The sequence below is a fragment of the Neisseria chenwenguii genome (assembly GCF_002216145.1).
Lineage (GTDB): Bacteria > Pseudomonadota > Gammaproteobacteria > Burkholderiales > Neisseriaceae > Neisseria > Neisseria chenwenguii.
The window spans coordinates 448632-506302 of record NZ_CP022278.1 but is presented as its reverse complement, the minus strand read 5'-3'; the positions used below and the strand labels follow the sequence as shown (position 1 = coordinate 506302).

Here is a 57671-nt window from a genome sequence, read left to right as displayed (position 1 = left end):
TGAAATGGCTGTGGGTGTTTGCCGCGGCGCTGGTGTTTACATCAGGTTTTTCAGCCACTTACCTCTTGATGGAAAATCAGGGGCTGAATTTTTTCCTGCTGCTCACGGGCGTTTTGGGCATGAATACGCTGATGCTGTTTATATGGCTGGCGTCGGTCTGCCTGCGCCTGAAATCCGGCACCCGCTTCAGCAGCCCGAGCACTTGGCTGCGCGGCAAAGACCCCGTCAATCAGGCCGTGCTGCGGCTGTATGCCGACGAGTGGCAGCAGCCCGCCACGCGCTGGCTGATCGGCGCAACATCGCACAGCCTGTGGCTTTCGACGCTCTTTGGAATGCTGGTTTCCGTGTTGCTGCTGCTTTTGGTGCGCCAATATACGTTCAACTGGGAAAGCACGCTGCTGAGCAACGCCGCGTCGGTCGGCGCGGTCGAATGGCTGTCGTGGCTGCCCGCGAAGTCCGGTTTTCCCGTACCCGATGCGCAGGCGGTTTTGCAAGGCCGTCTGAACAGTAATACCGCCGATGCCCGCGCATGGTCGGGGCTGCTGTTGGGCAGCATCGTCTGCTACGGCATCCTGCCGCGTTTTTTTGCGTGGCTGGTGTGTAAAATCCTTTTAAAAACAGGTAGTCGCGCTCTGCCGTTGGATAAGCCGTATTACCAAAACATTATCCGAGGCTGGCAGAACAAAATTACCGATGCCGACACACAGCGTGAAACCGTCGCCGCCGTCGCCCCGAAAATCGCCATCAGCGACGCACCGAAATGGGCGGTCATGCTGGAAACCGAATGGCCGGACAGCGCATGGTTCCGTCACGCGCTCGGGCAGGACTGGCTGGACAAAGGCTGTGCCGACAGTCGCGACCGCGTTGCTGCGTTGACCGCTAAATTACAGGCAAATCCTGCCCAGCTCTTAATCGGCGTGCGCGCCGATACCGTGCCCGACCGCGGCGTGTTGCGCCAAATCGTGCAACTTGCCGAAGCTGCGCAGGGCGGGGCGGTGGTGCAGCTTTTGTCGGAACAGCCGTTTTCAGACGGCCTTGAAAACAGCCTGACCCATTGGCATGCCGTGCTTGCCGAGCGCAAAGTCGCATGGCTCAACCCGCCTCGTGCGGAGCAGGAGATGCGGTTGGGACGGGAAAAGGCCGTCTGAAAACTTGCGAACGCGGGTTGATAGGTCGGATTCCTGAATCCGACAAAACCTTAAATATCGGTAATTCTTAAGTCGGATATAAATATCCGACCTACAGAGTGCAGCCAGTAGGCCGTCTGAAAAATTCAAACCATAAAAAAATACCATGAAAACCAAACCCTTATCCCTAGCCGTTGTCGGCCATACCAATACCGGAAAAACCTCGTTGCTGCGCACTTTGCTGCGCGACGGCTCGTTCGGCGAAGTGAAAAACGCGCCGTCCACCACGCGCCATGTCGAGCAGGCGGCGGTTTCAGACGGCAGCGACACGCTGGTTTACCTTTACGATACGCCCGGTTTGGAAGACGCGGGCGGCGTGCTGGATTGGCTGGAAGCCAATACTTCCGCGCGTTCAGACGGCATCGAGCGTTTGCAGCAGTTTCTTGACAGCCCGGCCGCGGCGGGCGATTTCAACCAAGAGGCCAAAGTGTTGCGACAGCTTTTGCAGAGCGATATGGCGCTGTATGTGGTCGATGCGCGCGAGCCGGTGTTGAACAAATATAAAGACGAGCTGACCGTGTTGTCGTGGTGCGCCAAGCCTGTGATGCCCGTGTTCAACTTTATCGGCGGACAGGATTTGGACGAATGGACGACCATGCTGGCGCGGCGCACGTTGCACGTTTACAGCGGTTTCGATACCGTTGCCTTTGATTTTGAAGGCGAAATCCGCCTGTGGGGCAATCTTGCCACCATGCTGTCCGAGCGCGGCGTGGTGGACCGACTCACCGCCATGCGCCGCCGCGAATGGCAGCAGCTCGATGCCGACGCACGGCGCGAAATTGCCGACTTTTTGCTCGACGTTGCCGCCTATAAGCAGGAAATCGCCGAAGATGCCGCAGCCGGGCCTGTTTTGCAGGCCATGCAGGCCGAAGTGCGCCAACTTGAGCGGCAGATGCAGCAGCGGCTGTTTCAGATTTACCGTTTTTACCACAGCGAAATCGACAGCGGCGACTGGGCGCTGAAAGCCTTTACCCAAGATCCGTTCGACAGCGGTTTGCTGATGCAGTACGGCATCCGCACGGGCACGGGCGCAGCAACGGGCGCGCTGATCGGCTTCGGTATCGACATCGCCACGCTCGGCGGCTCGCTCGGCTTGGGCACCGCCATCGGCGGCCTGTTGGGCGGCGTTTTGCCCAACGTACAAGACATCAGCGACAAACTCACGGGCAAACAAACCCTCTATATTGCCCCCGAAACCCTGACCCTGCTCGCCGCCCGCGCCCTCGACCTGCTCGCCGCCCTGCAAAAGCGCGGCCACGCCGCGCAGTCGCAAGTGGTGTTGCAAAGCGGCCAAACCCCGTGGCCGGCGGCGAAACTGCCGTCTGAATTAAACAAAGCCCGCAGCCAATGGAAATGGTCGTCGCTCAATACCCAGCTTCCCGAAGTCAGCCGCAAAGAGCGCGCGGAAGCGGCAAAATCGCTGCAAAACCGCTTGGCGGAATATCGGGCGGGCTGATTAAGGCGGCTGGACAAGGAAGCGGCAATTTATTGAATTAACTATTTCCCTCCCCCTATGGTAAAAACATAGGGGGATGTTGATTTGATATGTGAGAAGCTCCAAAAGGTAACTACATGAAAAATTTTTACAAAAAAAATGGGGCTGTCCTAGATAACTAGAACAAATCCTTCTTTACTAATTGTTTTAAAATGGAAATTTGAACTTTTATTTCACTGTTGTTAAAACGCCATTCGCATTCCTTCAAATACAACTCAAAATGCTCTTTCGGAATGCCGTTAAACTTGCGCAAATGCCGTTTTGCCTGATTCCAAAAGTTCTCAATTCCGTTAATATGATTTTGTCGTTCAGCAAAATGTGTGCTGTGATTGATACGGAAATGGCTAAACTCACTCACATCCAACACATCATAACTGCGATAACAATCGGTATAAACAATGCTATCAGGTTTAACCTGTTCGCGGATTATTGGCAGTAAAGTAGCTGTCTGGGTATTGGGTACGGCAACGGTATAAACCTTACCGTTGCGCTTCAAAAGACCAAAATACAGCAACTTTGCCAGCAGCACCACGACCGCGTTTACCTTTGCGTTGTCCGCCAAAATAACTTTCATCTATCTCCACTTCTCCGTCAAACATTTCCAGATGCGGGCTGTTTTGATAGATGAGTAAGCGTAAGCGATGAAAATAGTAGGCTGCGGTATTTTTGTTTACACCAACCAACTCGGCTGCTGTTCTTGCTGTAACACCTGCAACAAATAGCTCGATAAGTTTATTTTGTTTGTACTGACTTAAACGACTTTTTCGCATAGGGATATTCTAACTTAAAATTAGATTTCCCTAGTTATCTAGGACAGCCCCTAAGATTATTGTCATAAAAGTTGTTTTTAGAATTTAATAAGATAAAACGAATAAATTTGGCTTTTGTCAAAAGAGATGTGTGTGAAAATGTTGTTTTTTACCAAAAACGATATTTTTCGAAAACGAATTGATTGACGCGGCGCAGAGATGGTCGGATAATTACATCCGTTGGGTCGCTTCCTCCGCGGCCTGACGTTTTCTCCTCTATTTCTCCTTTGTAGACTTGGCACACATTCACACGAATGTGTGCATTTTTTTGTCTCTGTCATTGATGCGGAGATTATTTGAGAATAGTTGTAATCTTTCAGGAAATCTTAATTGTAAATGAATTAATGAAGTTTATTTGCAATATTTGAAACTGCTCTCAATCGGTCTATAATCAGGCTTTCCCATTCATCAGGCCGTCTGAAAAGCGCGGCCGTTCTTTATTAATTGCATTAAGGAACAAACGTTATGCGCCCGTTAAACGCCCAAATCCGGTTGAATAATCTGCGCCACAACTACCAAACTTTGAAAAAAATCCACGGAAACAAGCTCTTGGCGGTGTTGAAGGCCGATGCTTACGGACACGGCGCGGTGCGCTGCGCCCATGCGCTGACAGATTTGGCGGACGGCTTTGCCGTGGCGACGGCGGCGGAAGCGGTGGAACTGCGCGAAGCGGGCATTGAAAATCCGATAGTTTTGCTCGAAGGCGTGTTTGATGCGGGTGAATATACACTGGTTGATCAATACCGCCTGTGGCCGGCGGTCGGCAGCCAGTGGCAGCTTGAGGCGCTGGTTGCACATGATTGGCAACAGCCGGTTGATGTCTGGCTGAAAATGGATTCGGGTATGCACCGCGCGGGCTTTTTTCCGCACAACTACGCCGCGGCGTTTACCGCGCTCAAACAATGCAAAAACATCGGAAACATCGTGAAATTCAGCCATTTCGCCTGTGCCGACGAGCCGGAAAACGGTATGACCGGAATGCAGCTTGAAGCGTTTGATTTGGCCTGCGAAGGTTTGGCGGGTGAGGAAAGTCTGGCCAATTCCGCCGCGATGTTGAATGTTCCTGCTGCGCGCCGCGACTGGGGCAGGGCAGGGCTGGCTTTATACGGCATTTCGCCGTTCGGCGGTTTGGACGAACGCCTGAGACCCGTGATGCGGCTGACGACGCGTATTTTCGCCGAGCGGGTGTTGCAGCCGCACTCGCCCATCGGTTACGGCGCGACGTTTTATACCAGCAAATCGACCCGCGTCGGCCTGATAGCCTGCGGCTATGCCGACGGCTATCCGCGCCGCGCTTCGACCAATTCGCCCGTCGCCGTCGAAGGCAAACGCAGCCGCGTCATCGGCCGCGTGTCGATGGACATGATGACGGTCGAACTTGACGCCGCACAGGAAGGGCTGGGACACGAAGTCGAGCTGTGGGGCGATACGGTCAATATCAACGAAGTTGCGGAAGCGGCGGGGACGATTCCGTATGAATTGATGTGTAATGTGAAACGGGCGAAGTTTACTTATTACGAGTGAGGTCGGGATTGGGCAAAGGCCGTCTGAAAACCCTGTGTTTTCAGACGGCCTTTGCTTATAAACGCAGGTATAATCAATGCCGTCTGAAAAACCAGAATCCGCTATGAACACACCGCCTTTCGACCTTGATATTTTTCTGAAAAACCTGCCCAACCTGCCGGGTGTTTACCGTATGTTTGATAAGGAAAACAATGTGTTGTATGTCGGCAAAGCGGTAAACCTCAAGCGGCGGGTGTCGAGCTATTTCCAGAAAAACGACCACTCGCCGCGCATTGCAATGATGGTCAAACAGGTGCACCACATCGAAACCACCGTTACCCGCAGCGAAGCCGAAGCGCTGATTCTGGAAAACAATTTCATCAAAGCGTTGTCGCCGAAATACAATATTCTGTTCCGCGACGACAAAAGCTATCCCTATCTGATGCTTTCGGGGCACGCGTTTCCGCAGATGGCCTATTACCGCGGTGCGCTGAAAAAGCCCAACCGCTATTTCGGCCCGTATCCCAACAGCAACGCCGTGCGCGACAGCATTCAGATTCTTCAGAAAGTATTCAAACTGCGCACCTGCGAAGACAGCGTGTTCGAACACCGCGGCCGCGCCTGCCTGCTTTATCAAATCAAACGCTGTTCCGGCCCTTGCGTCGGCCATATTTCGGCGGAAGATTACGCGGCCGACGTCAATCAGGCGGTGACGTTTCTCAGCGGTAAAACCGACGAGCTGATTCAGGTTTTGCATCATAAAATGAACCAGGCCGCCGCCGCGCTGGAATTTGAAGAAGCCGCCCGCTGCCGCGACCAAATCCAGTCGCTCGGGCTGGTGCAGAGCCGGCAGTTTATCGACAGCCAAAACCCGAACAACCCCAACGACATCGACCTGCTCGCGCTGGCGGTTTCAGACGGCCTCGTCTGCGTACATTGGGTCAGCATCCGCGGCGGACGCCATGTCGGCGACAAAAGTTTTTTCCCCGATACCCGCGACGATCCCGAGCCAAACGGTCAGGATTACGCCGAAGCCTTTGTCGCACAACATTATTTGGGTAAAACCAAGCCCGACATCATCATCAGTAATTTCAGCCTGCCCGAAGCCGTTCAGACGGCCTTAAGCAGCGAACACGGCAAACAGATCCAGTTTGTTTCCAAAACCATAGGCGAGCGCAAAGTCTGGCTGAAAATGGCCGAACAAAACGCGTTCATGGCCATCGCACAACGCAAACTTCAGCAAAGCAGCCAGCAGCACCGCATCGAAGAATTGGCCAAAATCCTCAACATGGATTCAGACGGCCTGCAACGGCTCGAATGCTTCGACATCAGCCACACACAGGGAGAAGCCACCATCGCCAGCTGCGTGGTGTACGACGAACAGAATATCCAGCCTTCGCAATACCGCCGCTACAACATCACCACCGCCAAAGCCGGCGACGACTACGCCGCCATGCGCGAAGTGCTGACGCGGCGTTACGGCAAAATGCAGCAGGCTGAAGCCAACGGCGAAGCAGTCAGATGGCCGGATGTCGTTTTGATTGACGGCGGTAAAGGCCAAATCGGCGTCGCCGTCGGCGTTTGGGAAGAACTCGGCCTCATCATCCCGCTGGTCGGCATCGCCAAAGGCCCCGAGCGCAAAGCCGGTATGGAAGAACTGATCCTGCCGTTTACCGGCGAAACCTTCCGCCTGCCGCCCAACAGCCCTGCGCTGCACCTGCTGCAAACCGTGCGCGACGAATCGCACCGTTTCGCCATTACCGGCCACCGCAAAAAACGCGACAAAGCCCGCATAACCTCTTCGCTGAACGACATCGACGGCATCGGCCCCAAACGCAAAAAAGCCTTGCTCACCCGCTTCGGCGGCCTGCGCGGCGTTACCGCCGCCGGCGTGGACGATTTGGCGAAAGTCGAGGGCATCAGCAGGGCGTTGGCAGAGAGGATTTATGCAGCGCTGCATTGAGGGTGGGGTTTGAGTGGTTAGGCCGTCTGAATACTTCGGCTGCGCTTAGCAATCGGTTTTTTTTTTCAGACGGCCTTTTTGCGTTTTATCAAACCCCGTTTGTTTGGGCCGTCTGAAAGCGCCGAATCGGCCTATACTGAAAAAATAGTTCTGATTCGAAAGGAAAACGAAATGAAAAAAATTTTGGCATTGGCGGCTGCGACTGTGTTTTTGGGCGCGTGCGGCAGCGGGTTGAAACGGGAAAACGAGGCATTGAAAGGCAGTTTGGCGGAGGCGCAGACGGCGGTGAAGCTGTCGGCGGAAAACAGCAGGCGTTTGGAAGAGACTTATTCGGATATTTATTTTTCGCTTGACAGCCTGACGGTGGAAAGTTTCAAGGCGAAAGTGGCGCGCGGAGAGACGGTTTATGCCTACATCGGCCGCCCGAGCTGCGGCGACTGCAACGCATTTGAGCCGATGTTCAAGCGTTATATCTCGCAATACGGTTTGGGTGGTAAGATTTATTTCGTCAATGTGCACCGCCTGCATCAGGACAAAACGGCTTGGGCGGCGTTTAAGCAGCAATACGGCTTGAGCGGTACGCCGGTTTTGGCGAAATACGTGAAAGGCAAGCAGGTCAATAAATTGGATTTGGAAGACAACGGCGGCAAAATCAGCGGCGGGGATTTGGAAAAGTGGCTGGCGTTGAACAAATTAAAGTGATTTCGATATAAACGATTGAGAGGCCGTCTGAAAAAATGGGTTTTCAGACGGCCTTTTTGTGTTTGTAAAACTTGAGTAAAACGTTTATGTTTTAAGAATAAGTTTCAATAAACCAGGGTTTCAAATAAAGTTAGACGGGTGGGGCGGAATCTCTTACAATTACTTACAAGAACACTACCATATTAACGATATACACCATACGGCGTAGTTCGTTTGATAATAAATGATGAGGCCGTCTGAAAAAGGCGGTGGCAAGGAACGCGATTATGAGAGTATCCAGAAGGCAGTTTTTCAAAGTAACCGCCGCGGGCGCGGGTGCGTCGGGTTTGGCGGTGATGGGCTTGATGCCGGCCAATGCTTGGGCGGAGGTGCGCCAGTACAAACTTTCCCGCGCTACGGAAACGCGCAACAACTGTACCTATTGCTCGGTCGGCTGCGGTACGCTGCTGTACAGCATGGGTGACGGTGCGAAAAACGCGAAAAAAGTGATTTTCCACATCGAGGGCGACCCCGACCATCCGGTGAGTCGCGGTTCGCTCTGCCCGAAAGGTGCGTCGCTGCTGGATTTCGTCCACAGCCCCAACCGCGTATTGTTCCCCGAAGTACGCGAGCCGTTTTCCAACGAATGGAAACGCATTTCATGGCACGATGCGCTGACACGCATCGCCAAACACATCAAAGCCGACCGTGATGCCAACCTGATTGTGCAAAACGAAAACGGCGTTCCCGTCCACCGTCTGCCGACCTTGGGTATGCTGACGGCTTCTGCTTCTTCCAACGAAACCGGTATCCTTACGCAAAAATGGATGCGCTCGCTCGGCATCGTCGCCACCGATGCGCAGGCGCGTGTGTGCCACGGTCCGACCGTATCGGCGTTGGCTTCGACTTTCGGCCGCGGTGCGATGACCAATACGTTTGTGGACATCCAACACGCTGATTTTATTATGGTGATGGGCGGTAACGCCGCCGAGGCGCACCCTGTGGGCTTCAAATGGGTGATTGAGGCGAAAAAGAAAAAAGGCACGAAATTATTCGTGGTCGATCCGCGTTTCAACCGCACTGCTTCCGTGGCCGATTTTTATGCGCCGATCCGTTCGGGCAGCGACATCGTATTTTTGGGTGCGCTGATCAACTGGCTGATTGCCAACGATAAAATCCAGTGGGAATACGTTAAATCCTATACCAACGCGTCGTTTATCGTAGCCGAAGGTTTTGATTTCGACGAGGGTTTGTTCAGCGGTTACGACGAAGCCAAGAAAAAATACGACAACGAAACTTGGTATTACGAGCTCGACGGCAGCGGCTATGCCAAAACCGACCCGACGCTGCAGCATCCGCGCAGCGTGTGGCAGCTGATGAAAAAACATTATAGCCGCTACACCTTGGAAATGATGACAACCGTTTGCGGTACCAAAAAAGAAGATTTCCTGAAAATCGCCGAAGCGTGGGGCGAAACCGCCGCACCGGAAAAAGCGGGCACGATTCTCTACGCGCTGGGCTGGACGCAGCACACCACCGGCAGCCAGATCATCCGCACGATGGCGATGGTTCAGCTTCTTTTGGGCAACATCGGCATGTCGGGCGGCGGCGTGAATGCGCTGCGTGGCCATTCCAACATCCAAGGCTTGTCGGACTTGGGTTTGCTCTCGACTTCGCTGCCGGGTTATCTGACTCTGCCGTCTGAAAGCAACCATCCGACTTTTCAAGACTACATTGCCAAGCAAACGCCGAAAGCCTTGCAGCCCAACCAGTTGAACTACTGGGGCAATACGCCTGCCTTCTTTGTCAGCTTCCTGAAATGGATGTATGGAGAAAACGCTACCAAAGAAAACAACTGGGGCTACGACTGGCTGCCGAAATGGGACAAAATGTACGATATTTTGCAGCTTGTCGAAATGATGTATCAGGGCAAGGTAAACGGCCTTTTGGTACAGGGCTTTAACGCGCAGGGTTCTTTTCCCGATGCCAACCGCGTGACCGAAGCGTTTTCCAAACTCAAATACATGGTCGTGATGGATCCGCTGAAAACGGAAACGGCATCTTTCTGGGAAAACCACGGCGAGGCGCACAACGTCGATCCGTCGAAAATCCAAACCGAAGTCTTCCGCCTGCCGACTCCCTGTTTTGCCGAGGAGGCCGGATCGATTGTGAACTCTTCGCGCTGGCTGCAATGGCATCATCCGGGTCAGAATCCGCCGGGCGAAGCGCTGCCGGATTTGGACATTTTGGGCGAACTGCACATGCTGCTCAAAGAAATGTACGAAAAAGAGGGCGGCACCGCGCCCGAGCCGATTACCAAGCTGGCTTGGCACTACAAAAATCCGAATGCGCCCACGCCCGAAGAAATGGCGAAAGAATCCAACGGCTACGCGCTGGCCGACATTAAAGATTCAGACGGCAATATCGTCCGCCGCAAAGGCGAGCTGCTCGACGGCTTCGCACAACTGCGCGACGACGGTACGACCGAGTGCGCCACCTGGATTTTTTCCGGCTCGTGGACGCAGGCCGGCAACCAGATGGACAGACGCGACAACACCGATTCCGGCTTGGGCAACACGCCGAAATGGGCGTGGGCATGGCCGGCAAACCGCCGAATCCTCTACAACCGCGCTTCGTGCAAACCCGACGGTACGCCGTGGAACAAAGACCGCGTGTTAATCGAATGGGACGGCAAAAAATGGATGGGCGCCGACGTGGCCGACTTCAAAGGTACCGAAGCCCCGGGCAGCGGCATGAATCCGTTTATCATGAACGAAGAAGGCGTAGGCCGTCTGTTTGCCGCGCGCAAACTGGTGGACGGGCCGTTCCCCGAACATTACGAACCGTTGGAATCGCCCATCGGTACCAATCCGCTGCACCCGAAAGTCGTTTCCGCGCCCGCCATGCGCCTGTTTGACAGCGTGAAAGAGCGCGTGAATACGCACGACGAATATCCGTATGTCGGCACCACCTACCGCCTGACCGAGCATTTCCAATTCTGGACAAAGTCCGTGAAGCTCCTGATGATCGCCCAGCCCGAGCAGTTTGTCGAAATCAGCGAAGAGTTGGCAAAAGAGAAGGGCATCCAAAAAGGCGATTGGGTCAAAGTGTTCAACAAACGCGCCTTTATCAAGGCCAAAGCCGTGGTGACCAAGCGCGTCAAACCGCTGCAAATCAACGGCAAAACCGTCCATCAAATCGGCATTCCGCTGCATGGCGGCTGGGAAAACGTATCCGGGCAGAAACAGTATTTGGTCAACGGGCTGACTCCGTTTGTCGGCGACTGCAATACGCAAACCCCCGAATACAAAACCTTCCTCGTCAACATTGAAAAAGCATAAGGAGCGGAAAAATGGCTTTACAATCACTAGACATCAAACGCCGCTCTGCAACCGCATCCGTTACCCCGCCGCCGCAGGTGCGCAAACCGATCGAAGTGGCAAAACTCATCGACGTGAGCACCTGCATCGGCTGCAAAGCCTGTCAGGTCGCCTGTTCGGAGTGGAACGACATCCGCGACGAAATCGGCGAAAACCACGGCGTTTACGACAATCCGATGGATCTGACGGCCAAAAGCTGGACGGTCATGCGTTTTTCCGAAGTGGAAGAAAACGGCAAACTCGAATGGCTGATCCGCAAAGACGGCTGTATGCACTGCGCCGATCCCGGCTGCCTCAAAGCCTGCCCGTCGCCCGGCGCGATCATCCAATACGAAAACGGCATCGTCGATTTCCATCAGGAAAACTGCATCGGCTGCGGCTACTGCATCGCAGGCTGCCCGTTTAATATTCCGCGCATCAACAAAGAAGACAACCGTGCCTACAAATGCACGTTGTGTTCCGACCGCGTGGCCGTCGGCCAAGAACCGGCCTGCGTCAAAACCTGCCCGACAGGCGCGATTCAGTTCGGCGCCAAAGAAGACATGAAAGCCGTCGCCGCCGAGCGCGTGAAAGATTTGAACAACCGCGGCTACAAAAACGCCGGCCTCTACGACCCGCAGGGCGTCGGCGGAACCCACGTCATGTATGTTTTACACCACGCCGACAAACCGAATCTTTACCACGGCCTGCCCGAAAACCCGTCGATCAGTACCACGGTCAAAATCTGGAAAGGCTTCCTGAAACCGCTGGCCACCTTCGGAATCGCCGCCGCCGCCGTTACCGGCTGGCTGCACTACATCACCGTCGGCCCCAGCCGTGCCGAAGAATCGCCCGAAGTGATCGGTAAAGACGGCAAAACCCTGAAAGGAGAGGAGGACGCATAATGAGCGAAAAAGAAAAAGTATTGCAGCGCTACAAACGCAGCGAACGGGTCAACCATTGGATTGTCGCCCTCTGCTTCGGTCTCTTGGCCATTTCCGGTCTGGCCTTTTTCTACCCCGCCTTCTTTTGGCTGACCGGCGTGTTCGGTACGCCGCAGCTCGCGCGTATGCTGCACCCGTTTATCGGCATTATCATGTTTGTCGGCTTTATGGTTCAGTTTTTCCGCTATTGGAAATACAACTTCCTCGATAAAGAAGACATCAAATGGATGTCCTCTCCCGTCGCCATTTTGAAAGGCCACGGCGTCGGCGACGTCGGCAAATACAACGGCGGACAGAAAGGTATGTTTTGGCTGATGACAGGCTGCATGATCGTCTTGGTCGTAACCGGCCTGATTGCATGGCGCGCCTATTTTGCCGAATACTTCCCCATCCCCGTCGTCCGCCTCGCCCTGCTGTTTCACGCATGGGCCGCGCTGATTCTGATTGCCGGCATCATCGTCCACGTTTACGCCGCCATCTGGGTCAAAGGCACCATCCGCGCCATGGTCGAAGGCGTCGTTTCCCAAGCTTGGGCGAAGAAACACCACCCGCGCTGGTATCGTGAAATGATGGCGAAAAACGAAAGGCAGGATAAAGAGGCGGAAACCGAAACTGCCGGAAAATAAGGCAATTGCGCCGATTAAGCCGAAGGCCGTCTGAAAAATTTCAGACGGCCTTTTTTGTTTTTGGGTGGAACTTGTAGGGTGAAATTTTTTCAAGAAACTGAAGACTCTAATAAACATCTGCTTGAATGCCGTCTGAAACGGTTAATGATTCAACCGACGTCATTCCCGCGCAGGCGTACTTGCTGTACGGAATAATAATTAAGGCCGTCTGAAAGCTTGAAAAGTTGATGATTCTAGAGTTTTCAGCTTAATTTGGCCTCAAAATCGGCAACGGTCAGGTTTCTGCAATCTGCTCCCTCCCCCGCTTTATGCGGGGGAGGGGCAGTTTTCTTCCTAGAATGGCAAATTTTTTTGAAAGCCACACGGAAAGTGCTTCTACGAAGCATCACCCTAACCCCCACTCCCCCCTTCGGGGGCAAGCGCACAAGGCGCAGGAGAGGGGCAGATTGTAGGAACTTCAAAATTTGGCGTCGGAAATCAGCAGTTTTTATGGATTTGGGTTCAGCCGACTTTAAGGATTAACCATTACAGACGGCATTCGGACGAACGTTTCATTTCAAAGACCACAGGCAGTCTGAAAAAATTTTCAGACTGCCTTTCATATACCTGCTCATATTATATTATTTTAATTCATAATAAATCTGAAAAATTTGAAATTGAATCATAATTAAAAGACGCTTACTATGGCTGCAACAACAAACAAACGGATACGGCAGAAAGAGGGCGCTTATGAGCTATGCAAGAGAAATCAATGAGTTAAACAACAGCTTGGCTGATTTGAACGGCGGCATCAATGTATCGTTCGAGTTTTTCCCGCCGAAAAACGAGCAGATGGAGCATATGCTTTGGGAGTCGATAGACCGTCTGAAAGTTTTGCAGCCGAAGTTTGTTTCGGTAACGTATGGTGCGAACTCGGGCGAGCGCGAGCGTACGCACAGCATTGTGAAAAGTATCAAGCAAAACACGGGCTTGGACGCGGCGCCGCATCTGACCGGTATTGATGCTTCGCCCGAGGAACTGAAGGCGATTGCCCGCGATTATTGGGACAACGGCATCCGCAGGATTGTGGCGCTGCGCGGCGACGAGCCGCCGGGTTATGCGAAAAAGCCGTTTTATGCGGCGGATTTGGTGGCGCTGCTGCGTTCGGTGGCGGATTTCGATATTGCGGTGGCGGCTTATCCCGAGGTTCACCCTGAGGCGAAATCGGCGCAGTCGGATTTGATTAATTTGAAACGCAAAGTCGATGCAGGTGCGGGCCATGTGATTACGCAGTTTTTCTTTGATGTGGAGAGTTATCTGCGTTTCCGCGACCGCTGCGTGATGGTAGGGATTGATGCGGAGATTATTCCGGGCATCCTGCCGGTAACGAACTTCAAGCAGTTGGGCAGAATGGCGCAGGTGACGAATGTGAAAATCCCCAACTGGCTGGCGCGGATGTACGACGGTTTGGACAACGATCCGGCCACGCGCAACCTGGTGGCGGCGAGTATCGCCATCGACATGGTGAAAATCCTCTCGCGCGAGGGGGTGAAAGACTTTCATTTTTACACGCTCAACCGCAGCGAGCTGACTTATGCGATCTGCCACACGTTAGGTGTGAGGCCGTCTGAAAACCCGGCTGACTGCAAATAAGATTGTTCATTTTGATTTTTAAAGGAGAGTAAACATGGCTACATTACATTTTTCAGGTTTCCCGCGCGTGGGCGCGTTTCGCGAACTGAAGTTTGCGCAGGAAAAATACTGGCGTAAAGAAATTTCCGAACAGGAATTGCTCGACACGGCCAAATCGCTGCGTGAGAAAAACTGGCGCCGTCAGGCTGCGGCGGACGCGGATTTTGTCGCCGTTGCCGATTTCACGTTTTACGACCACATTTTAGACCTGCAAGTCGCAACAGGCGCGATTCCGGCGCGTTTCGGTTTCGACAGCCAAAACCTGACTTTGGAACAATATTTCCAATTGGCACGCGGCAACAAAGAGCAGTTTGCCATTGAAATGACCAAATGGTTCGACACCAACTATCACTATCTCGTACCCGAATTCCACGCCGATACCGAATTCAAAGCCAATGCCGCGCATTACCTGCAACAGCTCAAAGAAGCGCAGGCGTTGGGTTACAAAGCCAAACCGACCATTGTCGGCCCGTTGACTTTCCTTTGGATTGGCAAAGAAAAAGGCGCAACCGAATTCGACCGCTTGAGCCTGCTGCCTAAATTGTTGCCGGTTTATGTGGAAATCCTGACCGAGCTGGCGGCTGCCGGTGCCGAATGGATTCAAATCGACGAGCCTGCGCTGACGGTTGATTTGCCGCAAGCATGGCTGGACGCTTTTCAGACGGCCTATGCCGCTTTGGGTCAAGTGAACGCCAAAATTCTGTTGAGCACGTATTTCGGTTCGGTAGCCGAACACGCAGGCCGTCTGAAAGCCTTGCCGGTTGACGGTTTGCACATTGATTTGGTGCGTGCGCCCGAGCAGCTGGATGCATTTGCCGATTACGACAAAGTTTTGTCTGCCGGTGTGATTGACGGCCGCAACATCTGGCGCGCCAATCTGAACAAGGTGTTGGATACCGTTGAGCCGCTGAAAGCCAAGTTGGGCGAGCGTTTGTGGATTTCTTCGTCTTGCTCGCTGCTGCACGCGCCGTATGATTTGTCGGTGGAAGAAAAGCTGAAAGCCGACAAACCTGCCTTGTTCTCATGGTTGGCCTTCACTTTGCAGAAAACCCAAGAATTGCGCGTGTTGAAAACCGCATTGAATCAAGGCTGCAAAGCGGTTGCTGCCGAATTGGCCGACAGTCAGGCCGCTGCCGATTCGCGCGCGAACAGCAGCGAAATCCACCGTGCCGAAGTCGCCAAACGTTTGGCCGACCTGCCCGAAGGTGCGGATCAGCGCAAATCGCCGTTTGCCGAGCGCATCAAAGCGCAACAGGCATGGCTGAACCTGCCGCTGCTGCCGACCACGACCATCGGTTCGTTCCCGCAAACCACGGAAATCCGCCAAGCCCGCGCCGTGTTTAAAAAAGGCGAACTCAGCGCCGCCGATTATGAAGCAGCGATGAAAAAAGAAATTGCGCTGGTGGTGGAAGCGCAGGAAAAACTCGACATCGACGTCTTGGTACACGGCGAAGCCGAGCGCAACGACATGGTGGAATATTTCGGCGAACTGCTGAGTGGTTTTGCCTTTACCCAATACGGCTGGGTGCAGAGCTACGGCAGCCGCTGCGTCAAACCGCCCGTGATTTACGGCGATGTCAGCCGCCCGAACGCGATGACCGTCGCTTGGTCAACCTACGCACAAAGCCTGACCAAACGCCCGATGAAAGGCATGCTCACTGGACCCGTTACCATTTTGCAATGGTCTTTCGTGCGCAACGACATTCCGCGTTCCACCGTGTGCAAACAAATCGCCTTGGCATTGAATGACGAAGTGTTGGATTTGGAAAAAGCAGGCATCAAAATTATCCAAATCGACGAACCGGCGATTCGCGAAGGCTTGCCGCTGAAACGTGCCGACTGGGACGCATACTTGGCTTGGGCCGGCGAAGCATTCCGCCTGTCATCAAGCGGTTGCGAAGACAGTACGCAAATCCACACCCATATGTGTTATTCCGAGTTCAACGACATCCTGCCCGCCATCGCCGCCATGGATGCCGACGTAATCACCATCGAAACCTCACGCTCGGATATGGAGCTGCTGACCGCGTTCGGCGAATTCAAATACCCGAACGACATCGGTCCCGGCGTGTACGACATACACAGCCCGCGCGTACCGACCGAAGCCGAAGTCGAACGCCTGCTGCGCAAAGCAATGGAAGTCGTTCCCGTCGAACGCCTCTGGGTCAACCCCGACTGCGGCCTCAAAACCCGCGGCTGGAAAGAAACCGTCGAGCAGTTGGACGTCATGATGAACGTCACCCGCAAACTGCGCGCGGAATTGGCGAAGTAGGCAGGTAAAACGGTTTAACGGCAACAGGCCGTCTGAAAACTTCGGATTGAGGTTTTCAGACGGCCTGTTTTATCCGTTTGCTATACTGTCGAAACCACAGGCGGCCGTAGGGAGGGCTTCAGCCCGGCAATGCCGTCTGAAACATTTGCTGAGACTGTCGGGCTGAATCCCAGCCTGCGGGTTGCAATGGATTTATGGCAAGCAAGTCGTGGGGTAGCTGTTTGGTGTTCCACAAATTTTTCAGACAGCCTGTTACAGCTGTAGGGTGTAAACCCACCGTTTTCATGCCGTCTGAAATGGCAAATGTCTGTCTGAAATTTTCGGATCATGGTGGGTTTGCCCCCACCCTGCGAGGGCTGAGGCCGTCTGAAAACCACATTTTCAGACAGCCTGTCGCAGTCAAAGTGTGTTTAAACAAGTCTGACCCCCTCATTTCCCATCCGCCGTTCCCTGAAACATGACATCCGCCAAAATTTAAACTATCATAATCAAAATTATAAAAAGGGAAACCGTTATGCCGTCTTACGTACTGCCCGGCTGGGTGGTCGGGGTGATTTTGTCGTTTGCGCTGCCGCTGCTGCCGCCTGTTTGGATTTGGGCGGCGGCAGCGGCTGTTTTGCTTTTTGCGGCGTGGAAGTTCAAACCCGCGCTGCTGCTTTTTTGTATGCTGTTCGGCGCGGCTTACGGTGTGTGGCGGACGGAGGCTGCGCTTTCAATGCAGTGGCCGTTAGCCGCGCAGGCGGATACGGCGTTGGTGCTGGAGGTGACGGGGCTGCCCAACCGCAATGAAAGGCGGGTACAGTTTGAGGCTGAGGCGGTAAACAATGAGGGGCGGCGGTTTACGCTGCTGTTGTCGGATTACCGCCTGCGAGATTGGCCGGTCGGCAGCCGGTGGAAGGTGTCGGCGCGGGTGCGGCCGGTGATTGGCGAGGTAAACCTGCGCGGGTTGAACCGCGAAACGTGGGCGTTGGCCAACGGCATCGGTGGGGTAGGAATGGCCGGCAAGGGCAGGGAAGCGCTGGCCTCGAACCGTGGTCTGCTGCTGACGGTTTGGCGGGAAAACATCAGCCGCCGCTGGCAGGAAGTGTCGTCAGGACATCCGGGCGTTTCAGACGGCATCGGCCTGATGCGGGCATTGAGCATAGGCGAACAGTCGGCGCTGAGGTCTGAATTGTGGCAGGCGTTCCGGCCGCTGGGGCTGACGCATCTGGTCAGTATTTCAGGGCTGCATGTGACGATGGTAGCGCTGCTGTTTGGGTTTTTGGTCAAACGGATTCTGCGGCCGCTGCCGTTTACGCCCGCGCGGCCGAAATTGTGGGTGTTGCTCGGCGGTGCGGCGGGTGCGCTGTTTTATGCGGGACTGGCGGGGTTTTCCGTGCCGACGCAGCGCAGCGCGCTGATGCTGGCGGTGTTGGCTTGGGCGTGGTGGCGCGGCAGCGGCACGTCGGTTTGGGCGGCGTGGTGGCAGGCGCTTGCGCTGGTGTTGCTGCTCGATCCGCTGGCGGCGCTGGGTGTGGGAACGTGGCTGTCGTTCGGCTTGGTCGGCGCGCTGTTGTGGGCGGATTCAGGCCGTCTGAACGAGCGCGGTTGGAAGCTAGCGGTGCGCGGGCAATGGGCGGCGACAGTGATGTCGGTGGTGATGCTGGGCTGGCTGTTTGCCTCGCTGCCGCTGGCCAGCCCCTTGGTCAACGCCGTGATGATTCCGTGGTTTTCGTGGGTGTTGACGCCGCTGGCGCTGGCCGGCTCGGTAATGCCGTCTGAAACTTTGCGTTTGGCGGGCGGATTTTTAGCGGAATACACGCTGCGCGGCTTGGTTTGGCTGGCGGACATTTTGCCCGAATACGGCGTCGCCGCCGCGCCGTGGCCGCTGGCGGTTTTGGCGTTTGCCGCCGCGCTGATTATCCTGCTGCCGCGCGGCACGGGCTTGAAACCGCTTTCCTGCCTGATTCTGTTCGGATTCGTGTTTTACCGCCCCGAACCGACCGCGGCAGGCCGTCTGAAAATGACGGTGATGGACGCGGGGCAGGGGCTTTCGGTGTTGCTGCAAACGCAAAACCACAATCTATTATTCGACGCAGGCACGGCGCAGGCCGCCAATGCGGGCATCGTGCCCAGCCTGAACGCGCTGGGCGTGCGCCGTTTGGACAAACTCATCCTTTCCCACCATGATACCGACCATGACGGCGGTTTCCCCGCCGTTTCCCGCGCGCAGCCCGCCGCCGAAATTCTCGCGGGGCAGCCCGAATTTTATCCACAGGCCGCGTTTTGCCGCGAAACACGCTGGCAATGGGACGGCGTTTGGTTTGAACTGCTGAGGCCGTCTGAACATTTCAGTGGCGAAGACAACGACCAAAGCTGTGTGTTGCGCGTGGTGGCAGGCAAACAGGCCGCGTTGCTGACGGGCGATTTGGGGTAGGCGGGCGAGCTGGCGCTGGTGGAAAAATACGGCGCCGCGCTGTTCAGCAATGTGTTGGTTTTGGGTCACCACGGCAGCAACAGCTCATCGGCGGGCGCGTTTCTCAACACCGTTTCCCCGACTTACGCCGTCGCCTCTTCCGGCTATGCCAACGGCTACGGACATCCCGCCAAAGCCGTGCAAACCCGCCTTAGTGCCCACGGCATCCGCCTTTTGCGTACCGATTTGTCGGGAGCGCTCTGGTTTGAGCTGGGCGGCGCGGAAGTGGCGCAAGGCCGTCTGAAAACGGGGAAATTTTATTGGCAGAAAAAGCCGCTGGAGCAGGGCGGATGATGAAAGGCCGTCTGAAAACTGTGGTTTTCAGACGGCCGTTAAAGTTTCCTGCTTAAGGCAGCAGCTTGCCCGGATTCATGATGTTGTGCGGATCGAGATGGGCTTTGATGGCGCGCATCAGAGCGATTTCGGCGGGTGTGCGCACGGCGGGGAGACGCTGGTTTTTGATGATGCCGATGCCGTGTTCGGCGGCAATGGTGCCGTTGTGGCGCAGAACGTGTTCGTAAACGACGTCGTTGACCGCGTCTTCGTAGGAGTAGGCTTCGTTGCTGAGGATGTCGGGCAGGAAGGTGTTGTAGTGCAGGCTGCCGTCGCCGAGGTGGCCGAAGCAGACGATGCGGATGCCGTCGAATTTTTGCGCAAGCGCGGCGCTGCATTCGCGTACAAACGTGGCAACGGCGGCAATGGGAACGGCGATGTCGTGTTTGATGCTGGTGCCGAGGTGGCGCTGCGAGGCGGAGATGTTTTCGCGCAGCGTCCATAAATCGCGCCGTTCCTGTTCGGATTGGGCGATGATGCTGTTTTCAAAGCCGTTTTGGTAGAGGAATTCGGCCAGCCGGTCGGTCAAATCGGGGCTGTCGAGCGAGTCGGAAAGCTCTAATAAGATGTGCCATTCGCCGTCATCGGGCTTTTTCAGACGGCTGAATGCCGAGGACAATTCCAGCGCAAAGCGGCTGACCAGTTCGAAGCTGCACAGCCTTTCGGCAAAACTGCCCTGCGTGAGCGTCAGCAGGCGGACGGCGGATTCGATGTCGGGCAGGGTAACCCATGCGGTGGCGGTGGTTTGCGCGCGGGCAAACAGTTTCAGCGTAGCGGCGGTAATCACGCCCAGCGTACCTTCGCTGCCGATAAACAGATGGCGCAGGTCGTAGCCGGTGGTGTTTTTGTGCAGCGGTTGGAGGTGGGAAACCAGCGTGCCTTCGGGCAAAACGACTTCCAAACCTAAAACCAGATCGCGCATGGCGCCGTAACGCAAGACGTTCAGTCCGCCGGCGTTGCAGGCGATGTTGCCGCCGATTTGGCACGAGCCTTCGCTGGCCAAACTCAGCGGGAAAAAACGGCCGGCCTGTCCGGCAGCTTCCTGCACGCGCTGCAAAACTGCGCCGGCTTCGACGGTGATGCTGTTGTCGGCGGGATTGGTTTCGCGGATTTTGTCGAGTTTGGCAAGGTTGAGCAAAACGCCGCTTTGGGCAACCGCCGCGCCGCAAAGTCCGGTATTGCCGCCCTGCGGGGTAACGGGAATGCGGTGCGCAAAACAATGGCGCATAACGTTTTGCACGGCTTCGACCGTGTGCGGCTGCAAAATGATGTCGGGTGTGGCGGTAAAGCGGCGGCGTTGGTCAACCAGCAGCTCGGGAGAGAGTGCTAAGATTTCGGCGGGCGAGAGAAATCGGGAAAACGCGCGGTGCAGTTCGGAAGTCATGGCGTGGAGTAGGGAAATGGGAACGGCTGAATGATACGCCGGAAAAGTTCAGACGGCATCATGCCGTCTGAAAAAAAGGCAAACAAAAAAGCAGGATACACGGGGTATCCTGCTTTTTGCATTCGCGAAGAATATTATTTAGCAGCAGAAGCGGCACCGGTAGCAGCAGAAGCAGCAGTGTCGGCAGCAGAAGCAGCAGCACCGGCAGCGGCAGAAGCAGCAGTGTCGGCAGCACCGGCAGCGGCAGAAGCAGCAGTATCGGCAGCAGAAGCAGCAGTATCGGCAGCAGAAGCAGCGGCGTCAGCAGCAGAAGCAGCGGCGTCAGCAGCAGAAGCAGCGGCGTCAGCAGCAGGTTTTTGACCACAAGCGGCCAAAGCCAAAGCCATCAAAGCAGCAGCGAACAGAGATTTTTTCATTTTGTATTACCTTCTTAAATCGATTTAAAAAAAACATAAAAACGGCCAAGCGGCCTCTACAAGTAGATTCATTACTGAATCCCGGCGGATTATGCCTTATGGGCAAATCCAATGCAACGGCATCAACCCAAACGGGAATGCTCAGAATGTAGGTCTTAGTTTACTAAAACTACAAATTAGTTCCGCAAATTTTTAAAAAAATATCGGCGGGATAGGGATATTTTTATGAAAATCTTTTAATATCAAATAGATATTTGACAAAAATAAGATAAAAAATTTTCGGATCAATCAGAAAAAACAGCTGGGGCACTTGGCTTGATGCTTGATTTGGTTGTAAAAAAACGACAAACAGAAAGAAAATAACAGCTTTTACTTTCCGATTTTCAGGCTTTTGAAGTAGGCGCTGCGTTTATTTTACCTGAGGCCGTCTGAAAACAACTGTATCAGGGGGCAGCTGTGTTAGAATGACCGCTTAATACTCAACAAGGTAATAATTTAAGGATAACCAAATGGCTATTGCTAAAAATTCCGTCGTTTCCCTGCATTACGAGATGTTTGACGCCGACAACCAGCTTTTGGACAAAACCGAAGAACCGATTTCGTATCTGCACGGCGGTTACGACGGCATTTTCCCGTTGGTGGAAGAGGCGCTGCACGGTAAAAACGTCGGCGATACGGTCGAAGTGGCGCTTTCGCCCGACGATGCGTTTGGCGAACAGGATTCCGAATTGGTGCGCATCGAAGACGCAAGCGTGTTTCCCGTGGAAGTGGAAGTCGGCATGATGTTTGAGGCGGACGATCCTGAAACTGGCGATGTGCTGATTTACCGCGTTACCGACGTGGCCGACGGCAAAGTCGTGGTGGACGGCAACCATCCGCTGGCGGGCATGAAGATTCTGTTTAAAGCCACGGTGGACGGCGTTCGCGAGGCGAGTGCGGAAGAAATCGCCCACGGCCATGTTCACGGCCCCGATGGTCATCACCACCATCATTAATTGAGATTCGGCACAGGCCGTCTGAAAGGGTTTTCAGACGGCCTCTCTTTATATAAAAATACCGTCAGGCAGCCGCAGCGCAGATTTGGTTTACATCAAACAAAACCGAGAAAAAATGCGGCGCCCCTGCGGTTACATAAAATTACAGATTAAACCGCCGCCAATCTGTATTAAGATTGGGGCTGTTTGTTTTTAAAAGAATTTCAATATGGCGCAACATGAAATGTCGGAGGAAAACGCGGCGCGGTTCGGTATCGGTTTGGGGTTTTACGACATCAACGGTACTTATCACGAAACTTCGCAGGAAGTATTTGATGCGCTGGCGTCGGCGTTGGCAGGCGGCGTTTCAGACGGTCTTTACGAAGATACGGCGGCACTGGCGGCGGATGGCGGAACGGAATTTACGCTGCCCGAACATTGGCGCGGCGCGCGGGTTTGGTTGGAAGACGAAACGGGTGCGGCATCTGGAATTACGCCAAACGCCGAAACGCTGCGGATTTCGCTGCCTGCTTTGGCGGCGGGTTATTACACGCTTTGCGCAGAAATCGGCGGTGCGGTTCGCCGCATCCGCTTGGTGGCCGCGCCCGAAGCGGTTTACCGCCCGCGCGGTTTTTCAGACGGCATGCGGGCAAACGGGCTGACCGTGCAGCTTTACGGCCTGCGTTCGGCGCAAAACTGGGGCATCGGCGACTTTTCCGATTTGGCAGCGCTCACGGCGTTTGCGGGGGAAAAGGGGCTGGATTTTATCGGTATCAATCCGCTGCATTCGCTGTTCGCCTCCAACCCCGAATACGCCAGCCCGTACAGCCCATCGTCGCGCGAGCGGCTCAATCCGCTTTATTTGGACGTGAACCGCGTCGGCGCCTTTGGTTACAGCCGCAAGGCGCAGGCTTGGCTGAACAAGCCGGAAAATCAGGCGCGGCTGGCGGCGGTGCGCGCGGCGGAGGTGGTGGATTACGCGGCGGTTTGGGCGCTGAAACGCGAGGCTTTGTGGCTGGCGTTTGAGGCGTTTGAGCAGTACAAAACCAAAGCGGCGGAAGCGGGACGCGCGGCGTTTGCGGCTTTTGCCGCCGAAAAAGGCGCGGCGCTGGCGGGCTTCGGCCTCTTTGCCGCCATAGACGATGCCTACGGACACGGCGCAGATTGGGACTTTATCGGCTGGCTGTCGTGGCCGTCTGAATTTCAAAACTGCGAAAGCGCGGCGGTCAAGGCGTTTGCCGAATCGCATCCGTGCGAAATCCGTTTTTATATGTGGCTGCAATGGCTTTGCGCCGCGCAGCTTGAGGCGGTAAACGAGGCCGCGGCGGCAAATGGCGTGAAACTCGGCATTTACGGCGATTTGGCGGTGGGCGTGGCGCGCGGCAGCGCGGATACTTGGCTTGACGGCGGTTCGTACTGCATAGACGCTTCCATCGGTGCGCCGCCCGATCCGCTCGGCCCGGCGGGGCAGAACTGGAATCTGCCGCCGCTCAATCCGCTGGTGTTGAAACACGGCGGTTATGAAAAATTTGTTACGTTGCTGCGTGAAAATATGCGCCTTTACGGCGTATTGCGGATTGACCATGTGATGGCGCTGTTCCGCCTGTGGTGGGTGGTCGGGCGGCAGAGCGCGGCGCAGGGCGCGTATGTGCATTACAACGCCGAAGTGATGTTTGCCATCCTGGCGCTGGAAAGCTGCCGCAACAGGTGCGTGGTCATCGGCGAGGATTTGGGCACGGTTCCCGACGAAGTGCGCCATCTGCTCGACCGCTATCGGGTGTTGTCGTATAAGGTTTTGTATTTCAGCAAAAACTGGCAGGGTTTCGAGCTGCCGCAGGATTACCCGACGCGTGCGGTCACTGCGGTCAGCACCCACGACGTCGCGCCGCTGGCGGGTTGGTGGGCGCTTAACGATTTGGAAACCATGCACCGCCTGGGCACGCTTGGTGACGCAGCTTTTCAGACGGCATCAGAGGTTCGCCTCCGCGACAAAGAAGATTTGCTGGGTAAATTGAAACAGACGGACTGCCTGCCGCAGGATTACGGGATGCCGTCTGAAATGAACGAAACGCTGTTGTCAGCCGTCCACCGCTACGGCGCGCTGGGCAATAGTCTGCTTTACGCCGTGCAGCTTGAAAACCTGCTGGGCGTGGTTGAAAATTTAAACGTGCCGGGCATTGCGCGCGGCTATCCGAATTGGGCGAAAAAAATGCCCGTTTCCCTTGAAGATTTTTCCAAACAGAGGCTGATGTCCGGCCAACTTTCCATGATTGACGAGGTACGCATGAGTAAAAACAGCCAAACCAAGAAATATCACGAGATCGACGCTACCGAACGCGCCACCATCGACAGCCTGTTTGCCGCGACGCACGGCGATGTGTTCGGCTACCTCGGCCGCCACCGCATCGCAGAGGGCGACGAAGTGGTGCGCTGCCTGGTTCCGGATGCGCACGGCGTGGCAATTGTCGAACGCGGCAGCGGCAAAGTGATTGTGCCGTCTGAAAAAATCGACGGGCGCGGCCTTTTTGTCGCCGTATTGCCCGAGGGTGCGCCTGATTACGCGCTCAACATCAAATACCGCGAAGACGCCGAGGCGCAGCGCGAAGAAGATCCTTACCGCTTCGGTTCGGCCTTGCAGGAAATGGACGTCTGGCTTTTGGGCGAGGGCAGCCATCTGCGGCCTTACGAAACGCTGGGCGCGCATTTTGCCGAACTCGACGGCGCCAAAGGCGTTCGCTTTGCCGTGTGGGCGCCGAACGCGCAGCGCGTTTCCGTCGTCGGCGAATTCAATGCTTGGGACGGCCGCCGCCATGTGATGCGCTTCCACCGCGACATCGGCGTTTGGGAAATGTTTGTGCCCGATGTGAAACTCAATGCGCTGTATAAGTTCGAAGTGCGCGACACCAACGGCAATGTGCGCGAAAAGGCCGACCCGTATGCCTTCGGCGCGGAACTGCGCCCGACCACCGCATCGGTGGTGCGCGGCCTGCCGGCCAAAGTCGAAACGCCTGCGTTCCGCGAAAAAGCCAACGCCATTGATGCGCCCGTAAGTATTTACGAAGTGCATCTCGGCTCGTGGCGCCGCAATCCGGAAAACAATTTTTGGCTGACCTATGAGCAGCTTGCCACAGAGCTGGTGGATTATGTGAAAGACATGGGCTTCACCCACATTGAGCTTCTGCCCGTGTCCGAATATCCGTTTGACGGTTCGTGGGGCTATCAGGCCACCGGCCTTTATGCGCCGACCAGCCGTTTCGGTTCGCCCGACGAATTGAAGGCGCTGATTAAGGCTGCCCATGATGCAGGTATCGGCGTGATTCTCGACTGGGTGGTCGGCCACTTCCCGACCGACGACCACGGCCTCAACCATTTTGACGGCACGGCTTTGTACGAGCATTCCGACCCGCGCGAAGGCTACCATCAGGATTGGAACACGCTGATTTACAACTTCGGCCGTACCGAAGTGAAAAACTTCTTACAAGGCAATGCCTTATATTGGGTTGAACGCTTCGGTTTCGACGGACTGCGCGTCGATGCCGTCGCTTCGATGGTGTACCGCGACTATTCGCGCAAAGACGGCGAATGGATTCCCAACCAATACGGCGGGCGCGAAAACCTCGAAGCCGCCGCGTTCCTGCACGACACCAACGTGATGCTGCAAAACGAAGCCGCGGGAGCGGTGAAAGTGGCCGAAGAATCGACCGCGTTCCCCAATGTCACCCGCAACGAAGGCTTGGCGTTCGACTTCAAATGGAACATGGGCTGGATGAACGACACGCTCAGCTACATGAAAGAAGACCCCATCAACCGCAAATACCACCACAACAAAATGACCTTCGGCATGATGTACCAATACAGCGAAAACTACGTTTTGCCGCTGTCGCACGACGAAGTGGTACACGGAAAATGCTCGCTGCTGGGCAAAATGCCGGGCGACTGCTGGCAGCAGTTTGCCAACCTGCGTGCCTACTACGGCTTTATGTACGGCTATCCCGGCAAAAAACTGCTGTTTATGGGCAACGAATTTGCGCAAGGCCGGGAGTGGAACTATCAGGAAGCGCTCGATTGGTTTTTGCTCGAAGAAGAGGGCGGCTGGCACAAAGGCATGCAGGATTATGTACGCACTTTGAACCACGTTTACCGTGACTATGCCCCGCTTTACCAGCTCGACCAATGGCCGGAAGGCTTTGAATGGCTGGTGGCCGACGACGGCAACAATTCCGTTTTCGTCTTCGAGCGCCGCGACCGCGACGGCAACCGTGTCATCGTCATCAGCAACTTCACACCCGTCGTGCGCGAAGGCTACCGCTTCGGCGTCAACGAAGCCGGCGTGTACCGCGAAATCCTCAATTCAGACGGCACGGACTACAAAGGCAGCGGTGTTACCCCGGGCGCGGAAATTGCCAGCGAAAACATCGAATCGCACGGCAAACCCCAATCCCTCGCTTTAACCATTCCGCCTTTGTCCACCGTTTACCTGTATAAAGAGGCCGAAAAACCCGCGGGAAAGTCTGAACCGAAAAAGGCCGCCGCAAAGAAGCCCTCCGCTAAGAAAACCGCTGCCAAAGCAAGTGCCGAAAAAGCGCCGGCCCAAACAGCCAAAGCAGCCGTAGCGGATGATGCCGAAAAAGCACCGGTAAAAACCACGCGGACGCGCAAAACCGCAGCGGAAAAAACGCCCGCCAAAACCGCGCGGACAACCAAAACCGCGGCAGAAAAAGCTCCTGTGAAAACCCGTTCCCGCGCCGCAAAGGCAGAAACCGCCGAAGCCGCACCCGCCAAAACGACGCGGACAAAAACGGCAGGCACGGTGAAGGTTGGCAGGTAAACATCTGAAGTAAAAAGATAACCGTTGTTTCAGAGGCCGTCTGAAATAACGGTTTGGGTTTTTTTGGAAATCTTCAGACGGCCTTTAGGCAGGCCGGTTTTCCGTTGTAGGGCTGGTTTGCCGGCCCACCGCTTGTCCGTAGGACAAAATTCGATGCATTTGTATTTCCGTTATTTTTGTCTGCATTCTGTTTTTCGGGCGGCGGGCAAGTATGTCCGCCCTACGGTATAGGTTTTGAAAATTTTCAGACGGCACCAGACGGTTTCAGCAGTTCAGATGCTTAAAGGCCGTCTGAAAAACGTTCAGACGGCCTCAACACGATATTTTTCAAGCAATAAAGGTTTTGAAGTATGGTTGCCGCAACTTGGCAGATTGAAGAGGGTATGCCTTATCCGATGGGCGTGACGCTGACGGATAAGGGTGCGAATTTTACGCTGTTTTCGCTCAATGCCGAGCGGGTCGAGCTGTGTCTGTTTGACGGGGAAAACCGAGAAACGCGGCTGGTGTTGCCGACGCGAACGGGTTCGGTGTTTTGCGGGTTTGTGCCGCGCGTGAGGGCGGGGCAGCGTTACGGTTTCCGTGTGCACGGCTACGGTGAAACCAAGCAGGGGCAGGGGTTTAATCCGCAGAAGTTGTTGGTTGATCCGTATTCCAAGTTAATCGACGGCAGGCCGGTTTACCGCAATGAGGCGGAAATGGCGCTGTTCCACCAGTCCGACGGCCGCGACAACGGCGAAATTGCGCCCAAAAGCGTGGTGGTCGGGGCCGACGGTTTCGACTGGTCGGGCGATGTGCGTCCCGATGTGTCGTGGGGGGAAACGGTGGTGTACGAAGCCCATGTAAAGGGCTTTACCAAGCAGTTTCCCGATTTGGAAAATGCGGGCACTTACCGCGCGTTGGCGGATGGTCGCGTGATTAAGTATTTGAAAGATTTGGGGATAACGTCGGTCGAGTTGTTGCCCGTGCAGCAACATTTGGACGAATACCATCTGCAAAAAGTGAGGTTGTCGAACTATTGGGGTTATAACACTTATTCGCATTTTGCCGCCGAGCCGTCTTACGCGTCCGATCCGGAAAATGCGGCAGACGAATTGAAACAGGCGGTCAAGGCCTTGCACCGAGCGGGTTTGGAAGTAATTATGGATGTGGTGTACAACCACACCGCCGAACAGGATTGGCCGGGGCCCTTGCTCTGCCAGAAGGGCATCGACAATGCGCTTTGGTACTGGCTGCGCCCCGACGGCAGCTATGAAAACTGGTCGGGCTGCGGCAATACGCTCAACATCGCCCACCGCGACGTGGCGCGCTGGGTGGCCGACAGCCTGCGCTATTGGGCAGAAGAATTTCACATCGACGGTTTCCGCTTCGATTTGGGCACGGTATTGGCGCGCGAACCCGATTTCCAAGCCTACGGCAAGTTTTTCAATACACTCTACCAAGACCCCGTGCTCGCGCGCTGCAAGCTGATTGCCGAGGCGTGGGACATCGGCGCCGACGGCTACCATTTGGGCAATTTCCCGCAGCCTTTTGCCGAGTGGAACGGCCGTTTCCGCGACGATATGCGCGCATTTTGGGTATGGGAAAGCGGCAATTTGGGGATGTTTGCCGAGCGCTTTTCCGGCTCGTCCGACATTTTCAACCACAGTGGCCGCAGGCCGTCTGCAAGCGTGAATTTCATCACGGCGCACGACGGTTTCACCCTCAACGATCTGGTCAGCTACAACGAAAAACACAACGAAGCCAACGGCGAGCAAAACCGCGACGGACACGGCGAAAACATCAGCTACAACCACGGCGTCGAAGGCGCAACCGACGATAAAGCGGTTTTGGAAGCGCGCGAATACACCGCCAAAGCGCTGCTCGCTTCGTTGTTTTTGTCCAACGGCACGCCCATGCTGCTTGCGGGCGACGAGTTCGGCAACAGTCAAAACGGCAACAACAACGGCTACTGCCAAGACAATCCGACCACTTGGCTGGACTGGCCGGGAAAACGCCATGTTTTGCAGGATTATGTGCGCGGTTTAATCCGCGTGCGCAGCGAAATCGGCCTGCTTGCCGACGACAAATGGTGGGATGAGGATGAGGTGCGCTGGCTGGATTCAGACGGCCTCGAAATGGGCGATGCGGGCTGGCACAACCGCGGCAGCAAGGCGATGCAGATTCTGCTTGAGGGTGGCTGGCTGCTGTTGGTCAATGCCAAACGTAGTCGGCAGTTATTTAACCTGCCTCAAGGAAGTTGGAAAGTTTCTTGCGTACCATCGGGTAAATCAAATTATACCGCCGAAGGCCGTTTTGCCGCCGCGCATATGGGTATCTGGATTTTGAAAAAAGCAGGTTCAGACGGCTTTGAGGTTTAACTATCTTTGAAAAACAGCAGTTTAAATTTGTTTTAAACATAGCCGGAATCGCAACTGATCTTGCCCTCATGGCGTATGTCTGCGGTTTGCCTGATTGTCGGCGCGGTTATGGTTGATTTTAAACTGTAATTTTCTAACCTGCGTCGATGCGTGCGGGGTGCAGCATCGGGGTTTTGTATATATAATGCAAAGCCTGATATTTGCATACGGTCTGTAATTTATTTTCAGGCCGTCTGAAATAGTTTCAAAATATACTTTCAGACGGCCTCAAGCAGTTTTTTCAGTAACTTAGTAAGAGAGAGCCAAACCATGACTCAAAAATCCCCCATCTCCGGTTTTGATTATGTAATTCCCAAACCCGATGCGGAAACCATCCGTAAGTCTATTGTCTATAAGATGATTTTCATCTTGGGTGTCGATCCGAAAGATGCCACCGAACACCAATGGCTCAATGCCGCCATGCTCGCGGCACGCGATTTGATTGCGGAAGATTTCCTGCGTACCCGCCGTGCCCACATCGACAACAGCAAACGCATGGTTTACTACCTTTCTATGGAATTCCTGCTCGGCCGCGCGTTTGTCAATGCGCTGATTAACGAGGGTGTGTATGCCGAGTTTGAAAAAGCGTTTAAGGCGCTGGGCAAAGAATTTGCCGACGTTTGCGAGCAGGAAGAAGATCCGGGCTTGGGCAACGGCGGTTTGGGCCGTTTGGCCGCCTGTTTCCTCGATTCGCTGGCGACTTTGCGCATTCCCGCGATGGGCTACGGCATCCGCTACCAATACGGGATGTTCAAACAGGAAATTGTTGACGGCCAGCAGGTCGAAAAACCCGATTTGTGGCTCGACCAGGATTTGTCCTGGCAGTTTGCCCGCCCCAACAAACAGTATTCCGTCGGTTTCGGTGGACAGGTCATCAATTTCGGCGACCGCAAGGAATGGACGCCGGGTGAGGAAGTTTCCGCTTGGGCATACGACGAAATCATTCCGGGCTACGGCGGCGAAGTCGCCAACCCGCTGCGCTTGTGGACGGCGCACGCCGGTAATCTGTTCGACCTCGCCGACTTCAACCGCGGTGACTACTCTTCCGCCGTGCGCGCGCAAAACAGTGATGAAAACATTTCGCGCGTTCTGTATCCCAACGATTCGACCGACAGCGGCAAAGAATTGCGTCTGAAACAGGAATATTTCCTCGTTTCCGCATCCGTTCAAGACATCGTTGCCCGCCACAAATGCCGTTTCTCCGACATCCGCACGCTGGCCGACGAAGTGGCGATCCATTTGAACGACACCCATCCCGTTTTGGCGATTCCAGAGCTGATGCGCATTCTGATCGACGAAGAGGGCTTGGCTTGGACGGAAGCGTGGAACATCTGCTGCAAAGTGTTCTCCTACACCAACCACACCCTGATGAGCGAAGCGTTGGAAACCTGGCCGGTCGATCTGATGGGCCGCCTGCTGCCGCGCCATCTCGACATCATCTTTGAAATCAACGCTTATTTCCTCAACGCCCTGCGTGCCATCGGCAGCTTTGACGACGACTTCGTCAGCCGCGTTTCCATCATCGACGAAACCCACGGCCGCCGCGTGCGCATGGGTTGGCTGGCGGTTATCGGTTCGCACAAAGTCAACGGCGTGGCGAAAATCCACTCCGATTTGATGGTCAACACCATTTTTGCCGACTTCGCCAAAGTGTTCCCCGAACGCTTCACCAACGTGACCAACGGCGTTACTCCGCGCCGCTGGATCAACATTGCCAACCCGCCGCTGACCGCGTTTTTAGACAAACACTTGGGCAAAGGCAAGAAAAACGACTGGCGCATGCATTTGGACAATCTGACCAAACTCAACGAATTGGTGGACGATGCCGCCGTTCAGACCGAATTTGGCGAGGTGAAAAAAGCCGCCAAAGTGCGTTTGGCCAAATACATCGAAACTGAGCTGGGCATCAGCGTCAACCCTGATGCGCTCTTCGACATCCAAATCAAACGCATCCATGAATACAAACGCCAGGCGTTAAACGTGATGCACATTGTTGACCGTTACAACAAAATTCTGGAAAACCCCGATGCCGACTGGCAGCCGCGCGTGTTTATCTTTGCGGGTAAAGCCGCTTCCGCCTACTATATGGCGAAGAAAATCATCCGCCTGATCAACGATGTTGCCAAAGTCATCAATAACGACGAACGCATCCGCGACCTGATCAAAGTCGTCTTCATTCCGAATTACAGCGTCAGCCTTGCCCAAATCATCATCCCCGCCGCCGATCTGCACGAACAAATCTCTCTGGCCGGCACTGAAGCCTCCGGCACCAGCAACATGAAGTTCGCCCTCAACGGCGCCGTCTGCATGGGTACGCTTGACGGCGCAAACGTCGAAATCCTCGAAAAAGTCGGCGCCGAACACTGCTACATCTTCGGCAACACCGTCGAGCAGGTCGAAGCCATCCGCAGAAAAGGCTACGATCCGATGAGCTATATCGAAAAAGACAGCGACCTGCGCCGCGTCGTTAACCAAATCAGCCACGGCACCTTCTCACCCGAAGAGCCGAACCGCTACGGCGACGTATTGCAACCTTACGGCGACTTCTACCAGCTGATGGCCGACTTCCGCAGCTACATCGACACACAGTACAAAGCCGACGCCCACTACCGTGATGCCGCCGCGTGGCGCAAATCCGCATTGGTCAACATTGCCAACATGGGCTTCTTCTCGTCCGACCGCTCGATTGCCGACTACTGCCGCGATATTTGGTATATCAAACCGCTGACGGCAAAAGAATTGCCGAGCAGCAATTAAGCGGAGTGTTTGAGTAAGCAAGGCCGTTTGAAAACTTTCAGACGGCCTTGTATTTTCAACCCAAGCCGCCCGTACGGTTACGCCGCTTACGGCGGCTAACCGCACCTACGGGCTATTTGTTGCCGAATTATGGTTTTGTTTGAATAAAAAAGGCCGTCTGAAAGTTTGCATATTTTCAGACGGCCTTTCAGTTTTTCAGACGGCAATTACGCCAGCAGCCTGCGCCAGCGTTTGACTTGGAAACGCACCTGTTCGGGCGCGGTGCCGCCCAAGTGGTTACGGGCGTTGAGACTGCCTTCGGGGGTGAGTACGGTGTACACGTCTTCGCTGACCAAATCGGAAAAGCCTTGCAATACTTCGAGCGGCAGTTCGCTTAAGTCCACGCCGGCTTCGTCGGCATGGCGTACGGCTTTGGCGACGACTTCGTGAGAGTCGCGGAAGGGCATGCCTTTTTTGACGAGGTAGTCGGCCAGATCGGTGGCGGTGGCGAAGCCCTGCATCACCGCGGAGCGCATGTTTTCGGGTTTGACGGTGACGCCGCGCATCATGTCGGCGTAGATGCGCAGGGTGTCGATGAGTGTGTCGGCGGTGTCAAACAGCGGCTCTTTGTCTTCCTGATTGTCTTTGTTGTAGGCCAGCGGCTGGGATTTCATCAACATAATCAGGCCGGTAAGGTGGCCGATGATGCGGCCGGATTTGCCGCGCACGAGTTCGGGAACGTCGGGGTTTTTCTTCTGCGGCATGATGGACGAGCCGGTACAGAAGCGGTCTGCGATGTCGATAAAGCCGAAACGGGGCGACATCCACAAAATCAGCTCTTCGCTCAAACGGCTCAGGTGCACCATAATCAGGCTGGCGGCGGCGGTGAATTCGATGGCGAAATCGCGGTCGGACACGGCATCCAAAGAATTTTGGCAGATTTGCTCGAAGCCCAGCAGCTTGGCGGTGGTTTCGCGCTGAATCGGGTAGGTCGTACCTGCCAGCGCGGCGGCGCCCAAAGGCATGCGGTTGACGCGGCCTCGGCAGTCGGCCATGCGCTCGAAATCGCGGCCGAGCATCTCAACGTAGGCCAGCATGTGGTGTCCGAACGACACCGGCTGCGCGACTTGCAGATGGGTAAAACCGGGCATGACGACGTCGGCGTTTTGTTCCGCCAAATCGACCAAGGCCGTCTGAAGATTCTGAATCAGCCCCTGAATATAGCTGATTTGGTCGCGCAGCCACAGGCGGATGTCGGTGGCAACCTGGTCGTTGCGGCTGCGGCCGGTGTGCAGGCGCTTGCCGGCATCGCCGATTTTGTCGGTCAGACGGCGCTCAATGTTCATGTGGACATCTTCCAAATCCAGCGACCACGCCACTTTGCCGGCTTCGATTTCTGCTATAATTTCAGCCATACCCTGTCGGATGGCTGCTAGGTCGTCTTGGCTTAAAACGCCCGCTTCGCAGAGCATCTGCGCGTGTGCCAGCGAGCCTTGGATATCCCATTTGGCCAAACGTTTGTCGAAATCGATTGAGCCTGTATATTTTTTGACCAACTCCGATACCGGCTCGTTAAAACGTCCCGACCAGGTTTTATCGTTACTCATACTGCTCCCGGATAATAAAAAAGCAGGCGGTTTTCCGCTGCTGCAAATAAAAGAAACGGCTAAGGAAACACATTCTAGATGTCTATTATACGTCAAATCGCCAACAATTTCGTCGTTCCCGACCTGCGTAATTCGGCAACGGTCGTGCGCCTGCTGATTCTGGTCATCAGCATGACCCTGCTGCTGCCGCTGCTGACCGATTCTCCGTTGGGCTATACCGAAGAAATCTACCGCCATGTGGTCTGGATTACCCCCGTTTTGCTGCTGATTTTGGCCAAAGCCTATTTCGTCAGCAAATTCATCCCCGCGCTCTTAAACAACAAATATTCGTTTTTTATCTCCTATTTCTCCAATCTGCTGATTTTTGTTTTTGTCGAACGCATGGTTTTGGGCAACAACGACTTAGGCTCGCTCGCCCAGCATTTTTTCCTCTACAACCTCATCGCGCTGGGCTTTATGTACAACGAAGCCTTCCGCCGCAACAGCCTTGCCCCGTCGGTTTCCGAAGCCCGCCTGAGCGCCCTGACCGCGCGCATCCGCCCGCATTTCCTGTTTAACAGCCTCAATGCCGCCATCAGTCTGATCCGCTTGCGCCCGTATGACGCCGAAACTCTGCTCGAAAACCTCGCCAACCTGTTCCGCGCCCAACTGCGCGACGGCAGCCAGAGCAGCACGCTCGGGCAGGAAATCGAATGGGCGAAAGAATACATCGCCATCGAACAAATCCGCATGGGCCATATGCGCGTGCAGGTGATGTGGCAGCACCAAGCCCCCGACGACGCCGAAACGCCGCACCTTCTGTTGCAGCCGCTGCTGGAAAACGCCGTCTTCCACGGCGTCGAATCCACCCACCGCCCGGGCATGATTACCGTATTGACGCGGCTCAACCGCAACGCCATCTACATCCGCATCGAAAACCCGTTTACCCCGCCCGAAAGTAGCGAAAACGTCAAACCGCACAAAGGCAATTCAATGGCCTTGCGCAACCTTCAGGAACGCCTTGCGCTGATGTACGACTACGACGCCAAAATCCAAAGCCGCGAGCTGGACGGCATCTTCCGCGTGGACATCAAACTGCCGTACCGCAAGCGGACGTCTGATGTGGCAAGGCTGTTTGGATAGGGGGGGATGGCGGAAGGCCGTCTGAAAAAAACCGTTTGTATGCGGCAAACAGTTTTTCAGACGGCCTTTTTACATTAAATCAAGCGCAGCTTATCCCAACACCGCCGGCGCGAATTTCAGCACGACATCGCGCAAAACAATCAGTTTGCCGTGGAAAAAATGCGACGAATCGGCCACGGCGACCACTGGAATGTCCTGCGGTTCCGCCCACGAGAGCGCTTTGCCGAATTCGACCACTTCGTCTTCCGCGCCGTGAATCATCAGCGTTTTGGCGGGATTGGGAACGGCGACCGGCTCGGGGTGGTCAGTGTAGTGGTGAACCGCCGCGCCGATGAGCAGCAGCAAATCGGGTTCGCGGGTTTGGGCGGCGAAAGTGGCGACGTAGCCGCCGAAGGAAAAGCCGGCCAGCGCGAATTTTTCCGCGTCGGGGTGTTGCGCGCGGGCGTAGTCGATGACCGCAATGCAGTCGTCGGTTTCGCCGCGCCCGTAATCGTGTTGCCCTTCGCTGTTGCCGACGCCGCGCAGGTTGGGCAGGTAGCAGTGGAAACCGAGCTGGGTTAGGGCTTTGGCGGCGGTTTGGATGACTTTGTTGGTGTTGGTGCCGCCTTGCAGCGGGTTGGGGTGGTTGACCACCGCCACGCCGCGCACTTGGCCTTGTGCGGGCAGAAAAATGGTTTCCAAGGTGCCGGCGGGGCCTTTGATTTGAATCATGTCGGGTTTGAGCATGGGAACTTCCGTTGCGGGTGTTGAGGCCGTCTGAAATTCTGAAAATCGGTTGCTGAGCAAAGCCGAAGCATCAGACGACCTGTTTTAAAGATAAAAATATTTGCCGTTGTTTTGATTGTTGGCCTTCAAATCGGCCAGCATCCGTTTGAAATTCAAGCCGTAGGCGGCGCTTAACTTTTCGGCGCGCTTTTTCAGATTGTCGAGATTCTGTTCTTTCGGACTGCTTTGAAACGCCATCACCGCCATATTGCCGTGGCTTTCGGCGGGCAGTTCCAACACGCGGCCTTCAAAGATTTTGAGCAGGCGTTCGACAAAGGTTTGGTAGCGTTTGTCGCCGCTCCACCAGTTGGTGACGAAGATGCCGTCTGAAGACAGCGCACGGCGGCAGTCTTCGAAAAACGGCTCTTCCACCAGCGCATCGATGATTTGCTCGCCGTCGAAACCGTCCACTAAAATCACGTCGGTACTGTGGCGGAACACCTTGATATATTCCGCGCCGTCGGCCTCGACAATCTCGAATTTTTCCCCTTCAAACGGCAGCTCGAACAGGCTGCGCGCCACGGCAATCACTTGCGGATTGATGTCCACCGCGGTTTGGCGGGTCTCGGGCAGGTAGGTGTCTATCCAGCGGGCAAACGAGCCGCCGCCGAGACCGATTTGGGTGATGTGCTGCGGTTTTTTTTCGGCAAACAGCAGCCAGCCCATCATCGCGCGGCTGTACGAAAGCACCAGCTCGGCGGGATGGTCAAGGTTCATCGAGCTTTGGATGGTGTTGCTGCCCAAATGCAGCGAACGGATGTTGCCTTCCTCGGAAATGCCGACTTCGGGAAGCTGGGATTTGGACGGGCGCAGACGGCGGTAGGGGTGTTGTGCCATGATGTGAACAGGGATTTGCGGAGGCGCTATTTTATCAGAATCCGCACGGTTTTTCAGACGGCCTGAAGGCGTTGGGAAAGTGGAAAAGGCCGTCTGAAATTTTGTTGCAAAAAATCAAACGCGATTGTCGGAACCTTTGACGGCGGTTGTGGGACTGAACCGTTTCAGACGGCCTTTCGGCAGTTTTACCCAACCCTGCCTTCCAAACCAACATATTCGCAACAGAAACTGTTACTTATATTTCAATTTAAAATCAAAGATTTTTCAGGCGGCCTTTACCGGATGCGGCAAAAGGCTTGCCAAAGCGGAAAGTTGTCGGCATAATGCCCACTTCTTTTGCCGGTATAGCTCAGTTGGTAGAGCGTCTGACTTGTAATCAGAGGGTCCCGAGTTCGACTCTTGGTGCCGGCACCAGTTTTAGGCTGATTGTGCCGTGAGGCGTGTTCAGTAAAGCCGGTATAGCTCAGTTGGTAGAGCATCTGACTTGTAATCAGAGGGTCCCGAGTTCGACTCTTGGTGCCGGCACCAATCCAAACAGCCCGTTCGTTTCCGAGCGGGCTGTTTTGTTTTGCGCAATTTTTGTGCCACAGCGCAAATTCAGCCCTTATAATGGGCGCGTTTAAACGATGAGGCCGTCTGAAAAAAGGGCGGAACGACAAAATGATTACTGTAAACACGCTGCAAAAGATGAAAGCCGAAGGCGTAAAAATCGCCATGCTGACCGCTTACGAAGCCAGCTTCGCCGCGCTGATGGATAAGGCGGGCGTCGATGTTTTGCTGGTGGGCGATTCGCTGGGCATGACGGTGCAGGGGCGCACTTCGACGCTGCCGGTTTCCCTGCGCGATATGTGTTACCACACCGAATGCGTGGCGCGCGGTACGGAAAACGCGATGATTATCAGCGATTTGCCGTTTGGCGCATATCAGCAGAGTAAAGAGCAGGCGTTTGCGGCGGCTGCCGAACTGATGGCAGCGGGCGCGCATATGGTCAAGTTCGAGGGCGGCGTATGGATGGCGGAAACGACGGAATTTCTGCAAATGCGTGGCATTCCCGTCTGCGCCCATATCGGACTGACGCCGCAGTCGGTGTTTGCGTTTGGCGGTTATAAAGTGCAGGGGCGCGGCGATAAGGCGGCGGCTCTGCTGAACGACGCCAAGGCGCACGACGACGCAGGTGCGGCGGTGGTGTTGATGGAATGTGTGCCGGCCGGTTTGGCCAAACAGGTGACGTACGGCGTGCGCTGTCCGACCATCGGTATCGGCGCGGGTGTGGATTGCGACGGGCAGGTTTTGGTGATGCACGATATGCTCGGTGTGTTTCCGGGCAAAACCGCGCGTTTTGTGAAGAATTTTATGGAAGGGCAGAACAGCATTCAGGCCGCGGTTGAAGCGTATGTGGCGGCGGTAAAAGCGAAAACCTTTCCGGCGGCGGAACATACGTTTGCCGAATAAAACCGCCCGCGCGGTTTGACTGCGATGGCAGCAAAGGCCGTCTGAAAATTCCGTTTCTCAGCGAAACGGCGTTTTCAGACGGCCTTGTTGTCAGTATTCGGGATTCGGGCAAAAAACGATTTAAGCGGAAAACGGCTTACCAGTAGGCGCGCAGACCGACAACGGTAATGTATTCACGCTCTTTCTCGCGCAAGTCGCCGCGCCGGTAAGATTTGGTACGGTTGGCCTGCACCTCGGCAAACGTTTTCACGCTAAACGGTTTGCTTTTAGGAATCAGGTAATACTCCGTACCCAGCATAAACTGGTGTTTCTTTTTCTTTCGGGCGGAACTTTCGCCAACTTCGTCGCGTTTTTGGGTTTTGTAGGCATACATACCGTAAGCGCGCCAGTTGCTGGTCAGCTTTTGGTATATCACGGAACGGATTTCGTTTTCGGTAATTTTTCTGCCGGCTTCTTCGTGGTTTTTATAGATACCGCGTTCAACATCCAAGCCGATGGTGGTGTTGTCGTAAGTATATGCCGTACCGACGGCGTAGGCGGTTTCCGTACGGTCGGGCGCATTGTTGCGTTGGGTAAAGCGCTCGCGTGTAACGCCGCCGGACAGGATAAATTCCTGTTTGTCGTCGATTTTGAATGTTTTGACGGCACCGGTACCCCAAGCATCTTTGAGTTCTTGTATTGAGTCATCATCATCAAGGAAAGTCAAACCGTTGTTATCACGTTTGCTGCCACCGCTGTAATACACACCTGCCTTGATGCCTTGGTCTTTGTTTCTATAAGCATATTGAATGGAGCGGCGCATACCTGAAGTGAGCAGGCCGTCGCTCAGGCTTAAGGTATTGGCCAGGTCGGTCTGTTTGACTTCGTCGGTAATCACGGTCTGGTTGCCGTAAGTCAGTTCGCCGTATTTATTGTGTCCGACACCGGCATAAAGCTGGCGGGCATACAGATGGTCGAAATCGTGGTTAGAAGGCGTTCTATTGCCGCGATTGTCTTTGCCGCGGAAACGCCATTCGACGCGGCCGAGGCCGTAGAGGTCGTTGCCCAGCGACTGGTTGAGTTTGAAACCGAAGCGCGAGCCGTTGTTTTGAATGGGGTGGTTTTTGGCTTCTTTGGTAATACTGTCCACTTTGCCGTCGTCGTATTCGGTTTTTTTGACGGCTTCGGTTTTCCATTGAAGACGGGCGGAACCGACGAAATCGAGTTTGGTTCCGGTCGGCTCGTAATTAATCAGCGAAACGGCGGATGCCGGTGCAGCCAAAAAGGCGGTTGACACGATAAACGCCAGCTTGTTTTTATTCTGTTTCATAGAAATCTGCTTTCAATAACAGGTTAAAATTAAAACGAGCCTATAGTTTATCCTGATTGATATTTTTTAATCAACGGCTTAGAACCTTAATCACTACAATTGCACCAGATTCTCCAGGTGCAGCACAAGAACAATCCGGTAAAACCGTGCTCTAGACTAAAAAAACTTTAAAACTTCTTTAACTATCAAAAAACAGACGGTAGATAAAAAGAGGCGAACGGCGTGAAAAAAACATGTTCAATTAAATTGCGTTAATTAATAGTTAAATATTATGAAAAATAAAACGGGATATTAAATTAAATGAGATTAAATATGCGTAATAGATTCGGACGTGACGCTACCGTACCGTATAATTACAGCCGTTTTTTAGTAGTTTGCACGGCAGTGGCAGTAATCGTTTAAAATTAAACGGGTTGCTTTGATATGCTTCTGCTGTGAAGAGGAAATGTACGGAACATGACAACAAAAAACAAAGAGGCTCCCAGAATTGCTTTCTACTCGCACGATACCATGGGTTTGGGCCATATCCGCCGCAATATGCTGCTGTCTCAAGCAGTTTTGGAAGCCTATCCTGATGCCGACGTGTTGCTGCTTTCGGGTGTTCGCGAATCCGGTGCTTTCAAGCTCTCCAAAGGCGCAGACAGCGTTACCATGCCGACATACTATAAAACTTCAGACGGCAAGTATATTCCGCGTTCGCTGGGTAAAGACGTCAAGCGTTTGGTCAATATCCGCAAAAACATCATTCATGCCGCATTGGAAGCATTCGAGCCGGACATCGTCGTCATCGATAATGTTCCGCGCGGTGCCATGAACGAGTTGGACAACATTCTGCCCGAGCTGGCCAGCCGTGGAACCCATATCGTATTGGGTGTGCGCGATATTATTGATGAGCCTGAAGCCGTCTTGAACCAATGGAAAAAACTGAAAAACATCGAAATTATCCGCCTGTATTTTTCCACCATTTGGGTTTACGGCGATCCCAACCTCTATGATTTTGCCCGTGAATACCATATTCCCGCCGATATTGTCGAAAAAATCCATTACGTCGGCTATCTCGACCAGAGCCGCCGCAAGGAAGAGCACGGTTTGGATACCATCATGGCGGAAGTCTCGCCGCCTTATGCGCTTTGCGTTGTCGGTGGCGGCCAAGACGGCTTCGAACTGGCACAAGCCTTTATGCAGTCGCAACTGCCTGATAATTGGAGCGGGCTGCTAATTACCGGTGCGCTGATGCCCGAAGCGTAACGCGAAAAACTGCATCAAATGGCAGGTACGCGAAAAGACATCAAGGCAGTGGATTTCGTGCCCGAACCGCTGAAAATCATGCAAAACGCATAATGTATCATCTCCATGGGTGGTTATAACACTACTACGGAAATCCTGTCTTTCCACAAACGTGCCCTAATCGTACCGCGCATCAAACCGCGAACCGAACAGTGGATCCGCGCTTCGCGGCTGGCGGAAATGGGCATTACCGACTGTCTGCACCCGGACAATCTGACCCCCGAAGCCTTAAGCCGCTGGATGCAGGCGCAGAAACCGCAGTTGGACGCACGAGATACCCTGCGTTTTGACGGTTTGGAGCGGATGGTCAGGGAAGTCGGCTGCATTATCGGCGAAACTCCTGTCTGAAAAATTCCCGAGTTGCCTTATTTATCTTTCCTCCAACGTTTTTATAAAAATTCTTCAAGAAAAACAAAATAATGAACCATGCAGTAACACATCCCTATATCGGCTACGTTCTGAAACGTTATCCTCGCTTTTCCGAAACTTTTGTCGTCAACGAAATTCTGGCGCACGAGCGGGAGGGTACGAAAATTGATATTTTCGCCTTAGGCCCGGTTGAGGAAACCCATTTCCAAGACGGTATTTCTCAAGTGCGTGCACCGGTTACGCGCCTGAACCACAAACAGCACAAACCCGAAGCTGTCTGGCAGCTGATGCAGCAGGGGTTTGCGCAACTTCCGGAGTTCGCCGAAAAGCTGGCTAAAGCAGAATGTACCGTGCACGAACTTGCACAAAGCATTTTCATCGCGCTGGCAATCAAAGAACGCGGCATTGAGCATCTGCATGCACATTTCGGGACACAGGCCACAACGGTTGCCCGTCAGGCCGCCATCTTTGCCGATATTACCTACACATTTACCGCGCATGCCAAGGACATCTATTTTCAATATGAAGAATCAACCGGTTTGGGCAAAAAAATGCGGGATGCGTTTGCAACGGTAACCGTTTCCGACTACAACCTTGCCTATCTGAAAGAGCAGTACGGCAGCGATGCGGATAAAACCGTTCGCATCTATAACAACGGCATGGATTTGCAGAAATTCCCCTACAACGGGTTCGGTTCGCGCGAACGCCATATCCTTGCAGTCGGCCGGTTGGTCGTCAAAAAAGGGTTTGACGTATTGCTCGAGTCGCTGGCGATATTGAAACAGCAAAATATTGCTATGCGCTGCACACTGGTCGGAGGCGGCCCGTTGCAGGAAGAGTTGTCTGCGCAGATTCAGGCACTGGACATCGGCGACGTGGTTGAAATGGTCGGCCCTATGCCCCAACCCGATATTATCAATATGATGAAAACCGCCAATATGGTGGTTGCACCCTGCGTAGTCAGTGAAGACGGCGACCGAGACGGCCTGCCGACCGTTTTGCTGGAATCGATGGCTTTGGGCACACCCGTCATCTCCACACAAGTAGCAGGTATTCCCGAGTTGGTCAAAGACGGTAAAACAGGTTTGTGCGTACCGCAACGTGATGCCCGTGCCTTGGCTTCAGCCATGCAGCGCCTGCTGGACGACCATGAAATGTGCGAAACCCTTTCCCGCAACGGCCGTGCATCCATTGAGCGTGAATACGACGAAGACCGAAACGCCGCACGTCTGCGCGAAATTTTCCGCGCGGCAACAGCCGGTCGGAAATAAAGGAGGAAACCATGCGAGTAGCCTATATCTGCGCCGATCCTGGCATTCCGGTATTCGGAACCAAAGGTGCTTCCGTCCATGTTCAGGAAGTTATTAAAGGAATGCTGCAAAAAGGATTGGACGTTACCCTGTTTGCCCAGCGCTTGGGCGGAGATGCTCCCGAAGAGCTGAAAAACATCAAAATCCGTACCTTAGACAAACTGCCGAAAGAATCGGTGGAAATCCGTGCACGCGCGGCTTTGGCAGCCAATGAGAAAGTGGAAGCGATGCTGGCGGCGGAAGCGCCGTTTGACTTGGTGTACGAGCGTTACTCCCTGTGGAGCAACGCCGGAATGAGCTTTGCGAAAAAACACGGCTGCACGGGAATTTTGGAAGTAAACGCCCCGCTTATCGAAGAGCAGAAAAAACACCGTGAGCTGCCACTGGAAACGGAGGCCCAAAAAATCGCAGAATCCGTATTTGCCGACGCCGATGCAATGATTGCGGTATCGCCGGGGGTCAAGCAGTATCTGGAAACATTCCCGCAGGCAAAAGGCCGCATCCATGTCATTGCCAACGGCGTATCTCTAGACCGTTTCGCGCCTGCTGCCGCGCAGAATGTCCAACGTTTAGGCCGTCTGAAAACAGGTGCAGAAACAACCGTCGGCTTTCTCGGCACCTTAAAACCCTGGCACGGACTGGCGACCTTGGTCGAGGCTTGGGCTTTACTGCGCGGACGCGGCCAAAATGTGCGCCTGCTGGTTGTCGGCGACGGCCCCGAATACGAATCGCTGCACAAAAGCATTGCTGACCGCGGCCTGTCGAATTTTGCGGAATTTACCGGTGCCGTCCAGCCTGAAGACGTTCCGAAATGGCTGGGACAAATGGACATTGCCGTCGCACCGTATCCGCATATGGAACACTTCTACTTTTCACCGCTGAAAATCTACGAATATATGGCAGCGGGCATTCCGGTGGTCGCAACGCGCGTCGGCCATTTGGAAAGCGTGGTTTCAGACGGCATCAACGGCGTATTGGCCGAAGCCGAGAATCCGCCCGCAATGGCAGACTGTATCGAAGCATTGGCCGGAAATCCCGAGCAGCTCCGATTATTGGGCGAGGCCGCCCGTAAAACTGCGGAACGGGAACACAGCTGGCTCTCCGTCATAGAGCGGATACTGTCTATTGCGGAAGAATGCCGTCTGAAAAAATAACTCAAGAAAGAATGCATGAACAAAGACACAATCCAAGCAGCCTGCAAACGTCTTGCCAACTCTGTGCGGCAAAGCAGGTTCGGTAACTGTTTTTCCATTAAAAACAATGCCTGGTGGAAAGTCGCATACCGGTTTAAAGACTATATCCGGCCGGAACGCTGGCTGATTGCAGGCTCGCTGGGGGCATTGCTGAGCTCGACATTTATACGCCTGCTCAAACCGCTGCCGCTGGCTTTTGCAGTCGACCATATTTTGGTAGAGGTTGTCGAGCACGTCGACAAAATGGACGGTGTCAAAGAAGCCAGGCCGGCCGTAACCGACATTCAGTTCAGCACCAGCCTATTTGACATTTCACTTGGTGCTATCGACAACGACTACCTGCTGATGGGCTGCGCCGTTGCCGTTATTTTGATTGCGCTTCTGATGGCCGCAGGCAACTTCATCAGCACAGTCGGGCTGTCGCTGGCAGGCAGCCGTATTCTGGATAAAGTCCGCAGCGATTTGTTCTCACCTGCTCGGACTTTCCATGCGTTTCCACTCGCAGGCCAGAACCGGCGATCTGACCATGCGCTTGGTCAGCGACGTCGGTATGCTGCGTGAGGCTGTTGTAACGGCATTGATGCCGATGCTGGCCAACATTTTCGTACTGACCGGCATGCTCAGCGTCATGTTTGTATTGAACTGGAAGCTGACGCTGTTTTCAATTGCCTCTCTGCCGCTTCTGTGGCTGATGACCAGCCGTTCGGGCAAACGCATCCACCAAGTCAGCCGCGAACAGCGCAAAAAAGAAGGCGGTATGGCCTCGAAGGCCTCGGAATACATTGCCTCCATCAAAACCATCCAGTCATTGTCGCTGGAAAACGAAACCATCCGCAGCTTTGAAGGCAACAACAGCCAAAGCCATTCGCAAGAGGTGAAATCCAAACGGCTGGCGGCAGGATTGGAGCGCCGCGTTGATGTATTGGTCGCTTTCGTAACCGCCGTCGTTCTGTATTACGGCTCCAATGTCGTTTTAGACGGCAAAATGTCGCCGGGCGAACTGATTGTTTTCATGTCTTACCTGAACAATTCTTTCCGCCCCGTCCGAGAATATGCCAAATATACGGCACGCCTCTCCAAAGCATTGGCTGCCGGCGAACGCATTGTTGATTTAATGGACGAACAGCCCGACATTACCGACAAGCCCGGCGCTAAAGATTTGGTACAGACCAAAGGCGAAATTCAATTCGACCACGTCTTTTTCAATTATCAGGACAAAGACAACCGGGTATCCGTTTTGAAAGGGATTGATTTTCTTATCAGCCCCGGAGAAAGCGTTGCCATTGTCGGGCCGTCCGGCGCAGGGAAAACTACAATTACCAGCCTACTGTTGAGGCTGTACGAACCGACGGAGGGTGTTATCCGCATCGACGGATACGACATTCAGGAATACACCATCGCCAGTATGCGCAAACAGATTTCCGTCGTGCCGCAGGAAAACCTGCTCTTCGGCCTGAGTATCCGCGACAACATCGCGCTGGGCGCAGTCAACAACGCCGGCGAAGTAACGCATGAGGAAGTTGTGGCCGCAGCCAAGTTGGCCAATGCACACGACTTTATCAGCGTGCTGCCCGACGGTTGCAACACCATTCTGAGCGAACGCGGCGGCTCGCTTTCAGGCGGACAGCGTCAGCGTATCGCCATTGCCCGCGCAGCCATCAGCCAAAGTGCTATTTTGATACTGGACGAACCGACTGTCGGCCTCGACAGCGAAAGCCATGTCATCAATGCGTTACACAATCTGATGAAACAGCGCACAACAATCATGATTATCCACGATTTGGCATTTGCTGCAGCCACCGACCGCATTATTTTCGTTGAAAACGGCGTGGTCGTCGAACAGGGCAACCACGAAGACCTGCTTCGGCAAAACGGCAACTATGCCGCTTGGTGGAAAATGCAGGCCAAATAAGCAATCAATGAAGGAAACGGATGCTGACAGAAGCAGACAAACACATCATCGAAAAAGACACGCAACTTCCCGGTTTGGCCGTATTGCTGGACGAAGAAGTGCTGCTTGAAAAACTTAAGGCATTGGAGCCGTTTAAAAACGCCGTCCACGCCGAAATCCAATACCTGCGCTACAAGCCTGCAACCAGCTGTGCCTGTACGCTGCGCATCGAATTATCCGACGGCTCAATCAGTTTTTATTACGCCAAAGCGCTGACGCGCGAACGTTTTGAAAAATCATGGAACAGATCTTCACGGAAAAAAGCTGTGGAAGAAGGCGATCCGTTTGCCCCCCAAGCCGTTTTCGACGCTTTCATCATGTTGTTGCACCCGGCATACGACAGAGAAATCGGCCATCTGAAATGGTTGGTCTGCAAAAAACACCGCAGACACATTCTGAAAGCCTGTTCCCTCCTTTACTCCGAAGAAGACGAGCCGGATATTAAAATCCTCTGCTACAAACCCGAGCGCAGGCTGGTTGCCCGAGTCAGCAGCAAGGGGCAGCCGCTGGCGATTATCCGCAGCGGCACACCGGACGAATTTACCAAAATGCTGATTGGCAATGCGTTCGGCGTATCTCACGGCGGTGTGCTGCTGATGGGCGCAGACGGCGCAAGCTGCACATTAGCGACCAAATGGCAGAAGGGCGAAAGCCTCTGCCCCGAAGAAGGAATACCGCCCGATGAAGAGTTGACCCAGGAATTAGGACGCAAACTGAGCCGTATCCATGCCGCGACCTACAAACACCCTACCGTGTACGGCATTTCCGACGAAATAAAATCCCTGCACGGCGTAATCAATACGTTCAAACACATCCTGCCTTTTCAGACGGCATGGTTTGAGCGTTTGGTTGCAGCAACCGAACAGGGGCTCTCCGCTCTGCCGGAGCGTTTTACCCTGATTCACGGCGATTTTTCGCTTGACCAGGTCATCCAGCGGAAAAGCCGGAACGGCGAAACCAAGCTGCACATTCTCGACTGGGATCGCTCAGCCTACGGCCATCCGCTGATGGATTTAGCGACATTCAGAGCAAGACTTGAGCTTCAGGTTATCGAAGGTATCCTGCCCCGCTGGCACGCCGATTCCCTTATCGAAACCCTCTTTGCCGCCTACCGCCGCAAAATCGGGGAAAATTTTGAAGGATTACGCTGGTTTACTGCATCGGCAATGTTGCGTTTGGGAGCCGAGCCGTTTCGGAAACGTCATCCGCAATGGGAGCAATATACTCTGCAACTGTTGCAGCGCGTAGAACGCATATTGGCAGATGCCGATATTCCCTATACGGAAAAATCCGGACAAAGCACCGATTTATTGCAGGATGCCGCGCTGCCAACCCTTCTTGACAAAGAGCAAATGCAGATGTTGATGCGCGGGCATCAGATTCTCTCTGAAGAAGAAACCGTTATTTCCGCCGGGCTGCGCCGTTACAAACCCAAGCGCCGTGCATTGGTTGATTACCGCATCGGCAGGATAAACGCGGAAAACTGCCCGTACCTCATCGGTAAATACCGCGCCAAAGGGTTGGACAAACGTTCCTACCGCGTGCAAAAGCAGCTTTGGCAGTCGGGGTTTGACGATCAGGCACAAACCGGCGTGCCCGAAGTAAGCGGAACGCTGCCGGAACTCAATACGTGGTTCCAGCGCCGCATAAGCGGAGATACGGTCGGCAATGTCCTGACGCCGAAAAACGGCCGTCTGAATTTTCTCGGACAGGCAGTCGCCCGTTCACTCGGCGCGCTGCACCGGAGCGGCGTTGCGGAATCGCTCGGACTGCCTGCCCACACACCGCATCACGAATTGGAAATTCTGAAAAAACGGCTGGCGGATGTACAAACCAAACTGCCCGATTTGGCAAAACGCATTGCCGCCGTATCCGAAGGCTGTACGGCGTTGGCCGAGCAACTGCCCGAAACCGCAGAGGCCAGCATACACCGCGACTTCTACCAAGACCAGATACTCGAACGGCACGGCCGCCCCGGGCATATGGTTCTGCTTGATTTGGACTTGGTGTGCCGCGGCCACGCCGAACTGGATGCAGGCAACTACCTCGCCCACATCCAAGAATTCGCCCTGCGCCGATACGGCAGCATTGATGCTTTAAAAGCGCACGAAGACGCATTTAAAGCGCAATTTCTGGACGAAAATCCGGCAAATGCAGACGCGGTGGAAATCTATACCACCCTGAGCCTGGCACGCCATATCGACATCAGTACATTGTTTGAAAACCGTACCCGCACCACCGAAACATTATTAAAAATCTGCGAAAACCGATTGGCTTCGCATCTCACGCAACAAGGAAATTTATGAAAATCACCGTAGCAGGCGCAGGCTACGTCGGCCTTTCCAATGCCGTCCTGTTCGCCCAAAAACACACAGTATCGCTGCTCGATGTCAGCGCAGAAAAAGTCGGTCTCATCAACCAAAAAAATCGCCGATTCAAGACGAGGAAATCAGCGGATATCTGGCAACCAAGAAACTCGACCTGCACGCCACCACTAATGCGGACGAAGTGTATGCCGATCCCGACTATATCATCATCGCTACGCCGACCGATTATGATCCCGATACCGACTACTTCGACACAAGCTCGGTAGAATCCGTACTGGCAGCCGCTTTGGCGCAAAACAATAAAGCTTGGATTATTATCAAATCCACCATCCCCATCGGCTTCGTCGTAAAAATGCGCGAAAAATTCCATACGGACCGCATTATTTTCTCTCCCGAATTTCTGCGCGAAAGCAAAGCGCTTTACGACAATCTTTATCCGTCGCGCATTGTTGTGGGCGATACCAACGAAGCGGCGCAACGGTTTGCAGAAGCCTTGCGCGAATGCAGCCTGAAACCTGATGCGCCGATTATCCTGACCGACCCGACCGAAGCCGAATCCATCAAACTGTTTTCCAACACTTATCTGGCTTTGCGCGTGGCATTCTTCAACGAACTGGATTCTTTTGCCGCCGCATTCGGCTTGGATGCTGCCCACATTATCGACGGCGTATCGGCCGATCCCCGTATCGGCAGCCACTACAACAACCCGTCGTTCGGCTACGGGGGCTACTGTCTGCCCAAAGACACCAGACAGCTTTTGGCCAACTACCAGAATATTCCGCAAAACCTCATCACGGCAATTGTCGAATCCAACAGCACACGCAAAGACTTTATCGCCGAAGACGTTTTGAAACGCAATCCGTCCGTCGTCGGCGTGTACCGCCTGACCATAGAAATCCGGCTCGGACAACTTCCGAAGCTCCAGCATACAGGGCGTCATGAAACGGATCAAAGACCAAGGCATTCCTGTGATCGTGTACGAACCAACCTATGGCGGCAACGACTTTTACGGTTCGGAAGTCGTCAAAGACTTGGCCGAATTCAAACGCCGTGCCGACATCATTCTTGCCAACCGCCTGAGCGACAACCTGCGGGATGTCGAGCCGAAAGTCTATACCCGCGATTTGAAAGGCAGTGATCTTTAATCCGGCTGACAAAAAAGGCCGTCTGAAAACACCGTTTTCCAAGCGAAACGGCGGTTTCAGACGGCCTTGCTGTTTCGGCGTTTTGCAGACGTTTCTAAGCGCGTATAATCCGCACATTGTTTTCAGACGGCCTCAGCCTGCCGACAGACCTGATGCCGTCTGAAAAATTTTAAAGGACAATCAAACCATGCAAATCATTCATACCGTCAAAGAATTGCGCGAATGGCGCAAAACTGCGGGCAAAGTCGCGTTTGTGCCGACGATGGGCAATTTACACGAAGGCCATCTGGCGCTGGTGCGCGAGGCGAAAAAGCGCGCGGATAATGTGGTCGTCAGCATTTTCGTCAACCGCCTGCAATTCGGTCAGGGCGAGGATTTCGACAAATATCCGCGCACTCTGCAGCAGGATGCCGGCAAGCTGGCAGACGAGGGCGTGGCGGTGGTGTTCACGCCCGACGAAAAAGAGCTGTATCCGAATGTGGAACAGCGTTACAACGTCGAGCCGCCGCATCTGCAAAACGAATTGTGCGGCAAGTTCCGCCCCGGCCATTTCCGCGGCGTGGCCACGGTGGTCGGCAAGCTCTTCAACATCGTGAAGGCCGATGTCGCCTGTTTCGGCAAAAAAGACTACCAGCAGCTCACGATTATCAAAGGCTTGGTCGAAGATTTGAATTTCGACATCGAAATCGTGCCCGTCGATACCGGCCGCGCTTCAGACGGCCTGGCGCTGTCCAGCCGCAACCAGTATCTGAGCAAGACCGAACGCGCCGAAGCGCCGCGTCTTTACCGCGAATTACAGAAGGCTGCCGAAGCGGTTAGAAGCGGAAGTGTTGCATATTTGCAAATCGAAAAAGAGGTCGTCCGCAGCCTGAGCGAGGCGGGTTGGACGGTGGATTATGTGGAAATCCGCCACGCGCAGACGCTTGAGGTCGCGCGCGCAGGCGACACGGAACTCGTGATTCTCGGGGCTGCGCGGCTGGGCAACACCCGTTTGATCGATAATTTGGAAGTTTTGTTAAGCTAATTAACATTGCTTAAGTTATAATTAAACTGTTTCAAATGAGGTATCGTTTGAAACAGTTTTTTTTTATTAACAATAGGCAAGAAGATAGTGTCGGTTTATAATGACGGCATATTAAAAAGGGAAACCGAAAAAGGGGTTGATTCATGGGAATGCTGAGTCTCTTATTCGCTGCAATACTGCTGTTGGGCTTGATGATGGCTTACCGGCAGAAACTTGAAAAAAGCAGAAACAATTATCAGGATTCGTTTGTGGCGCTGAAAATCGCGCTGTCCTGCCGCCATCAGGCCGTGAAATACGTTTTGGACGCGGCGCAGCTTTATCTGTTAAATGACCACACCATCGAGCCCAAACTGCTGATTGCCTGCACTGAAGCTGAGCAGGCTTTGTCGCGGGCGGCAAAATCGTTTTCTTCGGAATCGGTGGCGGTTTTGAGTAGCGCGGAAGCTAAGCTCAACGGCCTTTTGAAAGAAATGCAGCCGCTGCTCGACATCAATCCGCTGGCCTGTTCCGACAAGCGCCTGAGCGCCCAGCTTGAAATGTTGGATGCGGCGGAAAGCGATGTCGTCGTTGCCCGCAGAGCCTACAACCGCGCGGCAGAACGCTACAACCAGCTGACCAACCGTTTCCCGTTTGCCTTGTGCGCCGGCTGCATGGGTTACAAATCCTCGGCAGGCTTGGTAAAATTTCAAGACAATAATGTGACGCAAATGAGCCGACAGCTTTTGGTTTGATCCGATTATCCGATTACCTGATAAAAGGCCGTCTGAAACAGTAGTATTCCGTTTCAGACGGCCTTTTGACTGTTATAATTTTCTCAATGCTGTTGCAAAAATCAAAGCTGCTGTCTGACACTTCGGCTGCGCTCAGCGCAAGCACTTCGGCTGCGCTCAGTACTAGAACTTTCACGGACGTCATTCCCGCGCAGGCGGGAATCCACGGTTAAAAACAGGCAATATCTTGTTTTAACACAGTTTCAGAAAATCAGGCGTAGATTCCCGCCTGCACGGGAATGACGTCAGTTGAAGGGTTGCTTCAGACGGCCTTTAGCCTTTAGACAGACGTTTTTATTTTTGCAAAGGTCTTTTCCCGTTCCCATCCATTCATTACGGACTGCCCATCATGTTTACCCAAGCCGCCAAAGAGTTGACCACGCTGCGCGACGTATTGCGTTTTGCCGTCAGCCGTTTCAACGAAGCAGGGCTTTTTTTCGGACACGGTTCCGACAACGCCCACGACGAAGCCGCCTATCTGATTCTGCACACGCTCAATCTGCCGCTCGACAGCCTCGAACCCTATCTCGATGCCAAGCTGCTGGAAAGTGAGAAAAAAGCAGTTTTGGGCTTAATCGAGCGCCGCGTTACCGAGCGCATTCCCGTGGCCTACCTGACCAATCAGGCTTGGCAGGGCGATTTTGATTTTTATGTCGATGAACGCGTGATTGTACCGCGTTCGTTTGTGTACGAGCTTTTGGGCGAACCGCTCGCGCCGTGGATCGAACACAACGAATTGGTTCACCGCGCACTGGATTTGTGTACCGGCAGCGGCTGTTTGGCGGTTCAGATGGCCTATCACTATCCCGCCGCCGAAATCGACGCCGTCGATTTGAGTTTGGACGCGCTGGAAGTGGCCGCCGTCAACGTCGAAGAATACGGCTTGGAAGAGCGCATCAAGCTGATTCACACCGATTTGTTTGAAGGCTTGGAAGGTACTTACGACCTGATTGTCTCCAACCCGCCCTATGTCGATGCCGAGTCGGTTGAAAGCCTGCCCGACGAATACCTGCACGAGCCGGAACTGGCGCTGGGTAGCGGCGAAGACGGCTTGGACGCCACCCGCAAAATCCTGTTGCAGGCCGCCAAATTCCTCAATCCGCGCGGCGTGTTACTGGTCGAAATCGGCCACAACCGCGACGTTTTGGAAGCCGCTTATCCCGAGCTGCCGTTTACTTGGCTGGAAACCAGCGGCGGCGACGGTTTTGTCTTCCTGCTGACGCGCGAGCAGTTGCTGGGCGAAGAGTAGACTAGATTTGACCTGATAAAGCAAAGGCCGTCTGAATTTTCAGACGGCCTTTGCTGTTTTACAACCCAAACGGGGTTTTATAAGGCTGCCAATGCAGCGTTTAGCGCTGCGCTCGGGCGCATGGCTTGGGCGGCTTTGTTTTGGTCGGGGAAGTAGTAGCCGCCGATGTCGGTGGCTTTGCCCTGTACGGCGGCAAGTTCGGCGACGATTTCGGCTTCTTTCGCGGCGAGGGTTTCGGCCAGCGGGGCGAATTTGGCTTTCAGTTCGGCGTCTTTGTCTTGCGCGGCGAGTGCCTGTGCCCAGTAGAGGGCGATGTAGAAGTGGCTGCCGCGGTTGTCGAGGTCGCCGGTTTTGCGTTTGGGCGATTTGTCGTTGAGCAGGAGCTGCTCGGTGGCGGCGTCGAGGGTGTCGGCCAATACTTGGGCTTTGCTGTTACCGGTTTTTTGGGCGAGATGCTCGAAAGATACGGCCAGGGCGAGGAATTCGCCGAGGCTGTCCCAACGCAGGTGGTTTTCTTCGAGGAACTGCTGGACGTGTTTGGGCGCGGAGCCGCCGGCACCGGTTTCAAACATGCCGCCGCCGTTCATAAGGGGAACGATGGAGAGCATTTTGGCGCTGGTGCCGAGTTCTAAAATCGGGAAGAGGTCGGTGAGGTAGTCGCGCAATACGTTGCCGGTAACGGAGATGGTGTCTTCGCTGTTTTTAATGCGTTTGAGGCTGAACAGGCAGGCTTCGACGGGCGGGAGGATGCGGATGTCGAGGCCGTCTGTATTTTGTTCGGCGAGGTATTTTTCGACTTTGGCAATCAGGCTTTGGTCGTGCGGGCGTTTGGCGTCGAGCCAGAACACGGCGGGGGTGTTGCTCAAACGGGCGCGGTTGACGGCGAGCTGTACCCAGTCTTTGACGGGGGCGTCTTTGGTTTGGCACATGCGCCAGATGTCGCCGGCTTCGACGTCGTGCGCCATCAGTACTTTGCCGTCTGAATTGATGACTTCGACTTTGCCGTCGGCGGGAATTTCAAAGGTTTTGTCGTGCGAACCGTATTCTTCGGCGGCTTGCGCCATCAGGCCGACGTTGGGGACGGTACCCATGGTGGTCGGGTCGAACGCGCCGTTTTCGCGGCAGAAATCGATGGTGGCTTGGTAGATGCCGGCGTAGCTGCTGTCGGGGATGACGGCTTTGGTGTCGCGCAGGGCGCCGGTTTTGTCCCACATTTTGCCGGAGTTGCGGATCATTGCGGGCATGGAAGCATCAACGATGACGTCGCTGGGAACGTGTAAGCTGGTGATGCCTTTGTCGGAATCGACCATGGCGACGTCGGGATTGGCGGCGTAAACGGCGGCGATTTCGGCTTCGACGGCGGCGCGGGTGTCAGACGGCAGTTTATTGAGATTGGCCAGCAGACTGCCGAAACCGTTGTTGACGTTAACGCCCGCAGCGGCGAGTTCGGTGCCGAATTTTTCAAACACGGGCGCGAAGAAGGCTTTGACGGCGTGGCCGAAAATAATCGGGTCGGACACTTTCATCATGGTCGCTTTCATGTGCAGCGAAAACAGCAGGCCGCGCGCTTTGGCGTCTTGGATTTCTTTGGCGAGAAACGCGGTCAGCGCTTTTTTGCTCATCACGGTCGCGTCGATGATTTCACCGTCTTTCAGCGCGACGGGCTTGCGCAAATCCTGTTTGTTGCCCTGTTTGTCGGTGAATATGATGGAAACAGCGGTTGCGGCGGGCACGGTAACGGATTGTTCGTTATGGAAAAAATCGCCGGAAGTCATGGTGGCGACGTGGGTTTGCGAATCTTTCGTCCATGCGCCCATGCTGTGCGGATTTTTCTTGGCGAAGTTTTTCACGGCTTTCGGGGCGCGGCGGTCGGAGTTGCCTTCGCGCAAAACAGGGTTTACCGCGCTGCCTTTGATGCGGTCGTAGCGCTCGCGCACGGATTTTTCTTCATCGGTCTGCGGGTCGGCAGGAAAATCGGGAACGGCATAGCCTTTGCCCTGCAATTCTTTAATGGCGGCGGTCAGCTGCGGCACGGACGCGCTGATGTTGGGCAGCTTGATAACATTGGCTTCGGGCTGTTTGACCAAATCACCCAACTGCGCCAGCGCATCGGGAACGCGTTGGTTTTCGGCAAGATATTCGGGAAACTGCGCCAGAATACGGCCGGCCAGCGAAATATCGGCGGTTTGCAGATCAATGCCTGCGGGTGCGGTAAACGCCCGGGCAATCGGCAGCAGTGATTGGGTGGCCAATGCGGGCGCTTCGTCGGTGTAGGTGTAGATAATGGTGGATTTTGACATGGGTTCTTCTCTTGTAGGCTAAGGGTTTTTCTTCTTGCGCACAGCGCTGTGGCCAAGATTGTGCGCCGCACCATTATGGCACATTTTGCACCGTGCCGGGGATGGGAAAAGGCCGTCTGAAAATGCATCCCGTAGATTTTTCAGACGGCCTTTGGCGGTTAAAACAAAATTTTAGGAAAAAGAAAAACCCGCTGAAAATCAGCGGGTTTTTTCTATCATTTGGCGGAGTAAGAGGGATTCGAACCCTCGATGCAGGTTGACCCCACATGCTTCCTTAGCAGGGAAGTGCCTTCAGCCTCTCAGCCATTACTCCGTAAGGAAAGCCGAACTATACTGACGCGGCGGATTTGTGTCAAGCGTGATTGTGTGCAGAATAAATAAACGGCTGAATTTGCTTGTACAAAAACGCAACGCTGTAAATGCGCGGCATGATTCCGCCGTTTGGCTGCTACAATGCGCGCTGTTGAAGAAGAAAGGCCGTCTGAAAAAATGAACCGTCTGATTGCGTTTAACAAGCCCTACGGCGTGATTTGCCAGTTTTCCGCCCATGAAAAACACGCCTGTTTGAAAGACTACATCGACCGCCCGAATTTCTATCCCGCAGGGCGGCTGGATACCGACAGCGAAGGGCTGCTGCTTCTGACCGGCGACGGGCGCTTGCAGGCGCAGATTGCGGAGCCTAAATTCAAGCAGGAAAAAACCTATTGGGCGCAGGTTGAGGGTGCTCCCGACGAGGCCAAGCTGGATTTGCTGCGAAACGGGCTGGACTTGGGGGATTTCGTTACCCGCCCCGCGAAAGCGCGTCTGCTGAACCCCGATGAAACCGCCAAACTCTGGCCGCGCAACCCGCCCATCCGCGAACGCAAAAGCGTGCCCGATTTTTGGCTGGAAATCAAAATCACCGAGGGCAAAAACCGCCAAGTCCGCCGCATGACCGCCAAGGCGGGCTATCCTTGTCTGCGCCTCGTGCGCGTGGCGGTAGGCCGTCTGAATGTATTTGAACTGGGTTTGAAATTAGGCGAATGGCGGTTTGCGGAAACACTGCCTTGAATCGTCTCAGGCCGTCTGAAAAGTTTGTACGGACGCCGCCGTCTGAGCCTCGGCGTAAACCGGATTTTCAGACGGCCTGCAAATACCGCGCAAACGTTATTTGATGTAACCCTGCAAGGCCGTCTGAAAGCGTTCAGACGGCCTGATGCTTATGTTAGAATCAAGCTGTTTACTGTTTGAACCATCTATCCGAGAAGGAGAAAAAACATGGCAACCGTCGCACGCGACATTTTCAAAGCCTACGACATCCGCGGCATCGTCGGCAAAACGCTGACCAACGACGCGGCCTATTTAATCGGCAAAGCCGTTGCTGCACGCGCGGCGGTGCAGGGTGTGTCTAAAATTGCGCTTGGCCGCGACGGGCGCGTGAGCGGCCCCGAGCTGATGGCGAACATCCAACGCGGCCTGACCGAAAGCGGCATCGACGTTTTGAACGTCGGCATGGTCGCCACGCCCATGCTGTATTTCGCGGCGGTTAACGAATGCGGCGGCAGCGGCGTGATGATTACCGGCAGCCACAATCCCGCCGACTACAACGGTTTCAAAATGATGCTCGGCGGCGGCACGCTCGCGGGCGAGGCGATTCAGGAGTTATTGGCCGCCATCGAAGCCGACAGTTTCGTTTCCGCAGACAAAGCGGGCAGCGTGACTGAGCAAGACGTTGCCGAAGCCTACATCGCCAACATCGTCGGCCACGTCAAACTCAAACGGCCGATGAAAATCGCCATCGACACGGGCAACGGCGTCGGCGGCGCGTTTGCGGGCAAGCTCTTCCGCGGTTTGGGTTGCGAAGTGACCGAGCTTTTCAGCGAAGTGGACGGCAATTTCCCCAACCACCATCCCGATCCGTCCAAACCGAAAAACCTGCAAGACCTGATTGCCGAATTGAAAAACGGCGACGCCGAAGTCGGCTTGGCGTTTGACGGCGATGCCGACCGTTTGGGCGTTGTGACCAAAGACGGCCACATCATCTATCCCGACCGCCAGCTCATGCTGTTTGCTCAAGACGTTTTGAGCCGCAACCCGGGCGCGAAAGTGATTTTCGACGTGAAATCCACCCGCCTGCTCGCGCCGTGGATCAAACAACACGGCGGCGAACCACTGATGGAAAAAACAGGGCACAGCTTCATCAAATCCGCCATGAAAAAAACCGGCGCGCTGGTTGCAGGAGAAATGAGCGGCCATATCTTCTTTAAAGAACGTTGGTTCGGTTTCGACGACGGCCTTTACGCCGGTGCGCGCCTGCTGGAGATTTTGTCGGCGTCTGCCAATCCTTCCGAAGTGTTGAACAGCCTGCCGCAAAGCATCGCCACGCCCGAATTGAACATCGACCTGCCCGAAGGCAGTAACGGCCACCAAGTCATCGAAGAGCTGGCCGCCAAAGCCAAATTCGACGGCGTAACCGACATTATTACCATCGACGGCCTGCGCGTCGAATTCCCCGACGGCTTCGGCCTGATGCGCGCATCGAATACTACACCGATTCTGGTGCTGCGTTTTGAAGCCGACACGCAGGAAGCCATCGAGCGCATTCAAAGCCGGTTTAAAGCCTTAATCGAAAGCAAACCCGGCTTGAAATGGCCGCTGTAAAGCAGGATTGAAATTTAAGAGGCCGTCTGAATACCCGGTTACTGAGCGTAGCCGAAGTTTCAGACGGCCTTTGTCTGCCTGCAAGGTTCAAAGCGCCGGCGCCGCGTTATATAATTCCTGCAATCCTTTTCAGACGGCTTTCCCATGCTCAGCTACCGCCACGCCTTTCATGCCGGCAACCATGCCGATATGCTCAAACATTTCACGCTGTTTCTCACGCTGGAATATTTCAACCGCAAAGACAAGCCGTATTGGTATATCGACACCCATAGCGGCGTGGGTTTGTATGACCTTGAAAGCGGCGAGGCGCAGAAAGTCGGCGAATACCGGCAGGGCATTGCGCTTTTAAACGCCGCGTCAAATCTGCCGCAGGGCTTGGCGGACTTCAGAGTCCGTCTGAAAACGCTGCTGCCTGCCGAAAACTTTTATTGCGGTTCGCCCTGGCTGGCGCAGGCGCTGACCCGCGAGGCCGACAAGCTGCGTTTTTTCGAGTTGCACCCCGCCGATTTCCAGCATCTGCAAAACAATCTGCGCGAAGCGCGGGTAGGGCGGCGTGCGCAAATTGTGCAGGGCGACGGCTATCGGGAGCTGGTGGCGCTGCTGCCGCCGCCGACCCGCCGCGCGGTGGTGCTGATTGATCCGCCGTATGAAGAAAAACAGGATTACCGCCGCGTGGTGCAGACGTTGAAAGACGCGAAAAAGCGTTTTGAAACAGGCTGTTATCTGGTTTGGTATCCCTGCCTGAGCCGTGTGGAAAGCAAAGAGCTGCCCGAGGCGCTGAAAAAACTGTCGCCCGAAAACTACCTTTGCGCCGAGCTGCACGTCCGCGCCCCGGGTGACGACGGATTCGGGATGTACGGCAGCGGGATGTTCGTCATCAACCCGCCGTATCTGCTCGCTGAACAGCTTAAGGCCGAACTGCCCGTTTTGACCGAAATTCTGGCGCAGGACAAAGGCGCGCATTTTGTTTTAGACGCGCGCG

The 57671-nt window shown here is 54.5% G+C and carries 37 protein-coding genes, 3 tRNA genes and 3 pseudogenes (2 of these 43 cut by a window edge); 34 read left to right on the top strand and 9 right to left on the bottom strand.

All coding sequences use genetic code 11. The features are described 5' to 3' along the window. Positions 1 to 1148, top strand: the 3' portion of a protein-coding gene (locus BG910_RS02485) for a DUF2868 domain-containing protein (protein ID WP_089035479.1). The gene continues 202 nt to the left of window position 1, outside the view; only the last 1148 of its 1350 coding nucleotides appear in the window; its start codon lies off the left edge, out of view; the stop codon is at positions 1146 to 1148. A gap of 145 nt (positions 1149 to 1293) precedes the next feature. Beyond that, positions 1294 to 2643, top strand: coding sequence for a DUF3482 domain-containing protein (locus tag BG910_RS02480; RefSeq protein ID WP_089035478.1), 1350 nt, complete (start codon positions 1294 to 1296; stop codon positions 2641 to 2643). A 157-nt stretch (positions 2644 to 2800) separates the two neighbouring features. On the opposite strand, the pseudogene BG910_RS02475 reads toward BG910_RS02480, so the two are convergent. Next, positions 2801 to 3452: pseudogene (locus BG910_RS02475) on the bottom strand (IS1595 family transposase). 504 nt (positions 3453 to 3956) lie between these two features. On the opposite strand from BG910_RS02475, the gene alr reads away from it, so the two are divergent. From alr to BG910_RS02430, 9 genes and pseudogenes are all read left to right on the top strand, one after another. Beyond that, positions 3957 to 5015, top strand: coding sequence for an alanine racemase (alr, locus tag BG910_RS02470; RefSeq protein WP_089035477.1), 1059 nt, complete (start codon positions 3957 to 3959; stop codon positions 5013 to 5015). Between the two features lie 103 nt (positions 5016 to 5118). Then, positions 5119 to 6957 carry an excinuclease ABC subunit UvrC gene (gene uvrC, locus BG910_RS02465; protein WP_089035476.1) on the top strand — a complete coding sequence of 613 codons (1839 nt, stop codon included), beginning with the start codon at positions 5119 to 5121 and terminating at the stop codon, positions 6955 to 6957. A gap of 171 nt (positions 6958 to 7128) precedes the next feature. After that, a complete protein-coding gene (locus BG910_RS02460) occupies positions 7129 to 7659 on the top strand; it encodes a thioredoxin family protein (RefSeq protein WP_089037096.1) in 531 nt (176 codons plus the stop codon). A 266-nt stretch (positions 7660 to 7925) separates the two neighbouring features. After that, the gene (gene fdnG / locus BG910_RS02455; protein WP_089035475.1) at positions 7926 to 10979 is read left to right on the top strand and encodes a formate dehydrogenase-N subunit alpha; all 3054 of its coding nucleotides are present in this window, start codon (positions 7926 to 7928) and stop codon (positions 10977 to 10979) included. Between the two features lie 11 nt (positions 10980 to 10990). Then, positions 10991 to 11902 carry a formate dehydrogenase subunit beta gene (gene fdxH, locus BG910_RS02450; RefSeq protein WP_089035474.1) on the top strand — a complete coding sequence of 304 codons (912 nt, stop codon included), beginning with the start codon at positions 10991 to 10993 and terminating at the stop codon, positions 11900 to 11902. Further along, positions 11902 to 12567 (top strand): formate dehydrogenase subunit gamma, encoded by a 666-nt coding sequence (locus BG910_RS02445; RefSeq protein ID WP_089035473.1) that lies wholly within the window; start codon positions 11902 to 11904, stop codon positions 12565 to 12567. The genes fdxH and BG910_RS02445 overlap by 1 nt, the downstream gene beginning before the upstream one ends. Positions 12568 to 13296: 729 nt before the next feature. Next, positions 13297 to 14199 (top strand): methylenetetrahydrofolate reductase, encoded by a 903-nt coding sequence (metF, locus tag BG910_RS02440; RefSeq protein WP_089035472.1) that lies wholly within the window; start codon positions 13297 to 13299, stop codon positions 14197 to 14199. A 34-nt stretch (positions 14200 to 14233) separates the two neighbouring features. Continuing rightward, positions 14234 to 16510: a 5-methyltetrahydropteroyltriglutamate--homocysteine S-methyltransferase gene (gene metE, locus BG910_RS02435; protein ID WP_089035471.1), complete on the top strand. Its 2277-nt coding sequence runs from the start codon at positions 14234 to 14236 to the stop codon at positions 16508 to 16510. A 514-nt stretch (positions 16511 to 17024) separates the two neighbouring features. Then, positions 17025 to 19259: pseudogene (locus BG910_RS02430) on the top strand (DNA internalization-related competence protein ComEC/Rec2). A 52-nt stretch (positions 19260 to 19311) separates the two neighbouring features. On the opposite strand, the gene BG910_RS02425 reads toward BG910_RS02430, so the two are convergent. Both BG910_RS02425 and BG910_RS02420 read right to left on the bottom strand, forming a co-directional pair. Further along, positions 19312 to 20682: an FAD-binding oxidoreductase gene (locus tag BG910_RS02425; protein ID WP_089035470.1), complete on the bottom strand. Its 1371-nt coding sequence runs from the start codon at positions 20680 to 20682 to the stop codon at positions 19312 to 19314. Positions 20683 to 20816: 134 nt separating this feature from the next. Beyond that, positions 20817 to 21098, bottom strand: a complete 282-nt coding sequence (locus tag BG910_RS02420) for a hypothetical protein (protein WP_089035469.1) — start codon at positions 21096 to 21098, stop codon at positions 20817 to 20819. 509 nt (positions 21099 to 21607) lie between these two features. Between BG910_RS02420 and BG910_RS02415 the strand changes: the two genes are divergently transcribed. The 4 genes from BG910_RS02415 to BG910_RS02400 all read left to right on the top strand — a co-directional run bounded on the left by BG910_RS02415 (position 21608) and on the right by BG910_RS02400 (position 32053). After that, positions 21608 to 22093 carry an FKBP-type peptidyl-prolyl cis-trans isomerase gene (locus tag BG910_RS02415; RefSeq protein WP_089035468.1) on the top strand — a complete coding sequence of 162 codons (486 nt, stop codon included), beginning with the start codon at positions 21608 to 21610 and terminating at the stop codon, positions 22091 to 22093. 208 nt (positions 22094 to 22301) lie between these two features. After that, complete coding sequence (gene glgB / locus BG910_RS02410) at positions 22302 to 26900, top strand: 1,4-alpha-glucan branching protein GlgB (RefSeq protein ID WP_089035467.1); 4599 nt, start codon at positions 22302 to 22304, stop codon at positions 26898 to 26900. A gap of 350 nt (positions 26901 to 27250) precedes the next feature. Then, positions 27251 to 29257: a glycogen debranching protein GlgX gene (glgX, locus tag BG910_RS02405; RefSeq protein WP_089035466.1), complete on the top strand. Its 2007-nt coding sequence runs from the start codon at positions 27251 to 27253 to the stop codon at positions 29255 to 29257. A gap of 309 nt (positions 29258 to 29566) precedes the next feature. Then, on the top strand, positions 29567 to 32053 hold the full coding sequence (locus tag BG910_RS02400; RefSeq protein ID WP_089035465.1) for a glycogen/starch/alpha-glucan phosphorylase: 2487 nt from the start codon (positions 29567 to 29569) through the stop codon (positions 32051 to 32053). A gap of 206 nt (positions 32054 to 32259) precedes the next feature. Here BG910_RS02400 and argH read toward each other — a convergent pair whose 3' ends face one another. Next, positions 32260 to 33639: an argininosuccinate lyase gene (gene argH / locus BG910_RS02395; RefSeq protein ID WP_089035464.1), complete on the bottom strand. Its 1380-nt coding sequence runs from the start codon at positions 33637 to 33639 to the stop codon at positions 32260 to 32262. Positions 33640 to 33717: 78 nt separating this feature from the next. Here argH and BG910_RS02390 point away from each other — a divergent pair, with 78 nt between their 5' ends. Further along, on the top strand, positions 33718 to 34761 hold the full coding sequence (locus BG910_RS02390; RefSeq protein ID WP_089035463.1) for a sensor histidine kinase: 1044 nt from the start codon (positions 33718 to 33720) through the stop codon (positions 34759 to 34761). 90 nt (positions 34762 to 34851) lie between these two features. Here BG910_RS02390 and BG910_RS02385 read toward each other — a convergent pair whose 3' ends face one another. Beyond that, positions 34852 to 35487 (bottom strand): alpha/beta hydrolase, encoded by a 636-nt coding sequence (locus BG910_RS02385; RefSeq protein WP_089035462.1) that lies wholly within the window; start codon positions 35485 to 35487, stop codon positions 34852 to 34854. 84 nt (positions 35488 to 35571) lie between these two features. Further along, positions 35572 to 36363 carry a polyamine aminopropyltransferase gene (locus tag BG910_RS02380; protein ID WP_089035461.1) on the bottom strand — a complete coding sequence of 264 codons (792 nt, stop codon included), beginning with the start codon at positions 36361 to 36363 and terminating at the stop codon, positions 35572 to 35574. Between the two features lie 338 nt (positions 36364 to 36701). Here BG910_RS02380 and BG910_RS02375 point away from each other — a divergent pair. The 3 genes from BG910_RS02375 to panB all read left to right on the top strand — a co-directional run bounded on the left by BG910_RS02375 (position 36702) and on the right by panB (position 37815). Beyond that, positions 36702 to 36777 (top strand) — tRNA-Thr (locus tag BG910_RS02375). A gap of 38 nt (positions 36778 to 36815) precedes the next feature. Next, a tRNA-Thr gene (locus BG910_RS02370) sits at positions 36816 to 36891 on the top strand. A 132-nt stretch (positions 36892 to 37023) separates the two neighbouring features. Beyond that, positions 37024 to 37815: a 3-methyl-2-oxobutanoate hydroxymethyltransferase gene (gene panB / locus BG910_RS02365; RefSeq protein ID WP_089035460.1), complete on the top strand. Its 792-nt coding sequence runs from the start codon at positions 37024 to 37026 to the stop codon at positions 37813 to 37815. Between the two features lie 136 nt (positions 37816 to 37951). On the opposite strand, the gene BG910_RS02360 is transcribed toward panB, so the two are convergent. Further along, positions 37952 to 39124: a porin gene (locus BG910_RS02360; RefSeq protein ID WP_089035459.1), complete on the bottom strand. Its 1173-nt coding sequence runs from the start codon at positions 39122 to 39124 to the stop codon at positions 37952 to 37954. A 456-nt stretch (positions 39125 to 39580) separates the two neighbouring features. On the opposite strand from BG910_RS02360, the gene BG910_RS02355 reads away from it, so the two are divergent. The 12 genes and pseudogenes from BG910_RS02355 (at position 39581) to prmB (ending at position 51749) form a co-directional block, all read left to right on the top strand. Then, the gene (locus BG910_RS02355) at positions 39581 to 40372 is read left to right on the top strand and encodes a glycosyltransferase family protein (protein WP_198344818.1); all 792 of its coding nucleotides are present in this window, start codon (positions 39581 to 39583) and stop codon (positions 40370 to 40372) included. A gap of 105 nt (positions 40373 to 40477) precedes the next feature. After that, a complete protein-coding gene (locus BG910_RS12510; protein WP_198344817.1) occupies positions 40478 to 40759 on the top strand; it encodes a hypothetical protein in 282 nt (93 codons plus the stop codon). 71 nt (positions 40760 to 40830) lie between these two features. Then, entirely contained in the window at positions 40831 to 42051 is a 1221-nt protein-coding gene (locus BG910_RS02350; protein ID WP_089035458.1) for a glycosyltransferase, read from the top strand. A gap of 11 nt (positions 42052 to 42062) precedes the next feature. After that, positions 42063 to 43244 (top strand): glycosyltransferase family 4 protein, encoded by a 1182-nt coding sequence (locus BG910_RS02345; protein ID WP_089035457.1) that lies wholly within the window; start codon positions 42063 to 42065, stop codon positions 43242 to 43244. A 15-nt stretch (positions 43245 to 43259) separates the two neighbouring features. Continuing rightward, positions 43260 to 43844, top strand: coding sequence for a 6TM ABC transporter family protein (locus tag BG910_RS12505; RefSeq protein ID WP_198344816.1), 585 nt, complete (start codon positions 43260 to 43262; stop codon positions 43842 to 43844). Next, a complete protein-coding gene (locus BG910_RS02340; protein WP_198344815.1) occupies positions 43771 to 45195 on the top strand; it encodes an ABC transporter ATP-binding protein in 1425 nt (474 codons plus the stop codon). The genes BG910_RS12505 and BG910_RS02340 overlap by 74 nt, the downstream gene beginning before the upstream one ends. A 20-nt stretch (positions 45196 to 45215) precedes the next feature. Further along, the gene (locus BG910_RS02335; protein ID WP_089035456.1) at positions 45216 to 47540 is read left to right on the top strand and encodes a phosphotransferase; all 2325 of its coding nucleotides are present in this window, start codon (positions 45216 to 45218) and stop codon (positions 47538 to 47540) included. Then, a pseudogene (locus tag BG910_RS02330) lies at positions 47537 to 48390 on the top strand (nucleotide sugar dehydrogenase); the annotation flags it as partial. The gene BG910_RS02335 and the pseudogene BG910_RS02330, both read left to right, overlap by 4 nt. Positions 48391 to 48499: 109 nt before the next feature. After that, positions 48500 to 48706, top strand: a complete 207-nt coding sequence (locus tag BG910_RS13130) for a hypothetical protein (protein WP_408633776.1) — start codon at positions 48500 to 48502, stop codon at positions 48704 to 48706. Positions 48707 to 48893: 187 nt separating this feature from the next. Next, entirely contained in the window at positions 48894 to 49730 is an 837-nt protein-coding gene (panC, locus tag BG910_RS02325) for a pantoate--beta-alanine ligase (protein ID WP_089035455.1), read from the top strand. 143 nt (positions 49731 to 49873) lie between these two features. Continuing rightward, positions 49874 to 50461: a LemA family protein gene (locus BG910_RS02320; protein ID WP_089035454.1), complete on the top strand. Its 588-nt coding sequence runs from the start codon at positions 49874 to 49876 to the stop codon at positions 50459 to 50461. Positions 50462 to 50849: 388 nt separating this feature from the next. Further along, positions 50850 to 51749 carry a 50S ribosomal protein L3 N(5)-glutamine methyltransferase gene (gene prmB / locus BG910_RS02315; RefSeq protein ID WP_089035453.1) on the top strand — a complete coding sequence of 300 codons (900 nt, stop codon included), beginning with the start codon at positions 50850 to 50852 and terminating at the stop codon, positions 51747 to 51749. Positions 51750 to 51826: 77 nt separating this feature from the next. On the opposite strand, the gene BG910_RS02310 is transcribed toward prmB, so the two are convergent. Both BG910_RS02310 and BG910_RS02305 read right to left on the bottom strand, forming a co-directional pair. Then, complete coding sequence (locus tag BG910_RS02310) at positions 51827 to 54049, bottom strand: NADP-dependent isocitrate dehydrogenase (protein WP_089035452.1); 2223 nt, start codon at positions 54047 to 54049, stop codon at positions 51827 to 51829. Positions 54050 to 54269: 220 nt separating this feature from the next. Continuing rightward, positions 54270 to 54362 (bottom strand) — tRNA-Ser (locus tag BG910_RS02305). A gap of 176 nt (positions 54363 to 54538) precedes the next feature. On the opposite strand from BG910_RS02305, the gene BG910_RS02300 reads away from it, so the two are divergent. From BG910_RS02300 to BG910_RS02290, 3 genes are all read left to right on the top strand, one after another. Next, on the top strand, positions 54539 to 55099 hold the full coding sequence (locus BG910_RS02300; protein ID WP_089037095.1) for a pseudouridine synthase: 561 nt from the start codon (positions 54539 to 54541) through the stop codon (positions 55097 to 55099). A gap of 207 nt (positions 55100 to 55306) precedes the next feature. Beyond that, positions 55307 to 56689, top strand: a complete 1383-nt coding sequence (locus tag BG910_RS02295; RefSeq protein ID WP_089035451.1) for a phosphomannomutase/phosphoglucomutase — start codon at positions 55307 to 55309, stop codon at positions 56687 to 56689. A 144-nt stretch (positions 56690 to 56833) separates the two neighbouring features. Then, positions 56834 to 57671 carry the 5' portion of a 23S rRNA (adenine(2030)-N(6))-methyltransferase RlmJ gene (locus BG910_RS02290; RefSeq protein ID WP_089035450.1) on the top strand. 8 nt of this gene lie beyond the right edge of the window, so 838 of the gene's 846 nt are visible here — the first part of the coding sequence; the start codon lies at positions 56834 to 56836; its stop codon lies beyond the right edge, outside the window.

Excerpts from the sequence above, each read along its gene's own strand:
- BG910_RS02480 (WP_089035478.1), top strand. The coding sequence starts at position 1,294 with ATGAAAACCAAACCCTTATCCCTAGCCGTTGTCGGCCATACCAATACC.
- alr (WP_089035477.1), top strand. The coding sequence starts at position 3,957 with ATGCGCCCGTTAAACGCCCAAATCCGGTTGAATAATCTGCGCCACAAC.
- uvrC (WP_089035476.1), top strand. The coding sequence starts at position 5,119 with ATGAACACACCGCCTTTCGACCTTGATATTTTTCTGAAAAACCTGCCC.
- BG910_RS02460 (WP_089037096.1), top strand. The coding sequence starts at position 7,129 with ATGAAAAAAATTTTGGCATTGGCGGCTGCGACTGTGTTTTTGGGCGCG.
- fdnG (WP_089035475.1), top strand. The coding sequence starts at position 7,926 with ATGAGAGTATCCAGAAGGCAGTTTTTCAAAGTAACCGCCGCGGGCGCG.
- fdxH (WP_089035474.1), top strand. The coding sequence starts at position 10,991 with ATGGCTTTACAATCACTAGACATCAAACGCCGCTCTGCAACCGCATCC.
- BG910_RS02445 (WP_089035473.1), top strand. The coding sequence starts at position 11,902 with ATGAGCGAAAAAGAAAAAGTATTGCAGCGCTACAAACGCAGCGAACGG.
- metF (WP_089035472.1), top strand. The coding sequence starts at position 13,297 with ATGAGCTATGCAAGAGAAATCAATGAGTTAAACAACAGCTTGGCTGAT.
- metE (WP_089035471.1), top strand. The coding sequence starts at position 14,234 with ATGGCTACATTACATTTTTCAGGTTTCCCGCGCGTGGGCGCGTTTCGC.
- BG910_RS02425 (WP_089035470.1), bottom strand. The coding sequence starts at position 20,682 with ATGACTTCCGAACTGCACCGCGCGTTTTCCCGATTTCTCTCGCCCGCC.
- BG910_RS02420 (WP_089035469.1), bottom strand. The coding sequence starts at position 21,098 with ATGAAAAAATCTCTGTTCGCTGCTGCTTTGATGGCTTTGGCTTTGGCC.
- BG910_RS02415 (WP_089035468.1), top strand. The coding sequence starts at position 21,608 with ATGGCTATTGCTAAAAATTCCGTCGTTTCCCTGCATTACGAGATGTTT.
- glgB (WP_089035467.1), top strand. The coding sequence starts at position 22,302 with ATGGCGCAACATGAAATGTCGGAGGAAAACGCGGCGCGGTTCGGTATC.
- glgX (WP_089035466.1), top strand. The coding sequence starts at position 27,251 with ATGGTTGCCGCAACTTGGCAGATTGAAGAGGGTATGCCTTATCCGATG.
- BG910_RS02400 (WP_089035465.1), top strand. The coding sequence starts at position 29,567 with ATGACTCAAAAATCCCCCATCTCCGGTTTTGATTATGTAATTCCCAAA.
- argH (WP_089035464.1), bottom strand. The coding sequence starts at position 33,639 with ATGAGTAACGATAAAACCTGGTCGGGACGTTTTAACGAGCCGGTATCG.
- BG910_RS02390 (WP_089035463.1), top strand. The coding sequence starts at position 33,718 with ATGTCTATTATACGTCAAATCGCCAACAATTTCGTCGTTCCCGACCTG.
- BG910_RS02385 (WP_089035462.1), bottom strand. The coding sequence starts at position 35,487 with ATGCTCAAACCCGACATGATTCAAATCAAAGGCCCCGCCGGCACCTTG.
- BG910_RS02380 (WP_089035461.1), bottom strand. The coding sequence starts at position 36,363 with ATGGCACAACACCCCTACCGCCGTCTGCGCCCGTCCAAATCCCAGCTT.
- panB (WP_089035460.1), top strand. The coding sequence starts at position 37,024 with ATGATTACTGTAAACACGCTGCAAAAGATGAAAGCCGAAGGCGTAAAA.
- BG910_RS02360 (WP_089035459.1), bottom strand. The coding sequence starts at position 39,124 with ATGAAACAGAATAAAAACAAGCTGGCGTTTATCGTGTCAACCGCCTTT.
- BG910_RS02355 (WP_198344818.1), top strand. The coding sequence starts at position 39,581 with ATGACAACAAAAAACAAAGAGGCTCCCAGAATTGCTTTCTACTCGCAC.
- BG910_RS12510 (WP_198344817.1), top strand. The coding sequence starts at position 40,478 with ATGGGTGGTTATAACACTACTACGGAAATCCTGTCTTTCCACAAACGT.
- BG910_RS02350 (WP_089035458.1), top strand. The coding sequence starts at position 40,831 with ATGAACCATGCAGTAACACATCCCTATATCGGCTACGTTCTGAAACGT.
- BG910_RS02345 (WP_089035457.1), top strand. The coding sequence starts at position 42,063 with ATGCGAGTAGCCTATATCTGCGCCGATCCTGGCATTCCGGTATTCGGA.
- BG910_RS12505 (WP_198344816.1), top strand. The coding sequence starts at position 43,260 with ATGAACAAAGACACAATCCAAGCAGCCTGCAAACGTCTTGCCAACTCT.
- BG910_RS02340 (WP_198344815.1), top strand. The coding sequence starts at position 43,771 with ATGCGTTTCCACTCGCAGGCCAGAACCGGCGATCTGACCATGCGCTTG.
- BG910_RS02335 (WP_089035456.1), top strand. The coding sequence starts at position 45,216 with ATGCTGACAGAAGCAGACAAACACATCATCGAAAAAGACACGCAACTT.
- BG910_RS13130 (WP_408633776.1), top strand. The coding sequence starts at position 48,500 with ATGAAACGGATCAAAGACCAAGGCATTCCTGTGATCGTGTACGAACCA.
- panC (WP_089035455.1), top strand. The coding sequence starts at position 48,894 with ATGCAAATCATTCATACCGTCAAAGAATTGCGCGAATGGCGCAAAACT.
- BG910_RS02320 (WP_089035454.1), top strand. The coding sequence starts at position 49,874 with ATGGGAATGCTGAGTCTCTTATTCGCTGCAATACTGCTGTTGGGCTTG.
- prmB (WP_089035453.1), top strand. The coding sequence starts at position 50,850 with ATGTTTACCCAAGCCGCCAAAGAGTTGACCACGCTGCGCGACGTATTG.
- BG910_RS02310 (WP_089035452.1), bottom strand. The coding sequence starts at position 54,049 with ATGTCAAAATCCACCATTATCTACACCTACACCGACGAAGCGCCCGCA.
- BG910_RS02300 (WP_089037095.1), top strand. The coding sequence starts at position 54,539 with ATGAACCGTCTGATTGCGTTTAACAAGCCCTACGGCGTGATTTGCCAG.
- BG910_RS02295 (WP_089035451.1), top strand. The coding sequence starts at position 55,307 with ATGGCAACCGTCGCACGCGACATTTTCAAAGCCTACGACATCCGCGGC.